A 57671-nucleotide genomic window follows, 5' to 3' on the forward strand; every position below is an offset into this window, starting at 1 on the left:
GGGAGAGGCCGAGCGCCATGATCTCGTCGAAGGAGGCGCGGGCGCGCCGGGACTCGTCCTCGTCGGCGGGGTCGAAGCAGACGACGGGGTGGGTGTTGCCGTCGCCCGCGTGCGCGCAGACGCCGATGGTCAGGCCGTACTTCTCCGCGACGGCGGCGGTCCCGGCGAGCATCTCGGCGAGCCGGGTGCGGGGCACGCACACGTCGTCGATCATCGTGGCCGGTTTGACGGTCTCCAGGGCGGTGAGGGCGAGGCGGCGGGCCTGGAGGAGGAGTTCGGACTCGGCGGCGTCGGCGGCGGGCACCACCTCGGTGGCTCCGGCGGCCCGGCACAGCTCCCCCACGGCGGCGAGGTCGGCGGCCGGGTCGGGGGTGTCGAAGGCGCACAGCAGGAGCGCCTCGGTGGTCTCCGGGAGGCCCATCCGGGCCAGCCGGTTGACGGCCCGGACGGTGGTGCGGTCCATGAGTTCGAGGAGCGAGGGCGTGTGGCCGCCCGCCATGACGGCGCAGACGGCGGCGCAGGCGGCGTCCGTGGAGGGGAACTCGGCGGCGAGGACGAGCTGCGCGGGCGGCTGCGGCTTGAGCGCGAGGACGGCCTTCACGACGATGCCGAGGCTGCCCTCGGAGCCGACGAAGAGGCGGGTGAGGTCGTATCCGGCGACGCCCTTGGCGGTGCGGCGGCCGGTGGTGAGGAGGCGGCCGTCGGCGAGGACGACGTCGAGGCCGAGGACGTACTCGGCGGTGACGCCGTACTTGACGCAGCACAGGCCGCCGGAGGCGGTGCCGATGTTCCCGCCGATGGTGCACGACTCCCAGCTGGAGGGGTCCGGCGGGTAGTACAGGCCGTGTTCGGCGACGGCACGGGAGAGGACGGCGTTCACGACGCCCGGTTCGACGACGGCGATCCGGTCGACCGGGTCGATCTCCAGGATGCGGTCCATCTTGACGAGGGAGAGCACGACGCAGCCCTCGGAGGCGTTGGCGCCCCCGGACAGTCCGGTGCGGGCGCCCTGCGGCACGACCGGGACGCGGAGTTCCGTCGCGGTCCGCATGACGTGCCGCACCTGCTCGACGGTGCGCGGGAGCACGACGGCCGCGGGGGTGCCGGCCGTGCAGAAGCCCGCCATGTCGTGGGCGTAGGAGGCCGTCACGTCCGGGTCGGTGAGGACGGCGTCGGCGGGGAGCCCGGCCCGCAGGGCCTCGTGGAGCGTCCGGAGATCATCCATGCCCCCAGCCTGGCAGCCGGGGCCATCGGTGTGAACCCGCCGCGACCGGTGGCCGGTGCGGTCTTCGTACCGGCGGGGCCGGGCCCACAGTGAGGCCCATGAGGAGCCGGAAGTGGTCGCGGGCGGTGCTGGGGACCGGGGTCGGGGCGGTGCTCGCGGCGGGGGCGCTGGTGTGGCTGCCGGGGCTGGTGGGCGGGGACGGCCGGGACCGGCCGCCGGGGCCGGTGGAGCGGGCGGCGGCCGCGGCGCGCGCGGGGGCTCCGGCGGCGCTGCCGGACCTGGTCGCGCTGATCGGGGACCGGGAGGCGTGGCTGCGCGGGCATCCGGACGACGCGCCCGCGTGGGCGGAGCTGGGCGCGGCCTACACGGAGCGGGCGGTGCGGACCGGGGCCGTACCGGATCTCGCGCGGGCCGGGGCGGCGCTGGACCGGTCGCTGGCCGTGCTCCCGGCGGACCGGGGGAACCTGGACGCCCGGCTGGGGCTCGGGGCGCTGGCGGGGGCGCGCGGCGACTGGAAGGCCGCGAAGGCGTGGGGCGAAGGGGTCAGGAAGGCCGATCCCAAGCGCTGGGCGGCGTACCCGCTCCTCATCGACGCCTATGACGGGCTCGGGGAGTATCCGGCGGCCCGGAAGGCGATGGAGTCGCTGGAGGAGCTGCGCGGCGGGGCGGTGGTGCGGGGCCGGGCGGCGCAGGTGTACCGGGACCGGGGCTGGCGGGAGGACGCGGACGCGACGGCGCTGGACGCGGCGGCGCTGGCGGCCACGGACGCGGAGGGGGCGGCGGCGTACGCCCGGCTGGGGCGGTTCGCGTGGGAGCGGGGCGAGCCGGCCGAGGCGCTGGAGCGGTACGGGGCGGCGCTGCGGCTCGTACCGGAGCACGGGCCCGCGCTGGCGGGCCGGGCGCGGGCGCTGGCCGCCCTGGGCCGGACCGGCGAGGCGGCGGCACAGTGGCGGGCGGCGCTGGCCCGGCAGCCGCTGCCGGAGTACGTCCTGGAGTCCGGGGAGCTGGCCGAGTCGCTGGGCCTGGACGGGGACGCGCGGGCGGCGTACGGGCGGCTGCGGGCGGGGAGTTGGGCCTCGCCGGCGGACGAGGTGGCGCGGGGGCTGCTGGAGGCGGACCACGGTGATCCGGCGGTGGCGGTGGCGCGGCTGCGGGCCGCGTGGGAGCGGGGCCGCCGCTCGGTGGCGGTGGCGGACGCGCTGGGCTGGGCGCTGCACCGGTCGGGGGCGTCCCGGGAGGCGCTGGGGTATGCGCGGCGGGCCGTCGAGGAGGGGCCGCGCAGTGCCCCGTTCACGTACCACCTGGGTGAGGTGGAGCGGGCGCTGGGCCGGACGGGTCCGGCGCGCCGGCACCTGGCCGAGGCGCTGCGGATCCATCCGTCCTTCTCGCCGCTGCACGCGCCGCGCGCGCGGGAGGCGCTGGAGGCGCTGGGCGAACCGGCGGTGACGGCCGACGCGCTGCCGAAGGACGCGCTGCCCGGGGACGTACCGCCGGAGCGGTCGTCCGCACGCGGGTCCGGGGCGGGGAAGCGGACGTGAGCGCGCGCGTCCGGGACGGGCCCCGTGCCCCGCCCCGGACGCGCGCGCCGGTCTTCGCGCGGGTGCGGCTACAGGTTGCCGCGCTTCTCCTGCTCGCGCTCGATGGCCTCGAAGAGGGCCTTGAAGTTGCCCTTGCCGAAGCCCATGGAGCCGTGGCGCTCGATCATCTCGAAGAAGACGGTCGGGCGGTCCTGCACCGGCTTGGTGAAGATCTGGAGCAGGTAGCCGTCCTCGTCGCGGTCGACGAGGATCTTCAGCTCACGGAGGATCTCGACGGGCACGCGGGTCTCGCCGGCCCACTCGCCGAGGGTGTCGTAGTACGAGTCGGGGGTGTCGAGGAACTGGACGCCCGCGGCGCGCATCGCGCGCACGGAGGCGACGATGTCGTTGGTGGCGAGGGCGATGTGCTGGACGCCGGCGCCGCCGTAGAACTCCAGGTACTCGTCGATCTGCGACTTCTTCTTCGCGATCGCGGGCTCGTTGATCGGGAACTTCACCTTGAGGGTGCCGTCCGCGACGACCTTCGACATGAGGGCGGAGTACTCGGTGGCGATGTCGTCGCCCACGAACTCCTTCATGTTCGTGAAGCCCATGACCTTGTTGTAGAAGCCGACCCACTCGTTCATCTTGCCGAGCTCGACGTTGCCGACGCAGTGGTCGATGGCCTGGAAGGTGCGCTTGGCCGGGGGCTCGACGATCGGGGAGGCGGCGACGTAGCCGGGCAGGTACGGGCCGTCGTAGCCGGAGCGCTCGACGAGGGTGTGGCGGGTCTTGCCGTAGGTGGCGATGGCGGCGAGGACGACGGTGCCGTTCTCGTCCTTCACCTCGTAGGGCTCCGCGATGCCGGTGGCGCCGTGCTCGACGGCGTAGGCGTACGCGGCGCGGGCGTCCGGGACCTCGATGGCCAGGTCGACGACGCCGTCGCCGTGCTCGGCGACGTGCTCGGCGAGGAAGCGGCCGTGGTCGGTGGAGGCCTTGATGACGGAGGTGAGCACGAAGCGGGCGGCGCCGTTGGTGAGCACGTAACTGGCGGTCTCGCGGCTGCCGTTCTCCGGTCCGGAGTAGGCGACGAGCTTCATGCCGAAGGCCGTGGAGTAGTAGTGGGCGGCCTGCTTGGCGTTGCCGACGGCGAAGACGACCGCGTCCATTCCCTTCACGGGGAAGGGATCGGCCTGCCGCGCCGTGGAGGGGGTGTGATCGATGGTCTCAGTCATGGGAACAGCGTCCCGCCGCCCTGCAAGGTGCGCAATAGTTTGCAGATCCTCTGGTCAATGTGTACAGCGACGGTCGAGTATGTGCGGACGACTTGTACATCGTGACCATTGGGAGGCCGCCGTGGCGATCGATCATTTGGACGGGCGCCTGATCGTGCTCCTCGCGCGCGAGCCGCGGATAGGGGTCCTGGAGGCGTCCCGGCGGCTGGGGGTGGCCCGGGGCACCGTGCAGGCGCGGCTCGACCGGCTCCAGGCGAGCGGGGTGATCCGGGGGTTCGGGCCGCAGGTGGACCCGGCGGCGCTGGGCTATCCGGTGACGGCGTTCGCGACGCTGGAGATCAAGCAGGGGCAGGGCGCGGACGTGCGGGAGCACCTGGCGACCGTGCCGGAGGTGCTGGAGCTGCACACCACCACGGGCCACGGCGACATGCTGTGCCGGCTGGTGGCGCGGTCGAACGCGGACCTCCAGCGGGTGATCGACAAGGTGGTGGCGTTCGAGGGGATCGTGCGGGCGTCGACGGCGATCGTGATGGAGAACGCGGTGCCGCTGCGGATCATCCCGCTGGTCGAACAGGCGGCGAGCGGGGAGCCGTTGTAGCCGTCGCCGGACCGGCGGGGCGCCCGGCAGGTGTGCAAAGAAGACGTTGCAAAGAAACCCTTGCAACGTCTTCTTTGCACACCTACTCTCGGAGCATGCCCGAGCCCGAGAAGGCCGCGAAGGCCACCCCGAAGCACGACACCCGGGTGCTCGACCCGCGCTCCCTGCGCGGTCTCGCCCACCCCCTCCGCATGCGGCTCCTCCGCGCCCTGCGCCACTACGGGCCGGCCACCGCCTCCGGGCTCGCCGAACGCCTCGGCGAGTCCAGCGGCGCCACCAGCTACCACCTGCGCCAGCTCGCCGCGCACGGCTTCGTCGAGGACGACCCGAGCCTCGGCAAGGGGCGCGAGCGCTGGTGGCGGGCCGCCCAGCAGGGCGTGCGCTGGGACGAGTCGCTGGACCGGAACTCCGACCCCGAGGTGCGCGGCGCCGCCGACCTCCTCCTGCACGAGAACGCCTCCCACCACACCCAGGAGCTGGCGACCTGGATCGCCACCCGCCACGAATGGCCCGCCTGGGTCGGCGCCTCGGACATGAGCGACTTCACCCTGCGGCTGCCGCCGTCCGCCGTGCGCGAGCTCGGCGAGCGGATGCACGCGCTGATCGACGAGTACCGGAACGTGCCCGAGGCCGGGGCTCCGGACGCCGCGCGCGTACGGCTCCACCTGCACACGTTCCCCCAGCACGAGGACTGAGCCCGCGCCTCCGCCGCGCGGAGGCCCGCGCCCGTACCGCCGCCACCTCCACGGAAGGGACCACGAGACCATGCACCCCGACATCCACCTCCTGCTGCACCGGACGACCGCCGCCGAAGCCCACCGGAAGGCCGCCGCACGGGTGCGGACGGCCCCGCTCCGGGAGCGGGTCGGACGGCGGCTCGTCGTCTGGGGAACCCGCCTGTCCGGCCCGACCGACCTCGCGGTCGCCCTCGCCGCGTGAACGCCCCGGGGGGAAAGACCGTCGCGGGGGAAGGCGCGGCAGGGGGAAAGACCATCGCGGAAGAAGGCACGGCGGGGGCCGACAAGAAGCCCCTGTTCACCGTCCTGACCGCCAACGCCGTCTCCATAGCGGGCAATTCGCTCACCCTGATCGGCGTTCCCTGGTTCGCCCTGGAGACCACCGGATCGCCCGGCAAGGCCGGCTTCGTCGCCTTCTGCGCCGCCCTGCCGGTCGTCCTCTCCGCCATCGCGGGCGGCCCCGTCGTCGACCGGATCGGCCGCCGCCGGGTCAGCATCGCCTCCGACCTGGTCTGCGGGCTCGCCCTCGCCGCGATCCCGCTGCTGCACCACGCCGGGCTGCTCTCGTACGGGCTGCTCTGCGCGCTGATGGCGGTCAACGGCCTCTTCCACGCCCCCGGCGAGACCGCCCGGCACGTCCTCGTGCCGGACCTCGCCGCGCGGGCCGGGACCTCGCTGACCCGGGCCGCGAGCCTGTACGACGCGGTCTCGCGCGGGGCCCGGATGGGCGGCGCGGCCTTCGGCGGCGTCCTCGTCGCACTGGTCGGCGCCGACACCGTGCTCTACGTCGACGCCGCCACCTTCGCCGTCTCCGCCGCGCTCGTCACCGCCGGGCTGCGCGGGATCGCCACCGCCGAGCCGCACCGCGACGGCCCGCCGCTCTCCGCCGCGCGCTACCGCGCCGACCTGCGCGAGGGATACGCCTACCTGTTCCGGGACCGGCTGATGCTCGGCATCATGCTGATGGTCATGCTCACCAACGGCCTGTCGCTGAGCTGGAGTTCGGTGCTGCTGCCGCTGCACGCCCGGGAGCACCTGGGCGGCCCGGCCGCCCAGGGCCTGCTGGTCGCCGTCTTCGCCGGCTGCGCGCTGGGCGGGGCGCTGCTCTACGGGGCGGTCGGCCACCGCTTCCCGCGCCGGGGCGTCTTCACCGCCGGGTTCCTCGTCACCGGGGCGCCGATGTTCCTCGTGGCGGCGGCGACCGGGACGGCGGCCCCGCTCCTGCTGACGGCCGTGGTCTCGGGCCTCGGCGCCGGGGTGCTCAACCCGATCCTGACGACGGTGATGTACGAGCGGGTGCCCGAGGAGCTGCGCAGCCGGGTCGCCGGCGCGAGCACCGCCGGAGTCCTGATGGCGACCCCGCTGGGCGGCCTGGTCACGGGCCTGCTCGTCGAGCGGGCCGGGCTGACCGCGACCCTGCTGACCGTCGGCGGCCTCTACTTCCTGGTCACGCTCGCCCCGGCCGTCTTCCCCGCCTGGCGCGGCCTGGACGCCCCCGCCGCTCCGGACGGGACGGGGCCTAGCAGGACGGGACCTGCGACGCCCGCCCCTGCTCCAGCGCCCGCAGGGAGCCCACCGCGTCGCTGAGGGTGGCGACGGGCACCAGCCTCAGCTCCTTCGGCCGCTCGGCCAGCGCGTCGGAGCACTCGTCCTTCGGCACCAGGAAGACGGTCGCCCCGTCGCGCGCGGCGGCCTGCGTCTTGAGCGCGACCCCGCCGACCGCCCCGACCGTCCCGTCCGGCGCGATCGTGCCCGTACCGGCGATCGTCCGGCCGCCGGTCAGGTCGCCGCCGTCACCGTCGCCGTCGAGCTTGTCGACGATGCCGAGGGCGAACATCAGGCCCGCGCTGGGACCGCCCACGTCGGCGAGGTGCAGCTCCACCTTCACCTGCTCCGGGTCCTTCTTCAGGAAGCCGAGGGCGGCGAGGGTCGCGTCGTCCTGGGACTCCTTCATCTGGCCCAGGTTGCGCTGCTCGATCTCGGCGTCCGACTTCCCCGGCGGGTAGACGTTGGCGTACGGGAGCACCGCCCGGTCCGTGCGGAACCAGGCGTCGGCCACGTCCGCGAGGTCCACGTCCGTGCCCGGACCGGTGGCGAGGATGGTCGTCATCCGCAGCCGGCCGGTGGTGGGGCGGACCGGGGCGCCGGTGATCGTGATGACCTCCCGCCCCTTGTCCTTCCCGAGGACGTCGGCGGTGATGCCGGGCTGGGCGAGGGCGAACGGCAGCGGCGCGAGCCCGGCCACCGCGAACAGCGCGACGACGGGCACGGCACACGCCGCCAGCACGCGGGACCGGGGCATCCGGGAGAGACGGGAGAGCACGCGTCCAATCTACTGGGCGGGCCCCGGGCGCCGGGCGGGACCCGTGGGGAGCGCGGCGAGGAAGTCCCGCAGTCCGCGCCCGACGGCGGCGGCGGTGGCCGCCGCGTCGCCGGGGCCGACGAGCCCGTCCCGGACCGCGCCGGTGACCAGCCCGGCCGCGTGCAGCTGCGGCACGACGGCCGCGTGGTCGGTGAAGACCCAGTGGTTCGCGGCCCGGAGGGTACGGCGCCGGGCCCGCAGCCCCGCCCAGGAGCGCTCGATCCGCTCCGCCCCCTCGAAGCCGTCCGTACGCATCAGGAGCAGCGGCCGGCGGCCGGGCCAGGGCTCCAGGTCGAGGTACCCCTCCAGATTCGCGACGGCCCTGACGCGGGGGTCGCGGGCGGCGAGCAGCGCGGCGGCGGTGCCGCCCGCCGAGTGGCCGCAGGCCAGGACCCGGGCCGGATCCGGCACCAGACCGGGCGGCAGCGCCCCCGGCCGGTCCAGGACGAGCCTCAGGTCCGCGACCCGGGTCTCCACCATGGTCCGGAACGTCGCCGGGTCCGGCGGCCCGTACAGCACCGTCTCGCGGACCGTACCGTCCGGCAGCTCCACCTGGCTCGCCTCGCCCGGATGGTCGACGAGGACGACGACCGCGCCGTGGCTCGCCAGATCGGCGGCGAGCCCGGTGCCGAGGGTGCGGGCGTCGCCGCCGCCCGGCGTGTACAGCACGACCGGGCGGCGGCCCGGCAGCGGCGGCGCGCCCGCGTGCGCGTGGGTCAGCGCCCCGCCCCAGTCGACCCCGGCCGCGGGCAGCCCCCGCACCGGGAACGCCAGCTCCGCGAAGACCCGCGCCTCCCCCGGGGTGAGCTGGGGCACCCGGCGGAAACCCCGCACGCTGCGGGCCGGGTACACCACGTCGACGACGACCTGACGGAGCCCGAGCGCCGGATCCCACGGATCGGTCCGCGACGGATCGGTGAACGCGCGGCGGACCGTCCCCACCGGATACGGCCCGGTCGGCGCGGGCAGCACGGGCACGAACCCATCGGGGGCCCCGGCCGGGGCCGGGGGAACGGGGGCCGTCTCCGAGGCCGAGGCCGGGGAAGCGGCGAGGGCCGTGGAAACGGTGCCGAGCAGGGCGGCTTTGGCGAGGGTGCGGCGGGAGAACGTGTTCATGCCGTGCATGCTGGCCCTGGCGCCTGGTCCACCCCGAGCCTTTCGGCGAGACCTGAAAGGGTCGCGTTGTGGGGGGGAGGGGTTCGGGTTCGGCGGCGGGTTTGGGCTCGGGGGCGGGCCCGGGTTCGGGGGCGGGCTCGGGCCCGGGTTCAGGTTCGGGTTCGGGTTCGGGTTCGGCGGCGGATTCGGGTTCGGCGGGTGGTGGGCCGGTGCCGGGAGGCGGTGCGGTGGGAGGGCGGGGGGCGTCATGCGGATCCACTTCGCGGCGGAGGACTGGACGCGGCTGCGGTACGCGCCCCGGCCCTCGCCCCTGCCCGAGCTGCACGCGGCACTGCTGATGCTGGGCGCCCCGCACGAGACCGCGCTGTTCGGGCGGTGGCGGTCGCGGCTGCTGCGGGCCCTGCCCCCGGCGGCGGAACCGCTGGCGGACCTGGTGCCGGGCGGGTCCCCGCCCGCCTTCCTGGACGTCCTCGGCGAGACCCGGCAGGAGGGCTTCGAGGCGGTCCGGGCGACCCCGCGGGACCGCGTTCGGTCCGAACTGGAGCGGGTGTACGCGGGCCGGGGCCTCGCCCCCGCGTGGATCCGGGACCTGCACGCGGGCCGGGCCGACGCCTGGCGCACCCTCGCACGGGCCCAGGCGGCGGCGCACGGCGCGGTCCTCGCGCCGGTCTGGGAACAGGTGCGGGACCTCCACCGGGCGGAGTTCGCCCGGCACGCGGTCGTCCTCGCCCAGGACGGCCCGGCGGCGGCCCTGACCGCCCTGGTGCCGGGCTCGCGGCTGCGGGACGGGGTGTGGGAGGTGCCGGGCGCCGCCGGAGAGGTACGGCTCGGGGGCCGGGGCCTGGTCCTGCTGCCGACCTTCCACTGGCGGGGCGGCCCGCTGGTCCAGGACCTCCCGGGACGCGAGGTCGTCCTCGCCTGTCCCGCGGGCCCCGGCCTCCCCCTCGTACCGGAAGCCGCCGACGATCCCGGCGGCGCCCTGGCCGGCGTCCTGGGCCCCACCCGGGCCGCCCTGCTGCGCGCCCTGGCCGAACCCCGTACCACCACCGGCCTCGCCCGCGTCCTCGACGTCTCCCCCGCCACCGTCTCGGGCCACACGTCGGCCCTGCGCGCGGCGGGCCTCCTGACCACCGAACGCGCGGGCCGCGCGGTCCGCCACCGTCTGACGCCGATGGCGGAACTGCTGCTGCGCTAGCGGATCCGGGATCCCGGATCCAGAAGATTGGATCCAAGATCCCAGAGATTGGATCCAGGATCCCAGAGATTGGATCCAAGATCCCGGAGATTGGATCCAAGATCCCGGAGATTGGATCCAGGAGATTGGATCCAGGATCCGAAAACGCCGGAGGGACGCCCGTGGCGACTCGGGCGTCCCTCCGGACGACAGGATCGCGGGCCCGGCCCGCGGCGTTCAGCGCAGCGCGTCCGCGACCTCCCGGGCCGCGTCCACGACGCGCGGACCGACCCGCTCCGGCACCGCGTCCGCGAGCATGACGACGCCGACGCTGCCCTCGATGCCGGTGATGCCGACGAGGGGGGCCGCGGCGCCGCTGGCACCGGCCTCCAGCTCGCCGTGGGTGAGGGTGAAGCCCGGTTCGATCAGGCTGCCCTGGCGGGCCGCGAGGATCGCCCGGCCGGCCGCGCCCCGGTCCAGCGGGTGCCGGAACCCGGCCCGGTAGGCGACGTGGTAGTCGGTCCAGGTCGGTTCGACGACGGCGACGGCGAGCGCCTCCGCCCCGTCGACGAGGGTGAGGTGCGCGGTCGCGCCGATGTCCTCGGCGAGGGAGCGCAGCGCGGGCAGGGCCGCCTCGCGCACCAGCGGGTGGACCTGGCGGCCGAGGCGCAGCACGCCGAGGCCCACGCGCGCGCGACCGCCGAGGTCGCGGCGGACGAGGGCGTGCTGTTCCAGGGTGGCGAGCAGACGGTAGACCACGGTCCGGTTGACGCCGAGTTTGTTGGACAACTCGGTGACGGTCAGGCCGTGGTCGGTGTCGGCGAGCAGTTTGAGGACTCTCAGTCCCCGGTCGAGCGTCTGGGAGGTCTCCGCGGTCACGACGCCCTCTCCTTCGGAAGTGAGTGACGGCGGGCTCTCACGGGGTTCGCGGCGCCGGTCCCGTCGGCGACGCACGTCAGAGGCCGCCGGCAGGAAGGGGTACACCGGCTGCGCTCCGCGGCGGCGCTGCCACGGGGCGGTTGCTTTGTGCCGGGACAGTAGCGACCCGCTCCGCTCAGCGGAAGACCTCGTCCAGAATCCGGGCGCGGGCGACCGGATGCGGACGGTTCAGGACTTTCGTCGGCCCTCCTCGGGACTTTGGCTGACAAGAACGGCTTTGTCGTGCGCCTACCGTGGAGGTGCCGGAAGGCCGTCCGTGGGGGCCGGCGTCCGGTGCCGCCCCCCCGACCCCCGCGGGGTGCGGCGGAGGCCCGTACGACGGTGCTCGTACGGGCCTCGCGCATGTCCGGGGGCGGGGTCGCCGCCGCGGGGGTCACCGCATGCGGGTGGCCCACTCCTGGACCTTCTTGATCCGCTCGCGGATCTGGCCGGCGGTGGCCTCAGCGCTCGGCGGCCCGCCGCAGACGCGGCGCAGCTCGGTGTGGATCACGCCGTGCGGCTTGCCGCTCTGGTGGACGTAGGCGCCGACCATGGTGTTCAGCTGCTTGCGCAGTTCGAGGAGCTCCTTGTGGGAGACGACCGGGCGCCGCTCGGCGGGGAGTTCCAGCAGGTCTGCCTCGGTGTCGGGCTTCTTGCGGCTGTGCGCGATCTGCCGGGCCTGCCGCTTCTGGAGGAGCAGCTGGACCTGGTCGGGCTCCAGGAGCCCGGGGATGCCGAGGTAGTCCTGCTCCTCCTCGCTGCCGGGGTGGGCCTGCATGCCGAACTCGGCGGCGTTGTAGAGGACGCGGTCGAAGACGGCGTCGGACTCCAGCGCCTCGAAGGGCAGCATGTCCTGCTCGCCGGTGTCCTCGTCCTGCTGCTTCTCGGCCTCCGCCATCTCCTTCTCGGACTCGGCGTACGGGTCCTCGTCGTCGCCCGCCTTCTTCGGCTTGTCGAGGACGTGGTCGCGCTCGACCTCCATCTCGCTGGCGAAGCCGAGGAGGGTGGGGATGGTGGGCAGGAAGACGGACGCGGTCTCGCCGCGCCGGCGGGAGCGCACGAAGCGGCCGACGGCCTGGGCGAAGAACAGCGGCGTGGAGATGGTGGTGGCGTACACGCCGACGGCGAGCCGGGGCACGTCGACGCCCTCGGAGACCATGCGGACGGCGACCATCCACCGGTCGGTGTTCTCGCTGAACTCGTCGATGCGGTCGGAGGCGGCCGCCTCGTCGGAGAGGACGACGGTCGCCTTCGTGCCGGTGATCTCGCGGATCAGCTTGGCGTAGGAGCGGGCCGAGTCCTGGTCGGAGGCGATGACGAGGCCGCCGGCGTCCGGAATGGACTTGCGGACCTCGGTGAGGCGCTGGTCGGCGGCGCGGAGCACGTTCGGCATCCAGTCGCCGCGCGGGTCGAGGGCGGTGCGCCACGCCTGCGAGATCGCGTCCTTGGTCATCGGTTCGCCGAGGCGGGCGGCGATCTCGTCGCCGGCCTTGGTCCGCCAGCGCATGTTGCCGCTGTAGGAGAGGAAGATGACCGGGCGGACGACGTTGTCGTTGAGGGCGTTGCCGTAGCCGTAGGTGTAGTCGGCGGAGGACCGCCGGATGCCGTCGTTCCCCTCCTCGTACGTGACGAAGGGGATGGGGTTGGTGTCGGAGCGGAACGGGGTGCCGGTGAGGGCGAGCCGCCGCGCGGCGGGCTCGAACGCCTCCAGGCACGCCTCGCCCCACGACTTGGAGTCACCGGCGTGGTGGATCTCGTCGAGGATGACGAGGGTCTTGCGCTGTTCGCAGCGGTTGCGGTGCAGCATGGGGCGCACGCCGACGCCGGCGTAGGTCAGCGCGACCCCGTCGTACTCCTTGCTGAGCGGTCCGGCGCTGTACTCCGGGTCCAGCTTGATCCCTATCCGTGCCGCGGCGGCCGCCCACTGCTTCTTGAGGTGCTCGGTGGGGGCCACGACCGTGATCTGCTGCACCACGTGGTGGTGCAGCAGCCAGGACGCGAGGGTCAGGGCGAAGGTGGTCTTGCCGGCGCCGGGCGTGGCGACCGCGAGGAAGTCACGGGGCTGCTCCTGGATGTACTTCTCCATCGCGCCCTGCTGCCAGGCGCGCAGCTTGTTGGCGGTGCCCCAGGGAGCACGGCCGGGGAAGGCGGGAGAGAGGTGGTGTGAGGAGGTGGCGGTGGTAGTCACGATCTCCGGTTCGATGTTCGTCCAGATATGACAACCGGGCCACCTTACCGGCGGGGCGGGCGGAACCTCGATCGGACACCTGGCGGCCGGCGCCGTGACCTCGGGGCGTGCGGCGAGCATCACATCCGCCGCACGCTCCGGGGCCGTTCCTCCGTGCCCCCTCCGGCCGGGGGTCGCGGCGGGTCAGCGCGCGAACCCGGGGAGCCGGGCGGCGATGGCGGGCACGTCGAGGGCGCCCTGGCAGACGTCCAGGACGAACGCCTCGGCCCGGTCGACGTCGAAGCCGGGGTCGAGCGGGTGCCCGTTGAGGTGCAGGAAGACCCAGACCGCGTACCAGGAGACCCGCTTGTTGCCGTCCACGAGGGCGTGGTTGCGGGCGAGCGACTCCATGAGGGCGGCGGCCTGGTGCCAGACGCCGGGGTAGGCGTCCTCGCCGAAGACGCTGGAGCGGGGGCGCGCCAGGGCGGAGTCCAGGAGGCCCCGGTCCCGCACCCCGGGCTCCTCCAGCCGCGCCGCGAGGTCCAGCAGCTCGGGCAGGGTGAGGTGGTCGGCCGTGCTCACGCCAGCCTCCGGTTCAGCTCGCCGCTGGCCGCGAGGACGTGCGCGGCGGCCTCCTCGAAACGGCGGGCGCGGGCGGGCGGCGCGGCGGCCCCGGGGGTTTCCCCGGGCGCCGTCCCGGCCCCCGCCGCGGACTCGTCCCCGGGGGCCTCCCCGGGGGCTTCCCCGTCGGGGCGGGCGTGCGGGCGATCGGTCATGCCGGACGGTACCGCGCGCCGCCGCCCGGGTTCAGCCGGTTTTCGCGGCCGCGGGGCCGTGCAGCCGGGTCGCCACCCAGGCCCCGGCCGCCGCGACCGCCGCCATGGGCAGGAAGACGGCGGCGAAGGCGGAGGGATGGGAGGACCCGGCGGCGGCGGCCCCGGCCTCGTGGCCGACCGTGCCGCCGCCGAGGGCGGCGAAGGCCGCGCCGCCCGCCGCGAGCAGCAGCACGTTGGACAGGCCGTCGGAGATCTGGAGGGCGGCCGAGTTCGCGCCCGCCTCCTCCGGCGGGGACAGCTTCATCAGGAGCACGCTGGTGGAGGCGATCACGGCGCCCATGCCGAGGCAGCCGAAGGCCCAGGCGACCGCGACCGTCCAGACCGGCACCGCCGGGATCAGCACGCTCGGCGCGGTGAGGATCGAGAGGGCGACCAGGCCCATGCCGGCGACGACGAGCCGTTCGCGGTACGGCTCCGTCCACGGCCGCGACTGGATCCAGGATCCAAGCGCCCAGGTGAGGCCGCCCATGGCCAGCGACAGGCCGGCGAACGTCGGGCTCAGCCCGCGCTGGGTGACGAGCATCAGCGGCACGAAGGACTCCGCCGCGATGAAGGAACCGGCGGCGACACCGCGCAGCAGGATCACCGACGGCAGCCCGCGCGCGGCCCGCACCGTGCCGCGCGGCAGCAGCCCCCGGACCGCCGGCACCAGCAGCGCGGCGCCCGCGACGGCGGGCAGCAGCGACAGCCAGCGCAGCTCCTGCCCGGCGTACTGGAGCAGCCCGGCGCCCGCCGAGATCGCGAGGGCCAGCAGGATCCGGCGCCGGTCCCAGGCCGCGACGGGCGCCTCGGGGTCGGCCGGCCCGGAGGCGGTGCGGCGGATCGCGGGCAGCGCGAGGACGAGCGGCAGCACGACGAGGACCGGGATGCCGACGAAGACCCACCGCCACCCCAGGTGCTCGGTGATCGTCCCGGAGGCGAGCGGCCCGACCACCGAGGGCACGACCCAGCTCGCCGCGAAGGCCGCCATGATCGCGGGCCGCAGGTGCTCCTCGTACGCCCGGCTGACCACCACGTACAACGCGACGATCACCAGCCCGCCGCCCAGCCCCTGCACGGCCCGCCCGAGGATGAACACCCACATCGAGGCGGCGGTCCCCGACAGCAGCAGCCCGACCGCGAAGGCGCTGATGCCCACCGTCAGCGGCGTCAGCGGCCCGTTCCGGTCGGACCACTGCCCCGCGACGACCATGCCGAAGAGACTCGTCGTGAAGTACGCCGAGAACGCGAAGGCGTACACGGATATCCCGTCCAGCTCCCGCGCCGCCACCGGCATCGCGGTCCCCACCGCCGTCGCCTCGAAGGCGATCAGCAGCACGACGGAGACGATCCCGACACTGAGCGCCCGGTGCGCGGCGTCCATGACGGAACCGCGCGGGGGCTCGGGGGGCGGCGGCACGGCGATGCTCTCGGCATCACGGGGTTCGAGGACGCTCATGGCCCCAGGGTAAGGGTCGTCCCCACAGATGACCCCTGTCGCGAGTCCCCTCCCCCTTCCGCCCTTGGTCGTACGCCCCCGGCTACCCGCCCCTGCTCCGGAAGACGGGCTTCCCCTCCGGCCCCGCCCGACTGTGAACGGTGTGTGGCAGGCGTATTGCAGCTCCGTGGCGCACCTCGGGAATCCCTTGAGCCCCTTCCGTCCGGCTCCTAGTGTCTTTCTTGTCGCCACACCGACATGACCGTGTGCCCGAGTGGTTCAGGGGCTCGTCTGCAAAGCGAGTGACGTCGGTTCGAATCCGACCACGGTCTCCGGAGAATCGAGTCCCGCATCCGTCCGCACGGGTGCGGGACTCGTTCTGTCCGGGGCCGTACCACCCATGTGACGACAGGCCGGGTTTCCGAGGCGCTCGGCCTTGGAAACCTGGCCTGTTTCAGCCGGTGAAATCGTCTGTCACCACCCGCCGTCCAGCCCTACGCGGCGGGCAGCGGCTTCACCACGGGGTCCCCCTTCAGGGGGTCGCCCTCGCAGCCGAGCGCGTCGGCGGCCCGGCCCGCCAGGATGTAGAGCAGCTCGATCTGCCGCTTCCTGGCCTCGGTGTCGTTCCGCCGCTCGGAGTTGCTCAGGTTCGCGAGTTCGACGTGGAACAACATCCTTTGAGAGGCCTCCGCGAGGTCCCCTGGCAGTCGGCACGCCACGGAAAGCTGGGCAAGCCAGTAGGTCGACTCGACGTGCACCCCGTTGACGTCGTAACGGGCAATCTTTTCCCGCGCCACTTTGCCCCACTCCAACTCGCCGGGCAAGGCCCATGCGAATTCGACATCCGCGCCCTTCGAGTTCCGGTCGGGCCGGGGGTCGTAGACACAGGTGTAAAGGGATTCGTCCTTCATCTGACGCAGATGGACGCCAAGGCTCTGCACCAACTCCTCCGTCGTCCTGTGGATGGTGGTGTAGAACCGATCGGACCGGATCGCCTGCTGTACCGCCTTCTCGCCTTTCGAACCTTTCTCCATGCTACAGAGAGATCTTGCGGCAGGCTTCGGCTCGGGCTCGGACGTGCAGGACGTGACCAGTGCGGCGAGGACGAGGAGGCCGGTGAATTGTTTGCGCATCGCCATCCTCACTTCGGTGACTGAAGATGCGCCCTGGCCGCATCCCTGCCACTGGTGAAAGAAGTATTTGCCTCGTTCTTCGATTCCCTGAAGGCATTTTCCTTCTCGATTTCCTCTCGCTCTCCCCAGTTGTCCATCATCTGGTTGAGACCGTCCGCTCCCCTGCCGTACCCCTCGCTTCCTTCCCGCTTCGCCGTGTCCTCGGCGTCGTCCTTGGCACTCTGCTCCCATTCGAAGCCGATCGTGTCGATGAGCGAACTGGCCGCCGAGCCCACCACCGGAAGCTCTCCGATGACCCCGTTGACACCGTTGACCGTGTAATTGGACGTCTGCTCCGCCCACTTCTCCCGGTCGTCCTGCTTGTCGGCGTAGACGTCGGCACCGATTCCGTTGAGCGCGCCCATGGCATGGCCGATGCCGCTGGCCCGGTTGTTCCAGTCGGCGCTGGAATCGTGCGGGGTCCCCGAGAACGCCAGGGCCTCGTTCAGCACCGACGCGGAGTAGGTGCGCTCCGCTTCGTGCAGGAGGGAGAAGGCGGGGGCGTCGTCCGCGATGCCCCGCATGACGCGTACGAGGCTGCCCTGCCCCACGGCGAGGTGCGCTTCCTTCCCCGAGCCGTTGATGGAGTCGCTGCCGCCGACACCGCCGTAGTCCGACTCCTGTCCCTGAAGGATCACATGGGTGTCGGAGACGTAGTCGGCCATCGCCTGCGCCATCGGCCGGCGCAGGTTCCCCAGCTGCTCCGGGAACTGGTCGCCGCCCATCTCGCTGTCGAGCAGCCGGATCGCGTGGTGCATGACGCGCGCCTGGCCCTCGGTGTGCGGGCCGGGCGGACCCAGCTTCTCGCCCGGCTCGTGCCCGGTGGCCGCGGCCTGAATGGCCGCGCCGAGACCTCCCGCCCGGGGATCGCCGTCGAGTTCCCGCAGCGGGCCGTACAGCGGCGCGCTGTAGGAGTAGTCGTCCCACTCGCGCTCGGTCAGCAGGTAGGCGAGGTGGTCGTTCTTGTTCCCCGCGGCGGCCGGGTCGAGGAAGTACTCGGCCGCCTTCGGGTCCTCGCTCATGGTCTTGAGCAGTGCGTCCAGCGGGTCGACCACGACGTTCGGGCGCTTGGGGTCGTAGGCGTGCGACCAGTTCGCGTCGCCGTCCTTCTCCGCCTCGATGATGCCGTCGCCCACGTCGTTGAGGAACTGCTTGCCGTAGCCGTCGCCGTTCTCCATCAGCGTCGCGAGGATCTGGTATCCGTGCACCGGGAGGAGCTTGTCCAGCGATTCGCCGCCGAAGTCCTTGAGTCCTTCGAGGAACGGCTTGTAGGCGTAGCTGTTCGGGTCCTGGGTGCCCGAGGCGATCGTCGCGGCGAGGCTCGCGGTGATGGACTCGTAGAGCTTCTTGTCGGCCGCCGAGACGTCGCGGCCGTGGGCCGCCATGTTCAGCTGGTCGGCGAGCCGCATCGTGCCCTCCGCGCCCAGCGCGTCCAGGTACGCCTCGCTGAAATGCTTGTCGTCGGCGTTCCGGCTCATCACCTGCCGGTAACTCTCAAGCTCTTCGGGCGAGGCTTTACCCGAACGGACCTTCTCCGTGAGGGCCAGGGCCTCCACCGCCTCGACGTCGCCGACCGGATGGGAGTTGAACCCGAACGGCTGGCTCCCGTCCGCTCCCGAAGCGTTCAGAAGAGCCCGCTTCACGTCTTCGTCGTACTCGTTGACCGCCTTCACCGCGTTCATGATGGCGCGGGTGTGGGACTGCTCGACGCCGGGGAGGTCCGGGTCGTGGCGAATGGTCTTCGCCGTTTCCGCGTCGACCTTGCTGAAGTCGTAACGCGCGACGCCGCTCTCCGAGACCTTCATCCCCGCGCCGACGGCGTCCGCGACCGCCGACTTCACCGCCGCCTTGAGTTCGACGAACCTGGCGTGGGCGTCGAGGAAGAGCGACTCCATGGCGCGTGCTTCCTTCTGCGCGGAGTCGTACTCCTTTCTCGTCACCACGAAGACGTTGAGCGCCGCACCGGCGCTCTCCCCGGTCCATCCGCTTCCGGTCGAGACGCTCTGCACTTCCTTCTCGAAGATGTCCTCGAGAATCTTGAACTTGGCCGCCATGCTCTTCCAGCCCTCCGCGGCACCGGTGAGAGCGGAGAAGTCCATTTCCATGATCTGCTGATAGCTCGGCACGGTTCCCTCCCTATCCGTCCAGGCCCGAAAGGCCGGACGGCACGGAGCGGACCGTCAATCCCGTCGTGACATCGGCTCCCGTCAGGGTGGTGACCGCGCCACGTAAGCCGGTCTTGTGCGAACTCAGCCGCCCCATCAGCCGCTTCACCTGCTCGTCCCACTTCTCGTGGGCCTTCGTGATGCCCGTGGCCGTCTCCCAGCCCGTGAAGGCCCTGACGGCCGCGCCGGTCGGCTCGTCGGCGACGTCCGCCGCCTTCCGCGTCTCCGGTTCCAGCGTGGTCTCGATGGTGTCGGCCGCCTTCTTCTTCCTGGGCGGCACGCTGCCCAGGACACCGCCCCCGCCGGGCCCTCCGCTGCCGCCGTCCGCCTGGTTCAGCCGCATCCGTGCCGGCTGCTGCTCCGCGGCTTCGGCCTTGAGCTCTTCCCACTCACGCCAGGCCATCGCGTACCCCCGTTCGTCCGGTTCCCGTCGTGCCGTGCACCGTATGACAGCGACGGCCGCCGTGCGGCGCGCGGTTGGCCCGTTCCTTGCGGGGGCGGCGGCACGGCGGGCGGGGCACGACGAGCGGGCACACCGCACGGCGCCCGACGGGGGCACACGGCACGGCCCGGCCCCCGCGCACTCACGTGGGGGCCGGGCCGTGTGTCCCGGGCTACGGGGCCGCCACCGCCGACTGCGGGCGGATCGGGAGACGGTTGACCGGGCGGCCGGTGGCGGCGCGGACGGCGGCGGCGACGGCGGCGGGCGAGGTGACGACCGGGACGGCGCTGGCGGCCTTGGCGCCGAAGGGGGCGACGACGTCGCGCTCCTCGACCAGTCTGACGATGCGGATGTCGGGGGCGTCGAGGGAGGTCGGGAGGGCGTAGCCGGTCAGGTCGGGGTGGCGGACCAGGCCGCGGGCGGTGCGGAGGTTCTCGGTGAGGGCCGCGCCGACGCCCTGCGTGACGCCCGCCTCGATGCGGGTGGCGAGCTGGGCGGGGTTGAGGATGCGGCCGACGTCCTGGGCGACGGCCATCTCCACGACCCGGATCGCGCCGAGTTCGACGTCGACGTCGACGACCGCGCGGATCGCGCAGAAGGCGAGGCCGACGAAGGCGTCGCCCTGGCCGGTGGCGTCGAGCGGCTCGGTGGGGTGCGGGCGGCACTGGGCGGTGGCCCAGAGCTCCTTGCCCTTCATCTCCTCGGCGACGGTGGTGGAGAGGACGCCGTCGTACGAGGTGATCTTGCCGTCGCTGATCTGGAGGAGTTCGGTGGACATGCCGAACTTGTGGGCCAGCGGCTGGAGGAGCTGGGTGCGGACCATGCGGGCGGCGCGCTCGACGGCGCCGCCGGAGACCCAGGTGTGCCGGCCGTGGGTGGCGGCGCCGGCCGGGGGCTGGTCGGTGTCGACGGGGGCCACGTGGACCTCCTCGACGCCGAGGGTCTCCTGGACGACCTGGCGGGCGAGGGTGGAGAAGCCCGAACCGGTGTCGACGGCCGAGCAGATGACGGTGGCGACGCCGTCGAGGACCCGGACGGTGGCGGTGGAGACCTCGTCGGTGCCCTCGGCGCCGAGCATGTGGACCATGCCGAGCGCGTAGCCGACGCCCCGCCGCACGGCGCCGGGTTCGCCCGCGCCCTCGGGGCCGCCGGGCAGCAGCCAGTCCTCCTCCGGGGTGTCCTTGGGGAGGGCGGGCAGCGGGAAGTCCCGTACGGCGGCAAGGAGTTCGGCGACGGGCGCGGGGCAGGTGACGGTCTGGCCGGTGGGCAGCAGGTCGCCGGTGGAGAGCACGTTGCGCATCCGCAGTTCGGCCGGGTCGACGCCGATCCGGCCTGCGAGCTTGTCCATCTGCGCCTCGTAGGCGGCGCACACCTGCATCGCGCCCTCGCCCCGGACGTGCCCGGACGGCGGGTTGTTGGTGCGGACGGCCCAGCCCTCGACGAAGGCGTGCGGGACGACGTACGGGCCGCAGGCGAAGGCGACGGCGGCGGCGAGGGACTCGCTGGAGGCGTCGGCGTAGGCGCCCGCGTCGAGGAGGATCTGCGCCTCGACCTTGACCAGCCGGCCCTCGGCGTCCGCGTGGTGGCGGTAGCGCAGCAGGGTGGGGTGGCGGTGGGCGTGGCCGAGGAAGGACTCCTCGCGGGTAGCGGTGAGCTTGACCGGGCAGCCGGTGCGCAGGGCGAGCAGGCCGAGCGGGATCTGGAAGCCGGGGTCGTCGCGGTCGCCGGTGGCGCCGGGGACGCCGGTGACGACGACCTTGACCTGTTCGGGCGTCAGGCCGAAGCAGGCGGCGGCGAGGTCGCGGTCGGTGTGCGGGTCGGTGGAGGCGGTGTACAGCTCGACGCCGCCGTCGGGCCGGGGCACGGCGAGTCCGGCCTCGGCGCCGATGGGGGCGGGGTCCTGGCGGCCGATCCGGTAGAGGCCCTCGACGACGACCTCGCCGGCGGCCTGCGGGTCGCCGAAGCTGAGCGGGATGTGCCGGATCAGGTTGCCGTCGGGGTGCAGCGGCTCGGCCTCGAACGCCTTCTCCGGGTCGGTGACGGGCTCCAGGAGCTCGTACTCGACGGTGATGGCGGCGGTGGCGAGCCGGGCCGTGTCGGGGTGGTCGGCGGCGACGGCGGCGATGGCCTCGCCGTGGTGGCGGACCAGTCCGTCGGCGAAGACGGGCCGGTCGGCGACCCGGCGGCCGTAGGTGGCGGCGCCGGGCACGTCGGCGGCGGTGACCACGGCCCGGACGCCGGGCATCGCCTCGGCGGCGGAGGTGTCCACGGAGACGATCCGGGCGTGGGCGTGCGGGGAGCGCAGCAGCGCGGCCCACAGCAGGCCCTCGGCCCACAGGTCGGAGGCGTACGGGAAGGTGCCCTCGGCCTTGGCGCGGGCGTCGGCCTGCGGGAGGGAGGCGCCGAGGCCGAGGACGGGCGCCTCGGTCTCCGGGGCGGGGCCGGCCGCTTCCGCGAAGGGGAGCGTGGGGATGGCGGTCGTCGCGTCGGTGCTCACGCCCTGCCTCCGTCGTGCTGGTGCGGGATCTCGTGGGCGGGGTGCGGGGCGTGGGCGGCGGCGTCCTCGCCCGCGGCGGTGTGGTCGGCGCCGCCGCCGGCGCGTTCGGCGACGACGTCCTCGACGGCCTGGAGGACGCCCCGGTAGCCGGAGCAGCGGCAGAGGTTGCCGGCCAGGGCCTGGCGGGTCTCCAGCTCGGTGGGGGCGTGGTTGCCTTCGAGCAGGTCGTGCACGGTCATGCACATGCCGGGGATGCAGAAGCCGCACTGGACGGTGCCGCAGCGGGACAGGGCGCGCTGCACGTCGGACGGTTCGCCGTCGGTCGCGAGGCCCTCGACGGTCCGCACCTCGGACCCGGCGGCGGTCGCGGCCGGCACCAGGCAGGAGGCGACGAGGCGGCCGTCCACCTGCACGTTGCAGGCGCCGCACTCGCCCTGCGAGCAGCCGTCCTTGGCCCCGGCGAGGCCGAGGCGCTCGCGGAGCACGTAGAGCAGCGACTCGCCGATCCAGGAGCCGGTGACGGGCCGGTCGGTGCCGTTGACGCGCAGGACGTAGGAGGTGTGCGGGTGCTCGTCGCTGTCGACGGAGGTGGAGGTGGGCGCGGACTCCGCCGCCGCCTCCGCCTCCTCGGGAGCCTCCGGAAGCTCTTGTACGGCTCCGATCCCCGAGGACTCCCCCACGGCCCGGCCCTCCGGCTCCCCGCCCGGCCCGGCCGTCTCCCCCCCGGCCTCCGCCTCCGCGTCGGGGACGGCCTCCGCGACCGCCTCCCCGCGCTCGGCGTGCTCGTCCCGCTCTTCCGGCCCGGCGTACTCGCCGTGCTCGGCGCGGTCGGCGTACTCGCCGTGTTCCGCGTGGTCGGTGTGCTCGCCGTGGTCGGTGTGCTCGCCGTGCTCCGCGTGCTCGGCCGGGTCGCCGTGCTCGGCGTGGTCCGCCGGTTCCTCCGCCGCCATCGCCCACGGCGCCGTCGCGCCGCCCGGCAGGGTCGGCGGGGCCTGCTCGTACGAGACCGGCTCGGGCGCGGCCTCCGCGACGGGCTCCGCGTAGGAGTCCGCGAAGGTGTCCGGGCCCGGCTCCGCGAAGGGCTCGGGGAAGGTCCGCGCGAAGGAGTCCGGGAGGGCTTCCGGCGCGGGCTCCGCCGGGACCGCCGGGTCCGGCGGGACCTGCCACTGCCCGGTCGGCGTCGCGCCGAAGTGCCACTCCGCCGTCGCGTGCGGGTCGTGCGGCGCGTGCGCGGTGTGCGGGTCCCCGTAGGGGCGGGTGGCCGCGGCGTCGTCCTCGTACCCGTGCGGCGGCGGCTCCGGGAGTCCGGTCGCGGCCTGCTCCGGGGCGAAGTACTCGGCGCCCTCGGCGGGGGCCGGGGGCCAGGCCGGGTCGGCGCCGTCCTGCGCGGTCCGCTCCAGCGGCTGGAGCGGCACGATCATGGGCGGGGTGTAGCCGTGGCCGGGCGCCTCCAGCGGCACGCCGTCCAGCATGAACTCCGGCGGCAGGTGGACGAAGGCGGTCGCGCCCTCGTCGTACCCCTCGCTCTGCGGGATCGGCTCCCAGCCGCCCGGCGCGGCGGGGGCCGCGGTCTCGTTCGGCTCGTGGTTGTTCGTGCTCACGACAGGGCCCTCCCCAGTGCCCGGCGGGCGAGAGTGGCGACGGTGCGCCGAAGGTGCAGGACGGCGGGCGACGGCTGCTCGCCGCCGGGCGGGTCGGGGACGCAGGCGGCGGCCACGTACTCGCCGAAGGCGGTCAGCGCCTCCGGGGCGAGCGCCCGGTCGTTGTCCCAGTCCACCAGCGAGGCGATCCAGCGCTCGGCCTCCAGCGGCCGCAGCGGCATCGGGGCGACCGCGCCGACGGCGCAGCGGACGCCGCGCCGGGCCGGGTCGAGGACGACGGCGACGGAGGCGGTGGCGCGGGCCGGGCCGGTGCGGCCGGTGGCCTTCAGGAAGACCTGGGGGGCGTGCAGCAGCGGCACGCGGACGAAGGCGACGAGTTCGCCGGGGGCCAGCAGGTCGCGGCCGGCGAGCAGGTGCGAGACGGGGATCTCGCGGGTGCCGAGCGGGCCGACGACGACGAGGTCGGCCTCCAGGGCGGCGAGGACGGGCAGCGAGTCGCCGGTGGGCGCCGCGGTGACCACGTTCCCGCCGAGGGTGCCGGCGTTGCGGATCTGGGGCGGTCCGGCCGCGCGGGAGGCGGCGGCGAGGGCCGGGATGAGGGCGGAGAAGTCGGGGCGGCCCATGCGCGCGTGGGTGAGCCCGGCGCCGAGGAGGGCGTGGCCGTCCTGGTACTGCCAGCCGCGGATCTCGTTGATCCGGCCGAGGCCGACGAGCCCAGCGGGGCGGAGCTGACCGCGGTTGACGGCGGCCATCAGGTCGGTTCCGCCGGCGACGGGCACGGCCGCCGGCATGGCGGTGAGCGCTGCCACGGCCTCGTCGAGCGAGGCGGGCAGCGTCACGGACTGCGCCGTCTGTGGTGCGTGCGTGGTCAACCCGCTGCCCCTTCCCGGTCTTCCCGGTGGTCCCCGACTGTGCCCGGCTGTCGCGCCTGTGCGTGGGCGTACCGTACGTGCTCACAGGCTGGACGTGGCAACTCTGGCACATCTTCCGAGCCGTCCGGAGCGAGGGTCCGCGAAGGACTGTTCCGCCCCGGACGTCCCAGGAGGGAAGGTAACTCCCGTTTCGCCGCTCTTGGGTGACGCGGGAGCGCGAGCTGTCTCACACGTTCGGGGGCGCCCCCTCGATCGGGCGGCCGAGGAGCCCGGGGCGGCGCTGCCAGGGCGTGGGGCCGGTGGGCGGGCGGTAGGCGACGCCGAGGGCGTCGAGGCGCCGGTAGTGGGTCTCCATGCGGCGCAGGAAGCCCTCGGTGTCGCGCGCGTCGGGGGCGGGCAGCGCGGACCAGGCGACCTCGGCGAAGGCGACGAGGCGCGGGAAGACCTGGTAGTCGACGCGGCCGCGGTTCTCCATGACCTCGGTCCACACGTTGGCCTGGGTGCCCAGGACGTGCCGGGCGGCCTCCTCGGAGAGGCCGGGCGGGACGGGCTCGAAGCGGTGGACGTCGGCCAGGGTGCGGACGAAGCCGATCGGCACCGGCTCGTCCTCGCCGCCGTCCTGCCGGTGGTCGAGGTAGACCTGCTGCTCGGGGCACATGACGACGTCGTGGCCGGCCTCGGCGGCGGCGATCCCGCCGCCGTAGCCGCGCCAGGAGGAGACGGCGGCGCCGTCGGCGAGGCCGCCCTCCAGGATCTCGTCCCAGCCGATGAGGCGGCGGCCCCGGTCGGCGAGCCAGCGGTCGAAGTGGCGGATGAACCAGGACTGGAGGCCGTCCTCGTCGCCGACGCCGAGCTCCTGGATGCGGGCCTGGGCGGCCGGGGACGCCTTCCACTGGTCCTTGGGGCACTCGTCGCCGCCGACGTGCACGAAGGTGGACGGGAAGATCTCCAGCACCTCTTCGAGGACGTGCTCGTAGAAGCGGAGGACCTCCTCCGTGGGGGCGAGGACGTTCGGGTTGACGCCCCAGGTGTCCCAGACGGTGAGGGCCCCGGTGTCGACGGCGTCGGTGTTGCCGAGCCAGGGGTAGGCGGCGATCGCGGCCTGGGAGTGGCCGGGGATGTCGATCTCGGGGACGACGGTGATGTGCCGGTCGGCGGCGTAGGCGACGATCTCGCGGAGGTCGTCCTGGGTGTAGTAGCCGCCGTGCGGGGTGTCGTCCCAGAGCGGGGAGGCCCGGTGGCCCCACTTGGAGCGGGCCCGCCAGGCGCCGTCCTCGGTGAGCTTGGGGTAGCGGCGGATCTGGACGCGCCAGCCCTGGTCGTCGGTGAGGTGGAAGTGGAAGACGTTCAGCTTGTGCGCGGCCATCAGGTCGAGGTAGCGCAGGACGTCCTCCTTCGGCATGAAGTGCCGGGAGACGTCGAGGAGGAGGCCGCGCCAGCCGAAGCGGGGCCGGTCGGTGACGGTCGTGTACGGCAGTTCCCAGTCCGCGCCGGGCCGCAGGGGCGCCCGGCGGTACGCGTCGGGGCCGAGGAGCTGGCGGAGGGTCTGGGCGCCCCAGAAGAGGCCGGCGGGGCCGCCGCCGTCGATCAGGACGCCGTCGCCGTCGACCGTCAGGCGGTAGCCCTCGGGGCCGTACTCCTCCTCCGTCCCGGGGGAGGTCCGCAGCCGGATCGCGCCGGGGCCGGTGCCGTCGGGCAGGGACAGGCCGGTGGCGGCGCCGAGGACGGCGCGCAGCCAGCGGGCGGTGCCCTCGGTGCCGGGCCCGGCGTCGAGGGCGGTGCGCGCGTCGAGCGTCAGCGTCCCCTCCGGGTGGTCGGCCGTCAGGGGTACGGGGATCAGGTCCGGTTCTGTCATCGCGTCAGTCCTTCACCGCCCCGCCCAGTCCGGAGACCAGGCGGCGCTGTACGAGTACGAAGAAGACGAGCACCGGGATCGTCATCACGGTCGATCCGGCCATGATCCCTCCCCAGTCGTTCTCGTCCGGCTTGAAGAAGACCAGCAACGCCATCGGCAGGGTCGACTGCGAGGTGTCGCTGATGATGAACGACTTCGCGAAGAGGAAGTCGTTCCAGGTGGAGATGAACGAGAAGACGCTGGTCGCCACGAGTCCGGGGAGGACCAGCGGGAAGAGGATCGTCCACAGGAAGCGGGCGTGGCTGGCGCCGTCGATGCGGGCCTGCTCCTCCAGGGCCTCGGGCACGGCGCGGACGAAGCCGCGCAGCATCCAGATCGCGAACGGCAGCGAGAAGGCCAGGTGGGGCAGGACGAGCGAGCCGAGGGTGTTGAGGAGCCCGGCGTCCCGCATGAGGAAGAAGAGGGGGATGGTGAGGGCCTCGACCGGCACCATCTGGGCGACGAGGAACATCACCAGGAGGGTGGTGCGGAACTTGAAGCGGAAGCGGGTGACGGCGGTCGCGGCGAGGAAGGCGATGACGGCGGAGGCCAGCACGACCGCCCCGGCGACGAGCAGGCTGTTGAGGAAGTAGCGGCCGAAGTCCTGCTGCTCGAAGACGCGCCGGAAGGAGTCGAGGGACGGGGAGAGCGTCCACGGCCGGGGTTCGGACGACTGGATCTCGCCGGCCGGTTTGAAGGCCGAGAGGACCATCCAGTAGAGCGGGAAGGCGACGACGACCGCGGTGAGCAGGGCGGCGGCCTCGGCGAGGAGCCGGCCGGGGCGGCGGACGCCGGGGATGCGCAAGGTGGTCACAGTTCCTCCCCCTGGCGGCGCAGGATGCGCAGGTAGACGAGGGTGACGGCGAGCAGGAGCAGCAGCATGACGACGCCGATGGCGGCGCCCAGGCTGTACTGGGAGGAGGCGAACGCCTTCTGGTAGGCGTACACGTTGAGGACCAGGTTCTGGCCGGCGATGCCGCCGCCGTTGGTCATGACGTAGATCTGGGTGAAGACCTTGAAGTCCCAGATGACGGACTGGATGGTGACGACGGCGAGGATCGGGCGGAGCAGTGGCGCGGTCACGGAGCGCCAGATCCGCCACTGGGAGGCGCCGTCGAGGGCGGCGGCCTCCAGGACCTCGGTGGGGACGGCCCTGATCCCGGCGTAGACGGTGACCATCACGAACGGGAACGAGCACCAGACGACTTCGAGGAGGACGAGCGCGAAGGCGCTGTAGCGCCCGTACGTCCAGGAGAAGTCGCCGAGGCCGAGGAGCCGGTTGACGGGTCCGAAGTCGGCGTCGAAGAGGAAGACCCAGACGGTGGAGCCGGTGACGGCGGGGGTGGCCCAGGCGCCGAGGGCGGCCAGCATCAGGGCGAGCCGGGGCAGTGCCCGGACCCGGGTGAGCAGGACGGCGAGGGTGCAGCCGACGACGAGGGTGCCGGCGACGCAGGCGGCGGCGAAGACGACGGTGGCCAGCAGGACCTGGCGGAACTGCGGGTCGGTGAAGAGGGCCGTGTAGTTGCCCAGGCCCTGGAAGGAGGTGGGTTCGCCGCCGCTGACCTGGGCCTGGGTGTACTCCAGGAAGGAGATCAGGCCGAGCTGGTAGACGGGGTAGACGAGGAGGGCGCCGAGGACGGCGAGGGCGGGCAGGAGGTAGAGCCAGGGGGTCCAGCCGGAGGCGCCGGTACGGCTCCGGGGGCGCCGCCCGGCGGGCGGCGCCTTTCCGGCGGGCGGTGCGGGCGGTGCGGGGGCGGTGGTGGCGGTCATCGGGGTCAGCCCGCCGCGGCGAAGGCCGCGTCCATCTTCTTCGCCGCGTCGGCGGCGGCGGTCTTCGCGTCCTTACGGCCGCTGGCGATCTCCTGGAGCATCGTGGGGACGACGAGCGAGGAGTCGATCTGGCCCCAGGCGGCGGTGGCGGGGACGAACTTGGTGCCGGCGGCGAGGGTGTCGATGAAGGGCTTCACGAAGGGGCGGCGTTCGGCGGCGGCGGTGCGGACGTCGGTGAAGGTGGGCAGGAAGCCCATCGCGTCGAACAGCTTGCCCTGGGTGTCCTTGCCGCTGAGGCCCTTCATGAGCTCGACGGCCAGGGTGCGGTGCGAGGTGGACTTGAGGACGCCGAGGTTGTTGCCGCCGGCGAAGGCGGGGGCGATGGAGCCGGGGGCGGTGCCGGGCAGCGGGACGACGGCGTACTTGCCCTTGACCTGGCCGGCCTCGACGGCGGCGTGGCTGAAGTCGCCGCCGATGGCCATGCCGGCCTTGCCCGCGGCGAAGGCGGTGACGGTGGCGTTGCCGCCCATCTGGGCGCAGGTGGCGGCGGGGCAGTTGTCGTCGCCGAGGAGCGAGGTGTAGGTGGTGAGGCCCTTGACGGCGGCGTCGTCGCCGATGGTGGCCTTGTAGGCGCCGGAGCCGTCCTTGGCGGCGAGGTCGCCGCCCGCGGCCCAGACGAAGGGCATGGCGCCGTAGGTGTAGGCGCCGCCGACGGCGATGCCGTACATCTCGGGCTTGGCCTTGCGTATCTTCTTCGCGGTCGCGACGAGTTCGTCCTGGCTCTTGGGGGCGGTGAGGCCGAGCTCGGTGAAGACGTCGGTGCGGTAGTAGAGGGCGCGCAGGCCGACGAAGAGGGGGGCGCCGTAGACCTTGCCGCCGACGGTGACGGACTCCCGGGCGGTGGGGTCGGTGTCCTTGGCCTCGTCCCAGGCGGCGAATTCGGCGGTGACGTCGGCGAGTCCGCCGTCCTTGACGTAGCCGGCGGTGTCGGTGTTGCCGTACTCGATCAGGTCGGGGGCGGACTTGGGGTCGTTGAAGGCCGCCTTGACGCGCTGGGCGCGGGTCTCGACGGGGATGTACTCGACCTCGACCTTCGCGCCGGGGTTCTTCTTCTCGAAGGCGGCGACGGCGGCGTCGACGACCTTCTCCTTGGGCTGGTTGGCGACCTCCTGGAAGAGCCAGACGCGCAGGGTGCCGGTCTTCTCGTCGCCGCCGGCGGCGGGGGCCGAGGTCTGCGGCGCGCAGGCGGCGAGGACGAGCGCGGCGAGCGGCAGGGCGACGGGGGCGGTGATCCGGGCAGGAAGCTTCATTGCGGTTCCCCTCCGATGCCCGTTGCAGCATGCGCAACGGGCGTTTCGTATTGCACAACAACTGCGGTGAGGTTAGGCGCGGGCGGCGATCACGACAAGAGGTCTCGACCACTTCGAGACCTAGAAAAAAGGACAAGGGCATGAAAAAGGGGCGGCCCCCGTCGGAGAAGACACGCTGGTCTTCTCCGACGGGGGCCGCCCCCGGCGGGTGCGGAGGGGTTACTTCCCCTTGCCGTCCTTGCCCTTGTCCTTGTCGCCGCCCGCGCCCATGGAGTCGTAGATCTCCTTGCACATCGGACAGACCGGGTACTTCTTGGGGTCGCGCCCCGGGACCCAGACCTTCCCGCAGAGCGCGACGACGGGAGTGCCCTCCAGGGCGCTCGCCATGATCTTGTCCTTCTGGACGTAGTGGGCGTAGCGCTCGTGGTCGCCGTCACCATGGGACACCTGCGGCGTCGGCTCCACGAGGGTTCCCGTACCTGTCCCGCGATCGGGCTCAAGAGTGCTCATGGCCCCCAGGGTACTGAAAGCGGCCCCGGTCAGTTCAGGGAAGGGTCGTCCGGACACGTGGCGACCAGGGCGAGCTCCCCGCGCTGGCGGCGCAGCACCTGGCGCCAGAGCTCCTCGGGGCGCGGGGAGGAGACGTCGCCGGGCTCCGACTCGACGACGTACCAGGCCCCTTCGGCGACCTCGGCCTCCAGCTGGCCGGGGCCCCAGCCCGCGTAGCCGGCGAAGATCCGCAGGGCGCTGAGGGCGGGTCCGAGCAGCTCGGGCGGGGCCTCCAGGTCGACCAGGCCGATGGCCCCGAAGACCCGGCGCCAGCCGAGGGGACCGCCGCCGGCGGCCGGGGACGGCTCCCCCTCGCCGGGGCGCGCGCAGGGGCCCTCCTCGCCGGGGACGACGGCGAGGCCGAGGGCGGCGTCGAGGGAGACGGGCCCGCCCTGGAAGACGACGCCGGGCTCCCCCGCGAGCGGCGCCCAGGCGGCGAGCACGTCACCGACGGTGACGGGGGTGGGCCGGTTGAGGACCACGCCGAGGGAGCCCTCGTCGTCGTGGTCGAGCAGCAGCACCACCGCGCGGTCGAAGTTCGGGTCCGCGAGGGCGGGGGTGGCCACGAGCAGCCGTCCTGTGAGCGAGGACACCTCGGTCATGCGACACATGATCCCGCATCTTCGGCGCGGAGGGGGGTTCTCGGCCGCGTGCGCGGGGAAGGCGGCCGGGCACGGAGGAGTCCCGCAGGTCGGGAGGGGAGGAGCGGGAGGGGGCGCGCGGCCGGAAACAGCCCTCCGGGGCAACCGGACGGTGACCGTCCGCAAGATCGCGGAAACGGAGGGTGTTGTGCCGAATTCATTACGTCTGCCAGGCCCCCCGGGGGGCCCGATCGGGGTGCAATGGCCCCTTACCCTTTTCTCTGGCCACCCGACCGACGACTCCGGAACGCGAGATTCATGACCGGCACAGACAGCCAAGACGTACTGCTTGTCCACGGCGGAACCCCGCTGGAGGGCGAGATCCGCGTCCGCGGCGCGAAGAACCTCGTGCCCAAGGCGATGGTCGCCGCCCTGCTCGGCAGTGGCCCCAGCCGCCTGCGCAACGTGCCCGACATCCGTGACGTCCGCGTCGTGCGGGGGCTGCTCCAGCTGCACGGGGTGACGGTCCGCCCCGGTGACGAGCCCGGCGAGCTAGTCCTCGACCCGACGCACGTCGAGTCCGCCAACGTCTCCGACATCGACGCCCACGCCGGTTCCTCGCGCATCCCGATCCTCTTCTGCGGCCCGCTGCTGCACCGTCTGGGCCACGCCTTCATCCCGGGCCTGGGCGGCTGCGACATCGGCGGCCGGCCGATCGACTTCCACTTCGACGTGCTCCGCCAGTTCGGCGCGACCATCGAGAAGCGGGCCGACGGCCAGTACCTGGAGGCCCCGCAGCGCCTTCGCGGCTGCAAGATCCGCCTCCCGTACCCCTCGGTCGGCTCGACCGAGCAGGTGCTGCTCACCGCCGTCCTCGCCGAGGGCGTCACCGAGCTGTCGAACGCGGCCGTGGAGCCGGAGATCGAGGACCTCATCTGCGTGCTGCAGAAGATGGGCGCCATCATCTCCATGGACACCGACCGGACCATCCGGATCACCGGTGTCGACCGCCTCGACGGCTACACCCACCGGGCGCTCCCGGACCGCCTGGAGGCGGCCTCCTGGGCGTCGGCGGCGCTGGCCACCGAGGGCGACATCTACGTGCGCGGCGCCCAGCAGCGCTCGATGATGACCTTCCTCAACACCTACCGGAAGGTCGGCGGCGCCTTCGAGATCGACGACGAGGGCATCCGCTTCTGGCACCCGGGCGGCTCGCTGAACGCGATCCACCTGGAGACCGACGTCCACCCCGGCTTCCAGACCGACTGGCAGCAGCCGCTGGTCGTCGCCCTGACGCAGGCGTCCGGCCTCTCCATCGTCCACGAGACGGTGTACGAGTCCCGGCTGGGCTTCACCTCGGCGCTGAACCAGATGGGTGCCCACATCCAGCTCTACCGCGAGTGCCTGGGCGGCTCCGACTGCCGCTTCGGCCAGCGGAACTTCCTCCACTCGGCGGTCGTCAGCGGCCCCACCCGCCTCCAGGGCGCCGACCTGGTCATCCCGGACCTGCGCGGCGGCTTCTCGTACCTGATCGCGGCCCTGGCCGCGCAGGGCACTTCGCGGGTGCACGGCATCGACCTGATCAACCGCGGCTACGAGAACTTCATGGAGAAGCTGATCGAGCTGGGCGCCAAGGTCGAGCTGCCGGGCGGCGCGCTCGTGTAGGGCCCTCTGCGCCACGAACGGAAGGGCGGCCACCCCCGAGGGGGTGGCCGCCCTTTTCGCGCGCCTGGGGGCCGCTTACTTGCCCTTGGCGGCTTCCTTGAGCTTCGAGCCCGCGGAGACCTTCACGCTGTAGCCGGCCGGGATGTTGATCGGGTCGCCGGTCTGCGGGTTGCGAGCGGTGCGAGCGGCACGGTGGGTGCGCTCGAAGGTCAGGAAGCCGGGGATGGTGACCTTCTCGTCGCCCTTGGCGACGACCTCGCCGACGGTCTCGGCGAGGGCGGCCAGCACGGCGTCGGCGTCCTTGCGGGTCACCTCGGCGCGGTCGGCCAGCGCGGCCACCAGCTCACTGCGGTTCATGTTGTTACTCCCGTGTTCTTCTTGCCTGTGAGGCGTGAGATCGAAGCCGATGCTGCCAGGGGCCTCGGACAGTGCCCGTTGCCGGGTCCGTCCTCTCCGTGATCCCTCGCGCCCTGGGGGTTCCCCCCTGGACGAAGTCCTCGGGGGAGCATCCTGCCCCCACCACCGGCGGGAACGCCAATCCGGCACCCCCTCGGGTCACCCGGAAGGCACCGGAGTCCCCTGGCGGTGACGGAGCGTCGACTCCCCGCAAACGGTGCGGAGCCGAAAAGCCACCCTAAAGGCGGGTTTACGGCTCCGCGAATCCGACACACCCGGGCGGGTGCGCCGGGAGGGTCAGGCGCCCGCTCCGGCCGCCTTCGCGGCGGTGCGCACGGCGCCCGCGACGGCGCCCGCGACCTTGTCGTTGAAGACCGACGGGATGATGTAGTTCGGGTTCAGCTCGTCCTCGGTGACGACGTCCGCGAGGGCGGTGGCGGCGGCCAGCATCATCTCGGTGTTGACCGTGCGGGACTGCGCGTCGAGCAGGCCGCGGAAGACGCCGGGGAAGACCAGCACGTTGTTGATCTGGTTCGGGAAGTCCGAGCGGCCGGTGGCCACGACGGCGGCGGTCTGCCGGGCGGCGGCCGGGTCGACCTCCGGGTCGGGGTTCGCGAGCGCGAAGACGATGGAGCCCTCGGCCATGGCGGCGACGTCCTCGGCGCCCAGCAGGTTCGGGGCGGAGACGCCGATGAAGACGTCGGCGCCGACGACGGCCTGCTTGAGGGTGCCGGTGACGCCCTCCGGGTTGGTGTTGTCCGCGATCCAGCGCAGCGGCGAGTCGGCGGGCGCCTCGACCAGGTCCGCGCGGTCGGCGTGCACGACGCCGTGGATGTCGGCCACCACCGCGTGCTTCACGCCGGCCGCGAGCAGCAGCTTGAGGATGGCGGTGCCGGCCGCGCCGGCGCCGGACATGACGACCTTGACGTCCCCGATGCCCTTGCCGACCACGCGCAGCGCGTTGGTGAGCGCGGCGAGGACGACGATGGCGGTGCCGTGCTGGTCGTCGTGGAAGACCGGGATGTCGAGCGCCTCGCGCAGGCGGGCCTCGATCTCGAAGCAGCGCGGGGCGGAGATGTCCTCCAGGTTGATGCCCGCGAAGCCGGGGGCGATCGCCTTGACGATCTCGACGATGGCGTCGGTGTCCTGGGTGTCCAGGCAGATCGGCCAGGCGTCGATGCCGGCGAAGCGCTTGAAGAGGGCGGCCTTGCCCTCCATGACGGGCAGCGCGGCCTTGGGGCCGATGTTGCCGAGGCCGAGGACGGCGGAGCCGTCGGTGACGACCGCGACCGAGTTGCGCTTGATGGTGAGGCGGCGGGCGTCCTCGGGGTTCTCGGCGATGGCCATGCACACGCGGGCGACGCCCGGGGTGTAGATCATCGAGAGGTCGTCGCGGTTGCGGATGGGGTGCTTGGACGCCATCTCGATCTTGCCGCCGAGGTGCATCAGGAAGGTGCGGTCCGAGACCTTGCCGAGGACGACGCCCTCGATCTCCCGGAGCCGTTCGACGATCTCGTCCGCGTGCGCCGTGGAGGTCGCGGCGACGGTGACGTCGATCCGGAGCTTCTCGTGGCCGGAGGCGGTGACGTCGAGGCCCGTGACCGAGCCGCCGTGCGACTCGACCGCCGCGGTGAGCTGCGAGACCGCGGTGCCGCTCGCGGGCACCTCCAGCCGGACCGTCATCGAGTACGAGACGCTGGGCGCCGTTGCCATGGCCGGGTTCCTCTGCTTTCCCTAGCTTCGTTGCTACGCCGCCCCGGCTGGTCGCCCGGCTTGCGCCCTCCGATGGTCGCACCTACCTGCCGGTAGCAGGTAATGCGGTCATTTTGTTTTCGGAAAGTAGTTTCCACCATACGAGAGATGTGGAAACAACAGAAGGGGCCCCGGTCATCGGAAGACGACCGGGGCCCCAACTTCGTATGTACGTCTAAGCGACACCGGCCCGCCATGCTCGCCTCGCGGCAAGTGGTCCCTCTGAGGGACGAAGGTTGGGCCCGGGGGCTTGGATCGAGCCGGTGTCACGAACCAGGCTAACAAACCATCCCCGAAGGTGATTCCCCCGACGCGTGTTGACCTGAGAACGCCGCCGCGCGCGGGGGAACCGGGGCCGGGCTCAGTCCCGCAGCAGGTCCGGCACGCCCGCCGCGTCCGGCAGGTCCCGCTCCCCCGACAGCACCGTCAGCGCCTGCGTCGAGCGGGTCAGCGCCACGTACAGCACCCGCAGTCCGGCCGGGGACTCGTCGGCGATCTCCGCCGGGGAGACCACCAGCGTGGCGTCGTACTCCAGGCCCTTCGCCTCCAGCGAGCCCAGCGCGACCACCCGGTCGCCGAGCCCGGCCAGCCAGCGGGCCGCCTCCGCCCGCCGGTCCATGGCCACCACCACGCCCACCGTGCCCTCCACCGAGGCCAGCAGCCGCTCCGCCTCCGACCGCACGGCGGCGGCCAGGTCGGCGCCCTCGCCCAGGGCCGTGAAGCGGGGCTCGACGCCCGTCGAGCGGACCGCGCGCGGCGCCTCCTTCCCCGGCATCGCCAGGGCCAGCACCTTGGCCGCCAGCTCGGCGATCTCGGCCGGGTTGCGGTAGTTGACGGTCAGTTCGAAGCGGCGGCGCGGCCGGGAGCCCAGCGCCTCGTCCCGGGCCGCCGCCGCCTCGTCCGGGTCCGACCAGGACGACTGCGCCGGGTCCCCGACGACCGTCCAGGTGGCGTGCCGGCCCCGGCGGCCGACCATCCGCCACTGCATGGGCGTCAGGTCCTGCGCCTCGTCGACGATGACGTGGGCGTACTCGGTGCGCTCGGCCGCGAGCCGCTCGGCCCGCTCGCGCTGGGTCTCCTCCCGTACCGGCATCAGCTCCTCCAGGCCGGTGAGCTGGTCCAGCGGGTCGTACTCCCGCTTCCGCTTCGGCCGGGCCGGGGCGCCGAGCAGGGTGTGCAGCTCGTCCAGGAGGGCCACGTCGTGGACGGAGAGGCCGGGGCGGCGCAGCGAGCGGGCCAGCCGCCGGGTCTCGCCGGGGTTGAGGACCCGGCGGGCCCAGCGGCCCAGCCGCCGCTCGTCGGCCATGGCGTCGAGCACGCCGCGCGGGGTGAGCTCCGGCCACCAGGCGTCGAGGAAGCCGAGGAAGGCGTCCTCGGTGGAGACGTCCTCGTCGAAGGAGGAGCGCAGCTCGGCGGCGAGTTCCGGGTCGCTGTGCCGGCCGACCGCGCCCGACTTGGCGTACAGCGCGTCGAGGAGGAGCCGGCGGGCGCGGGGGCGCAGCAGGTTGACGGGCGCGGTGCCGGAGAGCACGTTCTGCCGGATGCGGCGCAGCTCCGGCTCCTCCAGCTCCAGGCGGCGGCCGAAGGCGACGACCCGCAGCAGCCTGGGCGCCGCCGGGCCCTCCAGGGCGCCGCGCGCGGCCTTGCGGAGCACGGCGAGCATCCGGGAGGAGCCCTTGATCCGGGAGACGGCGGGCTCGTCGTACACGTCCGCCTCCGCCCCGTCGACGAGGCCGCCCAGGGCCCGGATCGCGACCTGGCCCTCCTCGCCCAGCGAGGGCAGCACGCCCTCGGTGTACGAGACGAGGAGCGGGGTCGGCGAGACGATCAGGATGCCGCCGGAGTAGCGCCGCCGGTCCTGGTAGAGCAGGTACGCGGCCCGGTGCAGCGCCACCGCCGTCTTGCCCGTGCCGGGACCGCCCTCGACATAGGTGACGGAGGCGGCGGGGGCGCGGATGACGAGGTCCTGCTCGGCCTGGATGGAGGAGACGATGTCCCGCATCGAGTGCGAGCGGGCCTGGCCGAGCGCGGCCATCAGGGCGCCGTCGCCGATGACGGGCAGTTCGGCGCCGCCGAGGGTGGCCCGCAGCTCGGGGCGCATCAGGTCGTCCTCGACGCCGAGGACCCGGCGGCCCTTGGAGCGGATGACGCGCCGGCGCACCACCCGGCCGGGCTCGACCGGGGTGGACCGGTAGAAGGGCGCGGCGGCCGGGGCCCGCCAGTCGATGACGAGCGGGGAGTAGTCGGCGTCGAGGACGCCGATGCGGCCGATGTGCAGGGTCTCGCCGATCTCGGCGGTGTTGTCGGGCCGGATCGCGTCGTCGGCGGGCTCGACGGAGGTGTAGGCGCCGTCCGGGCCCCGCACCCCGTCCTTGCCGTACAGCAGGTCGATCCGCCCGAAGAGGAAGTCCTCGAACTCGTTGTTGAGCCGGTTGAGGTGGATGCCGGCGCGGAAGACCTGCGCGTCGCGCTCGGCGAGGGCGCCCGGCGTGCCGACGTGCCCCTTCTGGGCGGCGTCGTTCATCAGGAACTCCGCCTCGTGGATCTTCTCCTCCAGCCGGCGGTAGACCTGGTCCAGATGTTCCTGCTCGACACCGATCTCACGGTCCGCGACCGTGTCGACGGCTTCCTGCGCGGCCACTGAGGCCCCCTTCTGACGTGCACTGGGCAGCCGTCAAAGGTACGCCACCGAAGGCCGCCGTGTCAGGCGCGGGGCGGGTCCTCGTCGTGCAGGATCAGCTGGAAGAGGTGGTGGTCGCGCCACGCCCCGTCGATGTGGAGGTAGCGGGGGGCGGTGCCGATCCGCTCGAAGCCGCTCTTGGCCAGGACGCGCTGCGAGGCGTGGTTGTCCAGGAGGGTGCCGGCGGCCAGCCGGTGCAGGCCCATGTCGTCCCGGGCGGCATCGGTCACGACGCGGACGAGGGCGGTCGCCAGGCCCCGGCCGCCGTGCGCCGGATCGACCCAGTAGCCGAGGGAGGCGCCGCGGAGCGGGCCCATGACGATGCCCGACAGGGTCGCGTTGGCGACGATCTCGCCGCCCGCCCAGGCGAACCACCGGCGGCCGCCGTCGGCCAGCCGCTCGGCCTGCCCCTCGGCCGTGTAGTAGTGCTCGGTGCGGTACGGCTCCCAGGGCCGCATGTGCGCGCGGGTGCGGAGCACCGCGCGGGCGAGCGCCGCCGCGTCCTCGGGCCGGGCTTCCCTGATCTCCGTCTCGGTGTCCATCCCGGCACGCTACCGCGCGCGTCCGGGGTCACGGCGCGGCGGGCGCCCCGGCCCGGGGGTCGACGGAGAGGCGGTAGCCGCGTTTGACGACGGTCTGGACGAGGTGCGGGGTGCCGAGGGCGGTGCGCAGCCGTGCCACGGCCGTCTCGACGGCGTGCTCGTCGCGGCCCGCGCCGGGCAGCGCCCGCAGGAGTTCGGCGCGGGGCACGACCCAGCCGGGGCGGCGGGCGAGGGCGCGCAGGAGGGCCATGCCGGCGGGCGGGACGGGCCGCAGGGCGCCGTCGACGAGGACGGCGTGGCCGCGCAGTTCGACCCGGTGCCCGGCGACGGGCAGCACCGGGGCGCGGGCGGGCAGTTCGGTGCACAGGACCTGGACCAGGGGGCCGAGGCGGAAGCGTTCGGGCTGGTGGACGGGGATCTCCTCGGCGAGCAGGGGCAGTGCGGTGACGGGGCCGACGCCCGCCACGAGGACGTCGCGGCGGAGCGCGGCGACGGCCTCCTCGCGCAGGCCCCGTCCGGCGGCGCGGGCGAGGAGCGAGGCGGCGGCGGGGGCGCTGGTGAAGGCGAGCGCGTCGACGGTGCGGGCGAGGACCGCGTCGAGGAGCCGGTCGAGGGGGGCGGGGTCCTCGGGCGGCATCCAGCGGTAGACGGGGACGGCGAGGACGGTCGCCCCGGCGGCGGTGAGGGCCTCGGCGAAGCCGGGGAGGGGTTCGCCGTGGAGCTGGACGGCGACGCGGCGGCCGGCGACGCCCTCGGCGAGGAGCCGGTCGAGGACCTCGGCCATGGACTCGGAGGAGGGCGACCAGCTCTCGGTGAGTCCGGCGGCCCGGACGGCGCCCTTCACCTTCGGGCCGCGGGCGAGGAGGGAGGTGCCGCGCAGGGCGTCGAGGAGGGCGGTGCCGTGGCCCCAGCCCTCGGCGGCCTCGATCCAGCCGCGGAAGCCGATGGCGGTGGTGGCGACGACGGTGTCGGGGGCGGCGGCGATGATCTCCCGGGTGGCGGCGAGGAGTTCGGTGTCGTCGGCGAGGGGGACGATCCGCAGGGCGGGCCCGTGGACGACGGCCGCGCCGCGCCGGCGGAGCAGGGCGACGAGTTCGTCCGCGCGCCGGGCGGCGGTGACGCCGACGGTGAAGCCGGCCAGGGGGCCGTGTGCGTGCTGGTCCATGGTCGTCGAGGGTGGCGCGGGCGCGTGTCGGTCTCGGTTCACGCGTATTTCCTGCCCGTTACGGTCGGCGTGCGGCATCCGGGTCACACCCGCGCGGGTCCGGGCCGGTGCTCCGGCTCCTCGGCTCCGGCGGCGGTGTCGGGGACGGCGGCGGGCCGGCGAAGGTATACCGCCCAGGTGACGGCGATGCAGGCGGCGTAGAAGGCGAGGAAGGCGAGGAAGGCCCCGGTGCCGGTGCCGACGGTCTGGAAGGACTGGCGGAAGGCGAGGTTGATGCCGAGGCCGCCGAGCGCGCCGACGGCTCCGATGAGGCCCATGGAGGCGCCGGAGAGGCGCCGTCCGTAGGCTTCGGCGGCCTCGCCGGCCAGGCCCCGGCGGTGGCCCTGGGCGAGGAAGATCGCCGGGATCATCTTGTAGGTGGAGCCGTTGCCGAGGCCGCTGAGGGCGAAGAGGGCGGTGAAGCCGGCGAGGAAGACGGTGAGGGACGCGGTCACCGAGGCGTAGACGACCACGCCGGTGGCGGCGGACATGGCGGCGAAGGCGGCGAGGGTGACGCGGGCACCGCCGTGCTTGTCGGCGAGGGCGCCGCCCCAGGGGCGGACGAGGGAGCCGAGCAGCGGGCCGAGGAAGGTGAGGGAGGCGGCCTGGAGGGGGGTGCGGCCGAACTGGGTCTGGAGGACGAGGCCGAAGGCGAAGCCGTAGCCGATGAAGGACCCGAAGGTGCCGACGTACAGGAAGGCCATGATCCAGGTGTGGCGGGCGCGTACGGCTTCGAGAACGGCCCCGGTGTCGTTCCGCACCGGCGTGAGGTTGTCCATGAAGAGCGCGGCGCAGACCGCGGCGACCACGATGAGCGGCAGGTAGACGCCGAGGACGATCCTCGGGTGGGCGGCGCCGGCGGTGCCGATGACGAGGAGGCCGGCGAGCTGGACGGCGGGGACGCCGATGTTGCCGCCGCCGGCGTTGAGGCCGAGGGCCCAGCCCTTCTTCCGCAGCGGGAAGAAGGCGTTGATGTTGGTCATGGAGGAGGCGAAGTTGCCGCCGCCGACGCCGGTGAGGGCGGCCACCAGGACGAAGGTCGGGTAGGAGGTGCCGGGTTCCATGACGGCGTGGGCGAGGCCGGTGGGCAGGAGGAGCGCGAGGGAGCTGAGGACGGTCCAGTTCCGGCCGCCGAAGCGGGCGACGGCGAAGGTGTACGGGACGCGGACGAGGGCGCCGGTGAGGGTCGCGGTGGCGATGAGGAAGAACTTCCCGGCCGCGTCGACGCCGTACTCGGGTCCCATGAAGAGGACCATCACGGACCACAGGCTCCAGACGGAGAAGCCGATGTGTTCGGAGAGGACGGAGAAGGCGAGGTTGCGCCGGGCGATCCGCTCGCCCTTCTCGCGCCAGAAGGTCTCGTCCTCCGGCTCCCACACGTCGATCCAGCGCCCGCCCATGTCGCACCTCCGCCGGTGTCGGACCCGGTTTTCGGGTCCTGGTGGCGACGACGCTAGGGAGGGCGCGTTTCGGGGCGGTGCCGTGAGGTGACGGCGGCGGAACCTTGCTCTCACCCGGCCGGGCCGGGCCGTGTGAGCGGCAGTCCCGGCTCGTCCTCGGGGAGCCAGGAGCCGGGCGGCCGGTCGAGCCAGCCCTCGCGGCGGCCGATCTCGCCGGCGGCGGCGCGCAGGGCGTCGAGGCCGGGGTGGCGCAGTCCGGCGCGCCAGACGAGGCTGACGGGCGAGAGCGGCACGGGGTCGGTGAGGGGCCGCAGGACGCAGCCGGGCATGGGCGGGAAGCCGGTGACGGCGAGGACGGGGGTGCGGTGCTTGGCCATGATCCGCTGGAACTCCTCCTTGCCGACGGCGAGCGGCGCGGGCGGTGCGAGGCGGATGCCGTGGCCGGCGAAGAGGCGGGCGGCGAGGTCGGTCCACTCGGGGGTGCGGTCGTTCCCGGCGCCCGCGTAGACCTCCGTGCCGGCGAGGCGGGCGAGCGGTACCTCGGGCAGGGCGGCCAGCTCGTGGTCGTCGGGCAGGATGACGGCCATCGGCTCGTGGCGGACGAAGTGGGAGTCGAGCCGGGCCCGCACGCCGGCCGGGAGGCCGCCGTACCGGCCGAAGGAGACGTCGAGCCGGCCGGCCAGGATCTCCCGGGCGGCGCCGGTGAGCCCGGACTCGTAGCGGGCCATCAGCTCCTGTTCGGGGGCGAGTTCGCGGGCCCGGGCCAGGACGCGGTCGTGGACGAGGCCGGGGCTGTTGAGGTCGACGAGGAGGGGCCGGGGCGCGGCGCGGAAGGCGTCGTGGAGGGCCTCGTGGGCGTCGAGGACGCGGCGGGCGTGCGGGAGGAGCCGTTCGCCGTCGGGGGTGAGGGCGACCTGCCGGGTGGTGCGGGTGAGGAGCTGGACGCCGAGGGCGCGCTCCAGGCGGGCGATGTCGCGGCTGAGGGCCTGCTGGGCGGTGTAGAGGCGGGCGGCGGCGCGGGTGAAGTGGAGTTCTTCGGCGACGGCGGTGAAGGCGCGCAGCAGGCGGGGGTCGAGGTCGGAGGAGGCCACCCCGCATCTAACAACAGAAGTGCGTGAATTGCCACCGAACAGGTGTTGGACGGTCCGGGGGCGGCGGCCGGAGCCTTGGTCCATGCCGCATTCCCTCCTCGCCCCGACCCCGGCCGGTCCCGGTCTGGCCCCCCGCTACCGCGAACCGGCCGCCCGCCGGCCCTCCGCCAACCCGTACGTCCGGCTGTTCGCCCTCCCCGGCACCCGCGCGTTCACCGCGGGCAACCTGGTCGCCCGGCTGCCCATGGGCATGTTCAGCGTCTCCGCGGTGATCATGATCGCCGGGGGGTACGGCTCGTACGCGCTGGCCGGCGCGGTCACCGCGACCGGGCTCGCGGCGACGGCGGTGGTCGCGCCGTGGACCGCCCGCCTGGTCGACCGGTACGGGCAGGCCCGGGTCGCCGTCCCGGCCGCCCTCCTGGCGGTCCTCGGCCAGCTGGCCCTGGTGCTGTGCGTGCGGGCGGGGGCACCGGCCTGGACCCTGTTCGCCTGCTACGCCGCGACCGCGACCGCGCCGAACACCGGCGGCATGTCCCGGGCCCGCTGGGCGCACCTGTACCGGGACGACCCGGCGGCCCGGCACACCGCGAACGCCTTCGAGCAGGCGGCGGACGAGTTGTGCTTCATGCTCGGGCCGGTGCTGGCCGCGTTCCTGTGCGCGGCGCTGTTCCCGGAGGCGGGCAGCCTGGCGGGCGCGGCGCTGTTCCTGGGCGGGGTGCTGGTCTTCGCGGCGCAGCGCTCGACGGAGCCGCCGCCGTCGCCCCGCGTGTCGGCGGGTTCGCCGCTGCGCGCGCCGGGGATGGCGCCGCTGCTGGGCGTGTTCCTCGCGCTGGGGGCGGTGTTCGGCGCGATGGAGGTGGTGACGCTGGCGTACGTGGACGGCCCGGCGGCCGGTCCGGTCCTGGCGCTCCAGGCGGCGGGCTCGTGCGCGGCCGGCCTGCTCTACGGCCGGGTGCGGCGCACGGTGGGCCTGGTGCCGTGCCTGGTGGCGATGACGGCCCTGATGGCGCTGCCGCTCCTGGCCGCCTCGGGCGGGGCGCTGCCGGCCCTGGCGGGCGCGCTCCTGGTGGCGGGCATGGCGACGGCGCCGACGCTGGTCACGGGCATGTCCCGGGTCCAGTCGCTGACCCCGCCGTCCCGGCTGAACGAGGGCATGACCCTGGCGGTGACGGCCCTCCTGGGCGGCATCGCGGCGGGTTCGGCGGCGGGCGGCTGGACGGTGGAGCACGTGGGCGCCGTGTACGGCTACGTCCTGCCGGTCGCGGCGGCGGGGACCGCCCTGCTGCCGGCGGCCCTGCCGGGGCACGCGGCGTCCCGGCGGCCGTAGGTCCGGCCGCCGGGACGGGCGGGTCAGCCGGTGACGGCCACGTGGTCCTCGCGGCTGCGGCTCGCGAAGTGGGTGGCGCCGTTGTCGTAGAACTTGGCCTGCCAGGTGCCGGACGCCTTGGCGGTGAACCGGCGGTTGATGGTGCCGTCGGCGGCGGTCGTGGTGGAGCCCATGTAGGCGTACGCGGTGCTGCCGTCGGCCTTGAAGTAGAAGCGGACGGTCTGGCCGCCGTACGGCTTCCAGGTGGTGCTGGACGCGGCCCGCTGCTTGAGGGTGCCGGTGAGGGTGAGGGCCTTGCCCTTGACGGCGGGCTCCGGGTTCACGTTGAACCCGGCGACGGTGGTGACGGTCTTGGTCAGCCGGAAGCGGGCGGAGACCGACCCGGCGAGGTCGGCCCGGCCCGCGTACCGCAGCCGCCAGTAGCCGTCGACGGGCGCGTTCGCCACGTTCGGCAGGTTGAAGAACCGGCCGGTCGGGCTGACGACGGTGACCACGCTCGCGCGGGTGGTCCAGCCGGTGCGGCCGTCGGCGGAGTACTGGAGCTCGACCGTGGCGGGGGCCTCGGCGGCCGTGGTGGCGCGCTGGACCAGCAGGCCCTGGGCGTACACCACGCGGTTCTTGTCGATGCCCGTCCACACGTTGGTGAAGGCGGTGCCCGCCGTCGCGGTGGCCTTGACGGCGGCGGTCGTGGAGTAGTCGAGCCACGGCTGCTGGTGGGCGGCGCCGACCTGCCAGGTCGTGGACTTCAGGATCCGCGCCGACTTCGCGAACCGGCCGGCGGCGTCGCTGCTGAAGCCGGACACGGTGGTGTTGGGGATCGCCAGGCGCATCGCGGTGGCGACCGGCTTCTCGGTGCCGTCCTTGGCGACGCGGTGGATGCTGCCGCGGACGGTGACGGAAGAGCCGTAGGGGGCCGTGACCTCGCGGGAGCCCTCGTCCAGGGCGACCTTCACCTTCTGGGTCTCGACCACGGGGGTGACGGAGCCCTGGGTGCCGATGTAGTCGCCGGGGGCGGGCAGGAGGGCGATCCGGCCGGAGGGCTCGGTGCCGGTGTACTCCACCGGGACGGAGAGGTGGCCGGCGGCGTCGGTGGTGGCCGTCCGGGTCCGGCCGGAGACGTCGAGGGTCACCTGCCGGCCGGCGAGCGGGGTGAGCTTCCCGTCGCGGGGGTCGCGGGCGGCCAGGTCCGCGGAGACGGTGGTGCCCAGGCTGTCGAGGGAGACCGCCCGGGAGGCGGCGGCGTTCTGGAAGACGGCGACCGGACGGTAGTCGAGCTCCCCCGCGTCCTTGTGGAGGACCGTCTCGCCCTCGGTGCCCTTGTACTCGATGTCCACGCTGTAGACGCCGAGGTCGGCGAGGGCCAGCGGGCCGGAGCGGTAGTAGTCCTCCATGCAGGAGGGCTCGCAGTCGTTGGTGTAGGTCCACGACGTGATGGTCTTGACCCGGGTCTCGCTGCCCTTCTTGCGGAGGTGGGCGGCGAAGTCGGGCAGGGCGCCCAGCGACATGACCGTGATGCCCTGGGGGGAGGCGTGGACGGTCTGGAGGTTGCCGGGGTCCGCGGCCTGTGCGACGCCGGGCGCGCACAGGGTGCCGAGCACGGCGGTGGCGGCGACGAGCGCCGCCGAGGTGAATCGTCTCAAGGAGTTCTCCCGGGCCATCGGTGAGGATCACCTGTGTGACACCCCGGGCGGGATCTTGGTTGTACGCCCGCTCGAACGAAGGTGCGGCCGGGCATGGCGGTGGCCGGGCGGAGGTCCGGCCGGGCATGACGAAGGCCCGGCGGTCGGGTGACCACCGGGCCTTCGCCCACATGGGATGAGTGGAGATGGCGGGAATCGAACCCGCGTCCAACGGTGCGGAACCAGGGCTTCTCCGTGCGCAGTCTGGTACGAGTTTCTCAGCCCTCCGGATCACCCAGACAAGTCCGGAACGGGCTCAGTCACTGTTTGATTTCCCTCTTCACCCCGTGACCGGGATCAAGGTTTAGTCCCCTTCATGATGCCAGGATCCGGGTCGGGAACAGCCCCGGGCTGACACTTCGCAAGTCGCTACTTAGGCAGCGAGGGCGAAGGAATCGCGCTTGGTGTTGGCGATTATTGGTTTCGGCGCGTGGTTAACGAGATCATTGCCGCTTCCTCGACACGCTTCCCCTGCTTCGACATCCGCTGTCGAAACCGATCATCCCCATGTTGATTTTTCAATAAGGTGCGCCCTCGGTGGGGTGCGTGGCCCATGGTACGTGACCGGCGGGCCCGGTTGCCAGCGTATTAACGCTCCTGGGCGCGCTGGCGCCGCTTCGCCGCCGCGATGGCGCGGGCGGTCTCGCGGGTGTCCTGCTGCTCCCGGAGCGTCTGCCGCTTGTCGTACTCCTTCTTGCCCTTGGCGAGCGCGATCTCGCACTTCACCCGGCCGTTCAGGAAGTACAGCGCGAGGGGCACGATCGTGTGACCGGTCTCCTGCGACTTCGACTCCAGCTTGTCGATCTCGGCCCGGTGCAGCAGCAGCTTCCGCTTCCGCTTGGCCGAGTGGTTGGTCCAGCTGCCCTGCGTGTACTCGGGCACGTGGATGTTGTGGAGCCACGCCTCGTGGCCGTCGATCTGGACGAAGCCGTCCACCAGCGACGCCCGCCCCATCCGGAGCGACTTCACCTCGGTCCCCATGAGCACCACGCCGCACTCGTAGGTGTCGATGATGTGGTAGTCGTGGCGCGCCTTCTTGTTCTGCGCGATGAGCTTGCGCTCGGGCCCCTTCTCCGGGGTCTTCTTCTTGGCAGGCTTTCCCTGCACGTTGACGAGTCCCTTTGCCATAGTGCGGTCATCTTCGCACTAGGCACCCCCTCCGAGGCCACTCAATACCGTCCGGGCCCGCTCCTCGGCCCGATCCCCGGCCGGCAGGTCGGGGACGATGCCCCGGCCGTCCACCTCGTGACCGGCCGGCGTGCGGTAGTGGCCGACGGTCAGCTCGGCGACCGAGCCGTCCGGCAGCGCGCTCGGCATCTGCACCGAGCCCTTGCCGAAGGTGCGGGCGCCGACGGTGACCGCCCGGCCCCGGTCCTGGAGGGCGCCCGTCAGCAGTTCGGCCGCGCTCATGGTGCCGCCGTCGACCAGCGCGACCAGCGGCCGGCCGGTGTCGCCGCCCCGCTCCGCGTACACCGCCCGCTGCTCGCCCTCGACGTCGTACGTGGCGACCAGCCCGCCGTCGAGGAAGGCGGAGGCCGCGGCGGCGGCCTCGTCCACCAGGCCGCCGGAGTTCCCCCGCAGGTCGAGCAGGACGCCCGCGCCGGGCGGGGCGGCCCGGACCGCCTCCCGCACCTTCGCCCCCGCGCCCTTGCTGAAGGCCGAGACCCGGATGACGACCGTACGGGGATCGGGGCGGCTGACCGAGACGGGGTCGGTGACGAGCCGCTCGCGGCGCAGGACCTGGGTCCAGGTCATGCCGTCGCGCCGGATCCGCAGCGCCACCGCCGAACCCGCCACGCCGTCGCCGCGCAGCAGCGAGACGACCTCGGAGACCGACAGGCCCTCGGCGGACCGCCCGCCGACCGAGAGCAGCAGGTCGCCGACCCGCACCCCGGCCCGCTCGGCGGGTCCCCCGGGCCGCACCCGGGTGACCCGGACGGCCCCGGTCCCCTCGGCCCGGCTCCCGGGCGCCGCCCCGGCGGAAAGGCCGACGCCCGTGTAGGCGCCGTCCAGGGACTCCTCGAACTCGGCGTACTCCCGCCGGTCGTAGACCGCGCCCCAGCGGTCGCCGCTGCGGCTGACGAACTCCTCGGCCGCCTGCTTGCCCGACTTGCCGTCGGCCACCGCCTCGGCGGCGACCCGGTGCAGGGCCGCCCGGTCGAAGACCGTCCGGTCGCCGGTGCCGGCCCGGGGCTCCCGCCCCTCCCCGTCCTCCCGGGGCAGGACGCCGGTCGCGGCGGCGGTGGCCAGGACCCCGGCGAAGACCAGCGTGAGAACGGCCCCGCGGACGATGCCACGGGGCCGGGGACAGAGGGGATCGGGGTCGGCCGACATGCGGCCCACTCTAGGACAGCACGAGGGCGCCGCACGGTCTTTGGCCGCACGACGCCATCCGCCGACAGGGGGCTCTTCTCACACCTTCAGGTACTTGCGCAGCGCGATGAACGCTGCCACCGAGGGCATCAGCAGTCCGATGACGATCACCAGCGGGAGCTGGGCGAGGACCACGTCCCAGCCGATGAAGTTCACCAGCGGCATCTGCTCGGCGAGGTTGAGGCCGTGGTCCACCAGGAAGTACCGGCCCGCCACCAGGAGCACGCAGGCGAAGGCGCCGCCGACCAGGCCGGAAAAGGCCGCCTCCATGATGAACGGCATCTGGATGTAGAAGCTGGAGGCGCCGACGAGCCGCATGATGCCGGTCTCGCGGCGGCGGCTGAAGGCGGAGACGCGGACCGTGTTGATGATCAGCATCAGCGCGATGACCAGCATCAGGAGCATGAGCGCGACGGCCGCGTAGTTGACGCTGCGCATCATGTTGAAGAGGGTCTCCAGGATGGAGCGCTGGTCCTGGACCGACTCCACGCCGTCCCGGCCCGCGAAGGCGGTCGCGACCACCTTGTACTTCTCCGGGTCCTTCAGCTTCACCCGGACCGACTCCTGCATCTGGTCCGGGGTGATGACGGAGGCGATGGCGGTGTCGCCGTACTGCTCCTTGTAGTGCTTGAAGGCCTCCTCGGCCGTCTCGTGGATGACGTTCTCCACGATGTCCATCTTCTTCAGATCCGCCTGGATCTGCTCGCGCTGCTGCGTGGTGACGGCGCCCTTGGCGCACTTCGACGAGGCCGAGGCGTCCGTCTTGTTGCAGAGGAAGATGGAGACGTTGACCTTGTCGTACCAGTAGTCCTTCATCGTGGAGACCTGCTCGCGCATGAGCAGGGCACCGCCGAAGAGGGCCAGCGACAGGGCCACGGAGACGATCACCGCGAAGGTCATCGTCAGGTTGCGCCGGAGGCCGACGCCGATCTCGGAGAGCACGAACTGAGCGCGCATGGTGTTCTGGATCCCCCGCCGTCAGTGCTGGTAGCCGTAGACGCCGCGCGCCTGGTCGCGGACGAGGCGGCCCTTCTCCAGCTCGATGACGCGCTTGCGCATCTGGTCGACGATGTTCTGGTCGTGGGTCGCCATGACGACGGTGGTCCCTGTCCTGTTGATGCGGTCGAGCAGCTTCATGATGCCGACGGAGGTCTGCGGGTCGAGGTTGCCGGTCGGCTCGTCGGCGATCAGCAGCATCGGCCGGTTGACGAACGCGCGGGCGATCGCGACGCGCTGCTGCTCACCGCCGGACAGCTCGCCCGGCATGCGGTCCTCCTTGCCGCCGAGGCCGACCAGGTCGAGCACCTGGGGCACGGCCTTGCGGATCTCGCCGCGCGGCTTGCCGATGACCTCCTGGGCGAAGGCCACGTTCTGCGCGACGGTCTTGTTGGGCAGCAGGCGGAAGTCCTGGAAGACGGTGCCGAGCTGGCGCCGCATGTGCGGCACCTTCCAGTTGGACAGCCGGGCGAGGTCCTTGCCGAGGACGTGCACCTGCCCCTGGCTGGCGCGCTCCTCCCGCAGGATCAGGCGGAGGAAGGTCGACTTTCCGGAGCCGGACGAACCGACGAGGAAGACGAACTCCCCCTTCTCGATCTCCAGGGAGACATCCCGGAGCGCGGGGCGGTTCTGCTTCGGATAGGACTTGGAGACGTTGTCGAATCGGATCACGAATGCACCACGGTCGGCCGGGAGTAGGTGTGCGTGACCTTACGCGAACCGGGAAGCCCCGCGCAGTCGCGCTCCGGGCTTGCGTGCTTTATCCTCTTTCGCCCCGGGGCGCGGGACCGCGCCGTCGCGCACCGGGGCGCGCCGGAACCCCGCGAAGCTGGCACAGTGGTAGGGGGAACGTCCGGAACGCGTCGGGCGTTGTCCTGGTGTGAGCCCTGTGCGGGAGGAGGAGAGCGCATGACCTACGACCGACTGGTGTGCGCCAACTGCGCGGCCCCGGTCGCCGAGGGTCGCTGTCCCGTGTGCCGGGCCAACCGCGAGCGCCTGACGCCGCAGGGCGGGCTGTCCCCCGCGATGGTCCTGACACTCGTGATCGCCCTGCTGGCGACGATGGCGCTGCTCGCGGCGGTCCGCACGGTGTAGCCGGCGGACACGGGCCGCGCGTGACCGCGCACGAGCCGGAACGGCCGAAGGGCCGGGGAGGACGTCCTCCCCGGCCCTTCGCCTTCCCGCCCGGACGGTGCGCCGGGCGGTCAGGGGGTCGTTCAGGCGGCGGCGCGCCCGCCGGCGACCAGGCGCGGCAGGAAGCGGAAGCCCACGCCACCGGCGATCATGGTGGCGGCGCCGATGATCAGGAACGAGGTCTCGGCCGCACCGGTCTCGGCGAGCTCCTCCTTGGCCTGGCCCTGCTGCACCGGCTGCGAGCCGGCCTGCTGGGTGTCGGTGTTGCTGCCCGTCGTGCCGGTCGAACCGGTGGATCCGGTCGAACCGCCGCACTCGACGCCGTCGGCGTTGACGACGCAGTCGTCGGGGTTGCCGCCGTTGGTCGAGGAACCGGTGGTGCCGGTCGTGCCCGTGGTACCGGTGGTACCCGTGGTACCCGTGGTACCCGTGGTACCCGTGGTACCCGTGGTGCCGGTGGTACCCGTGGTGCCGGTCGTGCCCGTGGTACCGGTCGTGCCGGTGGAGCCGGAGCCGTTGCCGTTCCCGTTGGAACCGTTCCCGTTGCCGGTCTCACCGGTCGTCGGGCCACCGTTACCGGTCTCACCCGTGGTCGGACCGCCGTTACCGGTCTCACCGGTCGTCGGGCCACCATTGCCGGTCTCACCCGTGGTCGGACCGCCATTGCCGGTCTCGCCCGTGGTCGGGCCACCGTTGCCGGTCTCACCGGTCGTCGGGCCACCGTTACCGGTCTCGCCCGTGGTCGGACCGCCGTTACCAGTCTCACCGGTCGTCGGGCCACCATTGCCGGTCTCGCCCGTGGTCGGACCGCCGTTGCCGGTCTCACCGGTCGTCGGACCGCCGTTGCCGGTCTCACCCGTGGTCGGGTTGCAGCCCAGCGGGTCGGTCTCGCAGGGGTCCTCCTCGCCCGGACCCTCTTCGCCCGGCAGTTCCCCGCTCAGGGTGCCGATCGTGGGCTCGCCCGCGTTGACCGCCTGGGCGGCGCCGGCCGCGGTCAGGGACGCACCGGCGATGATCACGGCGCCGGCCGCGACTCGCGCCAGACGGACTCGCGTCTTCTTCGTCATCTGGTTGCTACCCCCAGTAGCTTCATCTCGTCATGGGGCAGCGCCAGGGGCTTCGGGCACGGAGGCGTCTGTCTCACTGGATGCGCCCCCGTTCACACGCGCCCCAGAAATGCGCATGCCATCAAGTCACCCTTCCGAGTTTCGGATGCAACGTCAAGGCCGTTGCGCGTGCGATGCCCGAAAGGTCCAACGGTGCCCGCCATATGACGATGCAACTGTGACGTAAACCCGGAACTACGGCCTCGACACCGGCAGTTCCCTTGTCGACAAAGCACCCGATCCACCGTCACACCGCTTGCAGCGGCGAACGGAACGGGCCCCGCACCGAGGGTGCGGGGCCCGTTCCAGGACGTCGGGAGCGGTTACTTCGTCTGCTCCTGCTGCTTGCGCCAGCGGATCCCGGCCTCCAGGAAGCCGTCGATCTCGCCGTCCAGGACGGACTGCGGGTTGCCGACCTCGAACTCCGTCCGGAGGTCCTTGACCATCTGGTACGGGTGCAGGACGTAGGAGCGCATCTGGTTGCCCCAGGAGCTGCCGCTGTCCTTGAGGGCGTCCATCTTGGCCCGCTCCTCCTGGCGCTGGCGCTCGAGGAGCTTGGCCTGGAGGACGTTCATGGCGCTCGCCTTGTTCTGGATCTGGGAGCGCTCGTTCTGGCAGGAGACCACGATGCCGGTCGGAAGGTGCGTGATGCGCACGGCCGAGTCGGTGGTGTTGACGCCCTGGCCGCCGGGACCGGAGGCGCGGTACACGTCGACGCGCAGGTCGGACTCCTCGATCTCGACGTGGTCCGAGGACTCGACGACGGGGAGGATCTCGACGCCCGCGAAGGAGGTCTGGCGGCGGCCCTGGTTGTCGAAGGGCGAGATGCGGACCAGGCGGTGGGTGCCCTGCTCCACGGAGAGGGTGCCGTAGGCGTACGGCGCCTTGACGACGAAGGTGGTCGACTTGATGCCGGCCTCTTCCGCGTACGAGGTCTCGTACACCTCGGTCGAGTAGCCGTGGCGCTCGGCCCAGCGCAGGTACATGCGCTGGAGGCGCTCGGCGAAGTCGGAGGCGTCGACGCCGCCGGCCTCGGCGCGGATGTTCACCAGCGCCTCGCGCTCGTCGTACTCGCCGGAGAGGAGGGTGCGGACCTCCATCTCGTCCAGCGCCTTGCGCACGGAGACCAGCTCGGTCTCCGCCTCGGCGCGGGTGTCCGCGTCGTCCATCTCCTCGGCGAGGTCGAAGAGGACCCCGAGGTCGTCGATGCGGCCGCGCAGGGCCTCGGCCTTGCGGACCTCGGCCTGGAGGTGGGAAAGCTTGCTCGTGATCTTCTGCGCCGCCTCCGGGTCGTCCCAGAGGGACGGGGCCGCGGCCTGCTCTTCGAGCACGGCGATGTCGGCCCTCAGCTTGTCGAGGTCCAGGACGGCCTCGATCGACCCCATGGTCGAGGAGAGGGACTTCAGCTCTTCGGATACATCGACGACTGCCACGCGTCCAGCGTAACGGCTCCGGGCCGGGAGCCGAACCCGCGGCGACCCGGCCTGTGGACAACCCCTCTTCCCGGAGTCCTCCCGGGGCCTGTCCGGGGCCTGTCCGGGGCCTGTCCGGCGGACGGGCCCTAGGGCTGTTCGGCGGGCTGGGAGGAGGAGGGGCGGGAGTCCTGGGGCGGGGTGGTGTCGTCACCGGCGAGGGCCAGGTAGCCGCCGACGCCGAGCGCGCCCGCCGCGACCACGGCCGCGAGGCCGAGGGTGATGCGGCGCTTGCGGACCGCGCCCGCCTTGTTGCGGGCCGAGCCGGGCCGCCGGGCGCCGGCCGGGCGCGGGGCGCGGGCGGTGCCGTGCGGGCCGCCGGACAGCTCGTCCGGGCCGGGCACCCGCATGGAGGTGTGGGTGTCGCGGTGCGAGTCGGCGGAGGCGCCGGGGACCAGCGGCACCGCGGCCCGGCGGCGGCCGGCCTCCGGCGCGGTCCCGGCGGTGGCGGCGTGCGCGGTGTCCTCGTACGGCTCCGGGGCCGCGGGTTCGGCGTCGGGCTCGTCCACGTCCAGCGGCGGGATGCCCTTGAGCAGCGGCAGGACGTCGGCGAGGCGGGCGGCCAGTTCGGAGGCGCGCAGCCGGGAGGCGGGGGCCTTGGCGAGGCACTGGACCATCAGCTGCCACAGCTCCTCGGGGATGCCGGGGAGCGGGACGACGGTCTCGGTGACGTGGCGGCGCAGCACGGCGCCGGGGTGGCCGCCGCCGAACGGGGTGAAGCCGGCGAGCAGCTCGTACAGGACGGTCGCCAGGGCGTAGATGTCGACGGCGGCGCGCGGCGGCAGGCCCTCGACGATCTCGGGGGCGAGGTAGTCGGGGGTGCCGATGATGCGGGTGGCCTTGGTGCGGCCGGGGGTGTCGATGAGCTTGGCGACGCCGAAGTCGGTGAGGAGCGCCGGGTGGGCGCCGCCGGGGCCGAGCGGGCCCTCCATGTCGAGGAGGATGTTCTCCGGCTTCACGTCCCGGTGGACGACGCCGGCGGCGTGCGCGGCGGCGAGGCCCTCGGCGACGTCGCGGATGATCGCGACGGCGGCCTCGGGGGCGAGCCGGCGCTCGCGGTCGAGGCGGGTGCGCAGGTCGGTGCCGCGGACGAGGTCCATGACGAGGGCCAGGTCGTTGCCGTCGACGACGAGGTCGCGGACCTTGACCACGCGCGGGTGGTCGAGCCCGAGCAGGGCGGTGCGCTCGCGGACGAAGCGGCCGACGAGTTCCTGGTCGGAGGCCAGGTCCTCGCGCAGCAGTTTGACGGCGACGGGGCCTTCGGGCCCCTCGCCGAGCCACACCGTTCCGGCGCTGCCCCGCCCGAGGATCTGGTGGGCGGTGTAGCGGCTGCCGATGTTCCGTGCCAAGACTGCTCCCTCAGCGGCTGCGGTTCGCGTCAAAGTTACGCGTCCCGGGCCGCCGGACGTCACTCCCGGAGGGAAATCACCCTTCGGAAGTCGATAAATCGGCTGGACGACCGCCCTGAGGGGTCGTCCAGCCGTCGGGCGCGGCGTGCGGCGGCCTACTGGCCGGTGCCCGTGCCGCCGCTCGTGCCGGTGCTCTCGCCGATGCTGGACACCCAGTCGGTCACGGTGCTGATGCCGTCGCCGATGGCCTCCCAGTAGCCCTTGCCCTGGGCGATCCAGTCCTGGAGCGGGGTGAGCTCCCAGATCAGCCAGCCGGCCACCACGAAGAGGACGATCATGACCAGGCAGCCCTTGAGGCAGCCGAGGCCGGGGATCCGGACCGGGTTGGCCCCGCGCCGGCGCGGCTCGCGGGGCTCGCGCGGGGCCGGGGCGGGCCGCTGGGGCTGCGGCTGCTGCGGCGGCGCGTACTGCTGCTGCGGCGGGGGCGCGTACGGCTGCGGGGCCGGGGCGGGCGGCCTCGGCTGCTGGTACGGCGGCGGAGCGGGCTGCGGGGCCGGGCGCGGCTGCTGGTACGGGGGCTGCTGCGGCTGCTGGTAGGGCGGCTGCTGCGGGCGGTACGCCTGCGGGGGCTGCTGCTGGTACGGCGGGGCCTGCGGCGGCTGCTGGGCCGGGGGCTGCTGCGGGCGGCGCTGGGGACGGCGGCGCAGCGGGTCCTCGACGGGGTCGAGGTACTGCATCTGGGTCTGCTCGTTGCGGTCGCGGGCCGCGCGGAGCTGGCTCTGCCAGGGGTGCGGCTCCTCGGACGGCGGGTTCGGCGGCATGGCGGGCATGACGGCCGTCGGCCCGGCGGGGCCGCCCGGGGCACCGGGACCGCTCGTCGGCAGCATGGCGGTGGGGTCGGCGGCACCGGCCGGACCGCCGGTGGGCAGCACGCTGGTGGGAGCGGCCGGGTCGAAGCCGCCGGGCGCGGCGGAGCCGGCCGGCAGCACCTGGGTCGCGTCGGCGGCGCCGGGGGCCTGCGGGACCCGCGCCGGGTCCGGGTCGGGGGCGAGGAGCGCGCCGACGCCGTCGGCGGCCTCGATCTCGGCGGGTGAGGCGTGCACGCCGATGCCGGCGGCGACCGCGCGCAGGCCGCGCGCCAGGTTCACCGCGCTGGGGCGCCGGTCCGGGTCCTTGCTGAGGCAGCGCTCGATGACCGTCCACAGCGGTCCGGGGACCGTGGAGGGGCGGCGGGGCTCCTCGCTGAGGTGCCGGTGGAGGACTTCGAGGGCGGTGCCGCCGCCGAACGGCGGGCGGCCGGTCACCAGCTCGTAGAGCAGGATGCCGGCGCCGTAGATGTCGACGGCGGAGGTCTGCGGGCGGCCCTCGGCGGACTCCGGCGCCACGTACGCGGGCGTGCCGACAAACTCGTGGGTGCGGGTGAGGCCCGGGGAGTCGGCGAGGCGGGCGATGCCGAAGTCGGTGAGCATCGGGCGCATGGCGCCGTCCCGCTCGTCCAGCAGCACGTTGGCCGGCTTGAGGTCGCGGTGGACGACGCCGTCGGCGTGGCTGGCGGCGAGCGCGTCGGCGATCTGCGCGGTGAGCAGGGAGGCGGCGACCGGGGTCAGCGGGCCGTTCTCCCGCAGGTAGCGGTGCAGGTCGGGGCCCTCGACGAGGTCCATGACGAGGGCCAGGACGTCGCCCTCGACGACCAGGTCGCGGGTGCGGACGATGTTGGGGTGGGTGAGCCGCAGGAGGACGGACCGCTCGCGCAGGAAGCGCATGACGATGTCCGCGTCGTTGGCCAGCTCCTCCTTGAGGACCTTGATCGCGACGGTCTCGCCCGGCTGGCCGGGAACGGCCGCCTCGGCCCCCGCCGTCTCCCGCTGGCGGGCTCGCCAGACGGTGCCCGTGGCGCCGCGGCCGAGCGGCTCCTCGAGCAGGTACTTGCTGCCGATTGGCCGCACGTCACGCGCTCCCTGCTGCATCGTGGTCCTGGGGTGGCCGGTGTGCTGAACCCCGGAATCCCGTCGTCCTTCTTCTTGATGACCCGTCCGGGTGTCCGACCCACTCTAGTGCCGCCGAACGGGTCCCAGCCGGTTGTCCACAGGCGGATCTTCGGAGACCCGTTCGACTCCGGAGGGGTGTCGCCGGGGGCGGTGCGCGGCCCGGGGGACGGGCTCCGGGCCCCGCCCGAACTTGTCCGGAAGAAGACGCTCCCCCGGCCGGGATGGTTGCCGCGCCGGGCCCGCGCACCCGCCCGGACCGGCCCCGCGCCCGGCCCTCCCTACCGCCCGGACCGGCCCCGCAGCCGGTCCGCCCGCCCGTCGGGACCGGCCCCGCGCCTGCCCCGCTCCCCCGTCCGGCCGGGCGCCGCACCGGCCCCGCCGCCCGCCGGGCCCCTGCCCCCGTGCTCGTGCGGGCCCGGCGCCCGGCCCGCGCGGGGCCCGGCCTTTTCGCGTCACGCGCGGCGGCACCGGAGGACCGTTCAAGATCACTTCGGGGTGACCCGGCGGCGGGCTGTCGGCGGCAGGTGCGAGGATGCCTCCAGCACGTCGCACCGGTGGGGTCGGGAGCCCCCCGCGCCGTGCCGACCTGTACCGGACGACGCGTCCGTGCCGGGTGGGGGGAAACGGGCGGTCCCCCGCCGGGCACGTCGCGCAGAAGGGACCGCTGACGGCGATGCAGATCCGGCTGACCGTCCTCGCGCCGCACGCCGGCCACGGCGCCGCGCGCGCCTGCGACGTGCTCGTCACCGCCCCCGCCGGCACGGCGCTGTCCGCCGTGGCGTCGAACCTCGCCGCCGCCGTCACCGGCCCGGACGCGGCCGGCACCGGCGCGCCCGTGCTGTACGCGGGCGCGGAGCGGCTGGACGCCCGCCGGTGCGTGCTGGGCGAACCGCCGCTGGTCGACGGGGCGGTCCTCGCGCTCCAGGCGCCCGACCCGGACGGCCGGGACGGCACCGCGCCCGCCGCCGCCCGGCTGCACGTCGTCGCCGGCCCCGACGCGGGCGGCGTGCACCTGCTGCACGGCGGGACGGTCCGGATCGGCCGCTCCGACGAGGCGGACGTGCCGCTGGACGACCCGGACGTCTCCCGCTCCCACTGCCGGGTGACCGTCGCCGACGACGGCCGGATCACCGTCGCCGACCTCGGCTCCACGAACGGCACGACACTCGACGGCGCCCCCGTGGCCGACCGCCCGGTCCGGCTGCGCCCCGGCTCGCTGCTCCGGCTCGGCGAGTCCACCCTCCGCCTCGGCGGCCCCGGCGACGGCGCGGACGGGGCGGTGCCCACCGCCCCCGACGGCGAGGGACACCTCAGGGTCCGCGCCCCGGAGGACGCCGCCGACTGGACCGCCCGCGCCCTGGAGCCCGGTGCGGACCGCACCGCGCCCCCGTGGTCCGGCGGGCCGGACGCGGACCGGGAGACCCACGGCGGCGGGGTGCCGCTCGCCGAGCCGTGGCCGCCCGCCGGGCACGCGCGCGCGGCCGACCTCGCGGACGGCGCCGGGGACGGCGGCGAGCCGCACGGCCGGATCCGTACGACCTCAGAGGGCGCCGATCCGGCCACCCGCAGGACCGGCCGGCGCGGGCTCGGCGCCTGGGCCCGGCGCCTCGCCGGAAGCCGCGAGGCGGAGCCCGCCGACGACGGCACGGGCACCGCCCCGGCCGCCCCCGAGACCTCCGGCGCGCCGGGCGCCGCCCCGGCCCCCGGCACCTGGCCCGATCCGGCCGCCGTGCTGCTCACCGCGCTCGGCCCCGGCCCCCGCCTGTGGGAGCGGGGCCCGCGCCATCCGGAGGCCCTGGCCGTCCGGCTGGGCACCGCCGACCGGGCCGAGCTGTCCGGGGTGCCCGTCACCGTCGGCCTGCGCGAGGCCGGTTCGCTGGGTCTCGCCGGTCCGGCCGGGCGGCTCGCCGGGCTGGCCCGGTCCGTGGTGGCCCAGCTCGCCGCCCTGCACTCCCCCGCCGACCTGGAGATCGTCCTCCTCAGCGCCGACCGGAACCGCCCCCTGGAGGAGCGGCGGCGGGACTGGGGCTGGCTGGGCTGGCTCCCGCACGCGCGGCCCGCGCACGGCCAGGACTGCCGGCTGCTCCTCGCCTACGACCGCGAGCAGGCCCAGGCGCGGACGGCGGAGCTGACCCGGCGACTGGACGACGGCCCGCTGGGGCCCGGCTGGGCCAGCGCGGACCGGGCCGCGATCGCCGAGGCCGCCGCGCGGTACGCGGGCCCGGCGACGGTCGTCGTCGTGGACGGCGACCCGGGGACGGCGGCACTGCGCGAGACGGTGGCCCGGCTCGCCGGGGCCGGCGCGGCGGCCGGCATCCACCTGCTGTGCCTCGCCGAGGCCCCGTCGGCCTCCCCCTCCTCTCCCGTCGCCGCCACCTACGAGACCGCCTGCGCGGCCTCCCTGGCCTTCCGCGAGTGCGGGGCGGCGGCCCTCCTGAGCGGTGACGTGGCCACGGCGCTGCGGCTGCTGCGGACCTCCGGCGGGCGGGTCGCGGGCCACGGCACGGTCGGTGTCGTGGACGCGGTCTCGGTGGCCTGGGCGGAGCGCTTCGGCCGGGCGCTGGCCCCGCTGCGCACGGACGCGGCCGCGGCGGCCCCCGGGCGGGCCGCGGCGCTGCCGCCGTCGGCGCGGCTCCTGGACGAGCTGGGCCTGGCGCGGGCGACGCCCGCGTCCCTGATGGCCCGCTGGGCGTCGGCCGGGGAGGGCACCGCCGTCCTCGGCGCGGGCCCGCGCGGCCCACTCTCCGTCGACCTCACGGCGGAGGGCCCGCACCTGCTGATCGAGGGCCCGGCCGGCAGCGGCCGCACGGAGCTGCTGCGGGCCGTCGCCGCCTCCCTGGCGGCCGGCTCCCGGCCGGACCGGCTCGGGCTGCTGCTCGTGGACGGGGCGGGCGGCGAGCGCGGCGAGGGCCTGGCGGCCTGTACGGAGCTGCCGCACGTCACCGAGCACCTGGTGGCGTCGGACCCGGTCCGGATGCGGGAGTTCGCCCAGGCGCTGGGCGCGGAGCTGAAGCGCCGGGCCGAGCTGCTCGGCGACACGGCCTTCGCGGAGCGGCGCGGCGGCGCGGGCCCGCGCGCGGTGATCGGCCAGCGGGCGCCGAGCCCGGCCGAGGCGATGCCGCAGACGCTGCGGGCCGCCGTCCGCCTCCCGGAGGGCGCCGACCTCGGCGACCGGCCCAGCGGCCGGACCCTGCGCACCGGCGGCCCGGCGGCCCGGGGCGGGGACGGCCTCGCGGGCCGGATCCCGCGCCCCGCGCGCGCGGACGAGCTGCCGTCCACGCCCGGCGACCGCCTCGGCGGCCGGGCGGGCACGGCCGACCTCCCGGCGGCCTTCGACCACCCCGGCGACCTGTCCTCCCCGC

The 57671-nt window shown here is 73.9% G+C and carries 47 protein-coding genes, 1 tRNA gene and 1 other RNA gene (2 of these 49 cut by a window edge); 11 read left to right on the forward strand and 38 right to left on the reverse strand.

Annotated features, from left to right (window positions below; all coding sequences use genetic code 11):
• Positions 1 to 1225, reverse strand: the 5' portion of a protein-coding gene (locus IE219_RS05855) for an FAD-binding oxidoreductase (protein WP_189975425.1). 152 nt of this gene lie to the left of the window's left edge; only the first 1225 of its 1377 coding nucleotides appear in the window; the start codon lies at positions 1223 to 1225; the stop codon falls past the left edge of the window.
• 98 nt (positions 1226 to 1323) lie between these two features.
• Between IE219_RS05855 and IE219_RS05860 the strand changes: the two genes are divergently transcribed.
• Entirely contained in the window at positions 1324 to 2763 is a 1440-nt protein-coding gene (locus IE219_RS05860; RefSeq protein WP_229849601.1) for a tetratricopeptide repeat protein, read from the forward strand.
• A gap of 68 nt (positions 2764 to 2831) precedes the next feature.
• Here IE219_RS05860 and hppD read toward each other — a convergent pair whose 3' ends face one another.
• On the reverse strand, positions 2832 to 3977 hold the full coding sequence (gene hppD, locus IE219_RS05865) for a 4-hydroxyphenylpyruvate dioxygenase (protein ID WP_189975427.1): 1146 nt from the start codon (positions 3975 to 3977) through the stop codon (positions 2832 to 2834).
• 121 nt (positions 3978 to 4098) lie between these two features.
• On the opposite strand from hppD, the gene IE219_RS05870 reads away from it, so the two are divergent.
• The 4 genes from IE219_RS05870 (at position 4099) to IE219_RS05885 (ending at position 6899) form a co-directional block, all read left to right on the forward strand.
• Positions 4099 to 4575, forward strand: a complete 477-nt coding sequence (locus IE219_RS05870) for an Lrp/AsnC family transcriptional regulator (RefSeq protein ID WP_189975428.1) — start codon at positions 4099 to 4101, stop codon at positions 4573 to 4575.
• A 95-nt stretch (positions 4576 to 4670) separates the two neighbouring features.
• Entirely contained in the window at positions 4671 to 5270 is a 600-nt protein-coding gene (locus IE219_RS05875; protein WP_189975429.1) for a winged helix-turn-helix domain-containing protein, read from the forward strand.
• 70 nt (positions 5271 to 5340) lie between these two features.
• Entirely contained in the window at positions 5341 to 5514 is a 174-nt protein-coding gene (locus IE219_RS05880) for a hypothetical protein (RefSeq protein ID WP_189975430.1), read from the forward strand.
• Between the two features lie 53 nt (positions 5515 to 5567).
• Positions 5568 to 6899, forward strand: a complete 1332-nt coding sequence (locus IE219_RS05885) for an MFS transporter (protein ID WP_189975522.1) — start codon at positions 5568 to 5570, stop codon at positions 6897 to 6899.
• Here IE219_RS05885 and IE219_RS05890 read toward each other — a convergent pair.
• Positions 6832 to 7614, reverse strand: a complete 783-nt coding sequence (locus IE219_RS05890; protein ID WP_189975523.1) for a S16 family serine protease — start codon at positions 7612 to 7614, stop codon at positions 6832 to 6834. The two genes, IE219_RS05885 and IE219_RS05890, sit on opposite strands and share 68 nt — an antisense overlap.
• A 30-nt stretch (positions 7615 to 7644) precedes the next feature.
• On the reverse strand, positions 7645 to 8790 hold the full coding sequence (locus IE219_RS05895; RefSeq protein ID WP_189975431.1) for an alpha/beta hydrolase: 1146 nt from the start codon (positions 8788 to 8790) through the stop codon (positions 7645 to 7647).
• A gap of 247 nt (positions 8791 to 9037) precedes the next feature.
• Here IE219_RS05895 and IE219_RS05900 point away from each other — a divergent pair, with 247 nt between their 5' ends.
• A complete protein-coding gene (locus IE219_RS05900) occupies positions 9038 to 9985 on the forward strand; it encodes an ArsR/SmtB family transcription factor (protein WP_189975432.1) in 948 nt (315 codons plus the stop codon).
• 216 nt (positions 9986 to 10201) lie between these two features.
• Here the strand turns inward: IE219_RS05900 and IE219_RS05905 are convergent, their stop codons facing one another.
• The 5 genes from IE219_RS05905 to IE219_RS05925 form a co-directional block, all read right to left on the reverse strand.
• Positions 10202 to 10843: an IclR family transcriptional regulator gene (locus IE219_RS05905; RefSeq protein WP_189975433.1), complete on the reverse strand. Its 642-nt coding sequence runs from the start codon at positions 10841 to 10843 to the stop codon at positions 10202 to 10204.
• 433 nt (positions 10844 to 11276) lie between these two features.
• Positions 11277 to 13070 (reverse strand): DEAD/DEAH box helicase, encoded by a 1794-nt coding sequence (locus tag IE219_RS05910; RefSeq protein ID WP_189975434.1) that lies wholly within the window; start codon positions 13068 to 13070, stop codon positions 11277 to 11279.
• A gap of 183 nt (positions 13071 to 13253) precedes the next feature.
• Positions 13254 to 13631: a type II toxin-antitoxin system death-on-curing family toxin gene (locus IE219_RS05915; RefSeq protein ID WP_189975435.1), complete on the reverse strand. Its 378-nt coding sequence runs from the start codon at positions 13629 to 13631 to the stop codon at positions 13254 to 13256.
• Positions 13628 to 13825 carry a hypothetical protein gene (locus IE219_RS05920; protein ID WP_189975436.1) on the reverse strand — a complete coding sequence of 66 codons (198 nt, stop codon included), beginning with the start codon at positions 13823 to 13825 and terminating at the stop codon, positions 13628 to 13630. Before IE219_RS05920 ends, IE219_RS05915 begins: the two co-directional genes overlap by 4 nt.
• Before the next feature lie 31 nt (positions 13826 to 13856).
• Entirely contained in the window at positions 13857 to 15323 is a 1467-nt protein-coding gene (locus IE219_RS05925) for an MFS transporter (protein WP_189975437.1), read from the reverse strand.
• 239 nt (positions 15324 to 15562) lie between these two features.
• Here IE219_RS05925 and IE219_RS05930 point away from each other — a divergent pair.
• Positions 15563 to 15634 (forward strand) — tRNA-Cys (locus IE219_RS05930).
• Between the two features lie 162 nt (positions 15635 to 15796).
• Here the strand turns inward: IE219_RS05930 and IE219_RS05935 are convergent.
• The 12 genes from IE219_RS05935 to IE219_RS05990 form a co-directional block, all read right to left on the reverse strand.
• Positions 15797 to 16447, reverse strand: a complete 651-nt coding sequence (locus IE219_RS05935; protein ID WP_189975438.1) for a hypothetical protein — start codon at positions 16445 to 16447, stop codon at positions 15797 to 15799.
• The gene (locus IE219_RS05940; protein ID WP_189975439.1) at positions 16444 to 18600 is read right to left on the reverse strand and encodes a DUF6571 family protein; all 2157 of its coding nucleotides are present in this window, start codon (positions 18598 to 18600) and stop codon (positions 16444 to 16446) included. Before IE219_RS05940 ends, IE219_RS05935 begins: the two co-directional genes overlap by 4 nt.
• Before the next feature lie 10 nt (positions 18601 to 18610).
• A complete protein-coding gene (locus IE219_RS05945) occupies positions 18611 to 19042 on the reverse strand; it encodes a hypothetical protein (protein ID WP_189975440.1) in 432 nt (143 codons plus the stop codon).
• Between the two features lie 211 nt (positions 19043 to 19253).
• Complete coding sequence (locus IE219_RS05950) at positions 19254 to 21578, reverse strand: xanthine dehydrogenase family protein molybdopterin-binding subunit (protein WP_189975441.1); 2325 nt, start codon at positions 21576 to 21578, stop codon at positions 19254 to 19256.
• Entirely contained in the window at positions 21575 to 23179 is a 1605-nt protein-coding gene (locus IE219_RS05955) for a (2Fe-2S)-binding protein (RefSeq protein ID WP_229849602.1), read from the reverse strand. The genes IE219_RS05950 and IE219_RS05955 overlap by 4 nt, the downstream gene beginning before the upstream one ends.
• Entirely contained in the window at positions 23176 to 24051 is an 876-nt protein-coding gene (locus tag IE219_RS05960) for an FAD binding domain-containing protein (RefSeq protein ID WP_189975442.1), read from the reverse strand. Before IE219_RS05960 ends, IE219_RS05955 begins: the two co-directional genes overlap by 4 nt.
• 226 nt (positions 24052 to 24277) lie before the next feature.
• Complete coding sequence (locus IE219_RS05965) at positions 24278 to 25906, reverse strand: beta-N-acetylhexosaminidase (protein ID WP_189975443.1); 1629 nt, start codon at positions 25904 to 25906, stop codon at positions 24278 to 24280.
• Positions 25907 to 25910: 4 nt separating this feature from the next.
• A complete protein-coding gene (locus IE219_RS05970) occupies positions 25911 to 26759 on the reverse strand; it encodes a carbohydrate ABC transporter permease (RefSeq protein WP_189975444.1) in 849 nt (282 codons plus the stop codon).
• On the reverse strand, positions 26756 to 27715 hold the full coding sequence (locus IE219_RS05975; RefSeq protein ID WP_189975445.1) for a carbohydrate ABC transporter permease: 960 nt from the start codon (positions 27713 to 27715) through the stop codon (positions 26756 to 26758). The genes IE219_RS05970 and IE219_RS05975 overlap by 4 nt, the downstream gene beginning before the upstream one ends.
• Before the next feature lie 5 nt (positions 27716 to 27720).
• Positions 27721 to 29025, reverse strand: a complete 1305-nt coding sequence (locus tag IE219_RS05980) for an extracellular solute-binding protein (RefSeq protein WP_189975446.1) — start codon at positions 29023 to 29025, stop codon at positions 27721 to 27723.
• 219 nt (positions 29026 to 29244) lie between these two features.
• On the reverse strand, positions 29245 to 29535 hold the full coding sequence (locus IE219_RS05985; protein WP_189975447.1) for a DUF3039 domain-containing protein: 291 nt from the start codon (positions 29533 to 29535) through the stop codon (positions 29245 to 29247).
• A 29-nt stretch (positions 29536 to 29564) separates the two neighbouring features.
• Entirely contained in the window at positions 29565 to 30176 is a 612-nt protein-coding gene (locus IE219_RS05990; RefSeq protein WP_189975448.1) for a YqgE/AlgH family protein, read from the reverse strand.
• Positions 30177 to 30473: 297 nt separating this feature from the next.
• Between IE219_RS05990 and murA the strand changes: the two genes are divergently transcribed.
• Entirely contained in the window at positions 30474 to 31820 is a 1347-nt protein-coding gene (gene murA, locus IE219_RS05995; RefSeq protein ID WP_189975449.1) for a UDP-N-acetylglucosamine 1-carboxyvinyltransferase, read from the forward strand.
• Between the two features lie 75 nt (positions 31821 to 31895).
• Here the strand turns inward: murA and IE219_RS06000 are convergent, their stop codons facing one another.
• The 7 genes from IE219_RS06000 to IE219_RS06030 all read right to left on the reverse strand — a co-directional run bounded on the left by IE219_RS06000 (position 31896) and on the right by IE219_RS06030 (position 40885).
• On the reverse strand, positions 31896 to 32177 hold the full coding sequence (locus IE219_RS06000) for an HU family DNA-binding protein (protein ID WP_017237029.1): 282 nt from the start codon (positions 32175 to 32177) through the stop codon (positions 31896 to 31898).
• A 336-nt stretch (positions 32178 to 32513) separates the two neighbouring features.
• Positions 32514 to 33929 (reverse strand): NAD-dependent malic enzyme, encoded by a 1416-nt coding sequence (locus IE219_RS06005; RefSeq protein ID WP_189975450.1) that lies wholly within the window; start codon positions 33927 to 33929, stop codon positions 32514 to 32516.
• A 400-nt stretch (positions 33930 to 34329) separates the two neighbouring features.
• A complete protein-coding gene (locus IE219_RS06010) occupies positions 34330 to 36609 on the reverse strand; it encodes a HelD family protein (RefSeq protein ID WP_189975451.1) in 2280 nt (759 codons plus the stop codon).
• A gap of 62 nt (positions 36610 to 36671) precedes the next feature.
• Positions 36672 to 37190: a GNAT family N-acetyltransferase gene (locus tag IE219_RS06015; RefSeq protein ID WP_189975452.1), complete on the reverse strand. Its 519-nt coding sequence runs from the start codon at positions 37188 to 37190 to the stop codon at positions 36672 to 36674.
• A 28-nt stretch (positions 37191 to 37218) separates the two neighbouring features.
• Positions 37219 to 38355 (reverse strand): uroporphyrinogen-III synthase, encoded by a 1137-nt coding sequence (locus IE219_RS06020; RefSeq protein WP_229849603.1) that lies wholly within the window; start codon positions 38353 to 38355, stop codon positions 37219 to 37221.
• Between the two features lie 83 nt (positions 38356 to 38438).
• Positions 38439 to 39794: a nitrate/nitrite transporter gene (locus tag IE219_RS06025; RefSeq protein WP_189975454.1), complete on the reverse strand. Its 1356-nt coding sequence runs from the start codon at positions 39792 to 39794 to the stop codon at positions 38439 to 38441.
• 110 nt (positions 39795 to 39904) lie between these two features.
• Complete coding sequence (locus IE219_RS06030; protein ID WP_229849604.1) at positions 39905 to 40885, reverse strand: LysR family transcriptional regulator; 981 nt, start codon at positions 40883 to 40885, stop codon at positions 39905 to 39907.
• An 82-nt stretch (positions 40886 to 40967) separates the two neighbouring features.
• On the opposite strand from IE219_RS06030, the gene IE219_RS06035 reads away from it, so the two are divergent.
• Positions 40968 to 42212 carry an MFS transporter gene (locus tag IE219_RS06035; protein WP_229849605.1) on the forward strand — a complete coding sequence of 415 codons (1245 nt, stop codon included), beginning with the start codon at positions 40968 to 40970 and terminating at the stop codon, positions 42210 to 42212.
• A 23-nt stretch (positions 42213 to 42235) separates the two neighbouring features.
• Here the strand turns inward: IE219_RS06035 and IE219_RS06040 are convergent, their stop codons facing one another.
• From IE219_RS06040 to ftsE, 6 genes are all read right to left on the reverse strand, one after another.
• A complete protein-coding gene (locus IE219_RS06040; RefSeq protein WP_189975456.1) occupies positions 42236 to 43852 on the reverse strand; it encodes a hypothetical protein in 1617 nt (538 codons plus the stop codon).
• Between the two features lie 177 nt (positions 43853 to 44029).
• Positions 44030 to 44398, reverse strand: a transfer-messenger RNA (tmRNA) gene (gene ssrA / locus IE219_RS06045).
• A gap of 81 nt (positions 44399 to 44479) precedes the next feature.
• The gene (gene smpB / locus IE219_RS06050) at positions 44480 to 45019 is read right to left on the reverse strand and encodes an SsrA-binding protein SmpB (RefSeq protein WP_229849606.1); all 540 of its coding nucleotides are present in this window, start codon (positions 45017 to 45019) and stop codon (positions 44480 to 44482) included.
• A gap of 18 nt (positions 45020 to 45037) precedes the next feature.
• Positions 45038 to 46225 carry a S41 family peptidase gene (locus IE219_RS06055; protein WP_189975457.1) on the reverse strand — a complete coding sequence of 396 codons (1188 nt, stop codon included), beginning with the start codon at positions 46223 to 46225 and terminating at the stop codon, positions 45038 to 45040.
• A gap of 78 nt (positions 46226 to 46303) precedes the next feature.
• On the reverse strand, positions 46304 to 47221 hold the full coding sequence (gene ftsX, locus IE219_RS06060) for a permease-like cell division protein FtsX (protein WP_189975458.1): 918 nt from the start codon (positions 47219 to 47221) through the stop codon (positions 46304 to 46306).
• A 21-nt stretch (positions 47222 to 47242) separates the two neighbouring features.
• A complete protein-coding gene (ftsE, locus tag IE219_RS06065) occupies positions 47243 to 47932 on the reverse strand; it encodes a cell division ATP-binding protein FtsE (protein WP_189975459.1) in 690 nt (229 codons plus the stop codon).
• A gap of 237 nt (positions 47933 to 48169) precedes the next feature.
• Between ftsE and IE219_RS06070 the strand changes: the two genes are divergently transcribed.
• The gene (locus tag IE219_RS06070; RefSeq protein ID WP_189975460.1) at positions 48170 to 48355 is read left to right on the forward strand and encodes a hypothetical protein; all 186 of its coding nucleotides are present in this window, start codon (positions 48170 to 48172) and stop codon (positions 48353 to 48355) included.
• 122 nt (positions 48356 to 48477) lie between these two features.
• On the opposite strand, the gene IE219_RS06075 is transcribed toward IE219_RS06070, so the two are convergent.
• The 4 genes from IE219_RS06075 to IE219_RS06090 all read right to left on the reverse strand — a co-directional run bounded on the left by IE219_RS06075 (position 48478) and on the right by IE219_RS06090 (position 54267).
• Positions 48478 to 49461, reverse strand: a complete 984-nt coding sequence (locus tag IE219_RS06075; RefSeq protein ID WP_189975461.1) for a hypothetical protein — start codon at positions 49459 to 49461, stop codon at positions 48478 to 48480.
• Between the two features lie 362 nt (positions 49462 to 49823).
• Complete coding sequence (gene prfB, locus IE219_RS06080; RefSeq protein WP_189975462.1) at positions 49824 to 50933, reverse strand: peptide chain release factor 2; 1110 nt, start codon at positions 50931 to 50933, stop codon at positions 49824 to 49826.
• 128 nt (positions 50934 to 51061) lie between these two features.
• Positions 51062 to 52321, reverse strand: coding sequence for a serine/threonine-protein kinase (locus IE219_RS06085; protein WP_189975463.1), 1260 nt, complete (start codon positions 52319 to 52321; stop codon positions 51062 to 51064).
• Between the two features lie 155 nt (positions 52322 to 52476).
• Complete coding sequence (locus IE219_RS06090; protein WP_189975464.1) at positions 52477 to 54267, reverse strand: serine/threonine-protein kinase; 1791 nt, start codon at positions 54265 to 54267, stop codon at positions 52477 to 52479.
• Positions 54268 to 54982: 715 nt separating this feature from the next.
• On the opposite strand from IE219_RS06090, the gene IE219_RS06095 reads away from it, so the two are divergent.
• Positions 54983 to 57671, forward strand: the 5' portion of a protein-coding gene (locus IE219_RS06095) for an FHA domain-containing protein (RefSeq protein ID WP_189975465.1). The gene runs 1130 nt beyond the window's last position; only the first 2689 of its 3819 coding nucleotides appear in the window; the start codon lies at positions 54983 to 54985; its stop codon lies beyond the right edge, outside the window.

Origin of the sequence: Streptomyces termitum, from assembly GCF_014650175.1 — a bacterium.
Lineage (GTDB): Bacteria > Actinomycetota > Actinomycetes > Streptomycetales > Streptomycetaceae > Streptomyces > Streptomyces termitum.

Bases quoted from the DNA above. Each gene is read 5' to 3' on its own strand.
- ftsX (WP_189975458.1), bottom strand. From the start codon at position 47,221: ATGCGCGCTCAGTTCGTGCTCTCCGAGATCGGCGTCGGCCTCCGGCGC.
- IE219_RS05945 (WP_189975440.1), bottom strand. From the start codon at position 19,042: ATGGCCTGGCGTGAGTGGGAAGAGCTCAAGGCCGAAGCCGCGGAGCAG.
- IE219_RS05900 (WP_189975432.1), top strand. From the start codon at position 9,038: ATGCGGATCCACTTCGCGGCGGAGGACTGGACGCGGCTGCGGTACGCG.
- IE219_RS06015 (WP_189975452.1), bottom strand. From the start codon at position 37,190: ATGGACACCGAGACGGAGATCAGGGAAGCCCGGCCCGAGGACGCGGCG.
- IE219_RS05890 (WP_189975523.1), bottom strand. From the start codon at position 7,614: ATGCCCCGGTCCCGCGTGCTGGCGGCGTGTGCCGTGCCCGTCGTCGCG.
- IE219_RS05990 (WP_189975448.1), bottom strand. From the start codon at position 30,176: ATGACCGAGGTGTCCTCGCTCACAGGACGGCTGCTCGTGGCCACCCCC.
- IE219_RS06000 (WP_017237029.1), bottom strand. From the start codon at position 32,177: ATGAACCGCAGTGAGCTGGTGGCCGCGCTGGCCGACCGCGCCGAGGTG.
- IE219_RS05925 (WP_189975437.1), bottom strand. From the start codon at position 15,323: ATGAGCGTCCTCGAACCCCGTGATGCCGAGAGCATCGCCGTGCCGCCG.
- IE219_RS05965 (WP_189975443.1), bottom strand. From the start codon at position 25,906: ATGACAGAACCGGACCTGATCCCCGTACCCCTGACGGCCGACCACCCG.
- hppD (WP_189975427.1), bottom strand. From the start codon at position 3,977: ATGACTGAGACCATCGATCACACCCCCTCCACGGCGCGGCAGGCCGAT.
- IE219_RS06005 (WP_189975450.1), bottom strand. From the start codon at position 33,929: ATGGCAACGGCGCCCAGCGTCTCGTACTCGATGACGGTCCGGCTGGAG.
- IE219_RS06035 (WP_229849605.1), top strand. From the start codon at position 40,968: ATGCCGCATTCCCTCCTCGCCCCGACCCCGGCCGGTCCCGGTCTGGCC.
- IE219_RS05895 (WP_189975431.1), bottom strand. From the start codon at position 8,790: ATGAACACGTTCTCCCGCCGCACCCTCGCCAAAGCCGCCCTGCTCGGC.
- IE219_RS05860 (WP_229849601.1), top strand. From the start codon at position 1,324: ATGAGGAGCCGGAAGTGGTCGCGGGCGGTGCTGGGGACCGGGGTCGGG.
- murA (WP_189975449.1), top strand. From the start codon at position 30,474: ATGACCGGCACAGACAGCCAAGACGTACTGCTTGTCCACGGCGGAACC.
- IE219_RS06055 (WP_189975457.1), bottom strand. From the start codon at position 46,225: ATGTCGGCCGACCCCGATCCCCTCTGTCCCCGGCCCCGTGGCATCGTC.
- IE219_RS05875 (WP_189975429.1), top strand. From the start codon at position 4,671: ATGCCCGAGCCCGAGAAGGCCGCGAAGGCCACCCCGAAGCACGACACC.
- IE219_RS05920 (WP_189975436.1), bottom strand. From the start codon at position 13,825: ATGACCGATCGCCCGCACGCCCGCCCCGACGGGGAAGCCCCCGGGGAG.
- IE219_RS05980 (WP_189975446.1), bottom strand. From the start codon at position 29,025: ATGAAGCTTCCTGCCCGGATCACCGCCCCCGTCGCCCTGCCGCTCGCC.
- IE219_RS06025 (WP_189975454.1), bottom strand. From the start codon at position 39,794: ATGGGCGGGCGCTGGATCGACGTGTGGGAGCCGGAGGACGAGACCTTC.
- IE219_RS06020 (WP_229849603.1), bottom strand. From the start codon at position 38,355: ATGGACCAGCACGCACACGGCCCCCTGGCCGGCTTCACCGTCGGCGTC.
- smpB (WP_229849606.1), bottom strand. From the start codon at position 45,019: ATGGCAAAGGGACTCGTCAACGTGCAGGGAAAGCCTGCCAAGAAGAAG.
- IE219_RS05975 (WP_189975445.1), bottom strand. From the start codon at position 27,715: ATGACCGCCACCACCGCCCCCGCACCGCCCGCACCGCCCGCCGGAAAG.
- IE219_RS06070 (WP_189975460.1), top strand. From the start codon at position 48,170: ATGACCTACGACCGACTGGTGTGCGCCAACTGCGCGGCCCCGGTCGCC.
- IE219_RS05985 (WP_189975447.1), bottom strand. From the start codon at position 29,535: ATGAGCACTCTTGAGCCCGATCGCGGGACAGGTACGGGAACCCTCGTG.
- IE219_RS05880 (WP_189975430.1), top strand. From the start codon at position 5,341: ATGCACCCCGACATCCACCTCCTGCTGCACCGGACGACCGCCGCCGAA.
- IE219_RS06075 (WP_189975461.1), bottom strand. From the start codon at position 49,461: ATGACGAAGAAGACGCGAGTCCGTCTGGCGCGAGTCGCGGCCGGCGCC.